The 57,671-nt window shown below is 61.2% G+C and carries 46 protein-coding genes (2 of these 46 cut by a window edge); 21 read left to right on the top strand and 25 right to left on the bottom strand.

Translation table 11 applies throughout. The annotated features are described in order from the left end of the window. From AC26AR_RS07860 to gorA, 3 genes are all read right to left on the bottom strand, one after another. A protein-coding gene (locus AC26AR_RS07860) for a TRAP transporter permease (protein ID WP_488107798.1) crosses the window boundary here: on the bottom strand, positions 1-1,817 show its 5' portion. Its footprint begins 766 nt before the window's first position; the window shows 1,817 of its 2,583 coding nt (coding positions 1-1,817); the start codon lies at positions 1,815-1,817; its stop codon lies off the left edge, out of view. Positions 1,818-2,279: 462 nt separating this feature from the next. Then, positions 2,280-3,263: a TAXI family TRAP transporter solute-binding subunit gene (locus AC26AR_RS07855; protein WP_217622094.1), complete on the bottom strand. Its 984-nt coding sequence runs from the start codon at positions 3,261-3,263 to the stop codon at positions 2,280-2,282. Between the two features lie 406 nt (positions 3,264-3,669). Next, positions 3,670-5,058: a glutathione-disulfide reductase gene (gene gorA, locus AC26AR_RS07850; protein ID WP_254696484.1), complete on the bottom strand. Its 1,389-nt coding sequence runs from the start codon at positions 5,056-5,058 to the stop codon at positions 3,670-3,672. Positions 5,059-5,336: 278 nt separating this feature from the next. Between gorA and can the strand changes: the two genes are divergently transcribed. The 11 genes from can to AC26AR_RS07795 all read left to right on the top strand — a co-directional run bounded on the left by can (position 5,337) and on the right by AC26AR_RS07795 (position 19,614). After that, on the top strand, positions 5,337-5,993 hold the full coding sequence (can, locus tag AC26AR_RS07845) for a carbonate dehydratase (RefSeq protein WP_077376424.1): 657 nt from the start codon (positions 5,337-5,339) through the stop codon (positions 5,991-5,993). A gap of 734 nt (positions 5,994-6,727) precedes the next feature. After that, on the top strand, positions 6,728-8,323 hold the full coding sequence (locus AC26AR_RS07840) for an ABC transporter substrate-binding protein (protein WP_136937815.1): 1,596 nt from the start codon (positions 6,728-6,730) through the stop codon (positions 8,321-8,323). A gap of 324 nt (positions 8,324-8,647) precedes the next feature. Next, positions 8,648-9,694: an ABC transporter permease gene (locus tag AC26AR_RS07835; RefSeq protein WP_488107797.1), complete on the top strand. Its 1,047-nt coding sequence runs from the start codon at positions 8,648-8,650 to the stop codon at positions 9,692-9,694. Further along, entirely contained in the window at positions 9,691-10,671 is a 981-nt protein-coding gene (locus AC26AR_RS07830) for an ABC transporter permease (protein WP_404625542.1), read from the top strand. Before AC26AR_RS07835 ends, AC26AR_RS07830 begins: the two co-directional genes overlap by 4 nt. 20 nt (positions 10,672-10,691) lie before the next feature. Continuing rightward, positions 10,692-11,723 carry an ABC transporter ATP-binding protein gene (locus AC26AR_RS07825; RefSeq protein WP_136937816.1) on the top strand — a complete coding sequence of 344 codons (1,032 nt, stop codon included), beginning with the start codon at positions 10,692-10,694 and terminating at the stop codon, positions 11,721-11,723. Beyond that, positions 11,720-12,787 (top strand): ABC transporter ATP-binding protein, encoded by a 1,068-nt coding sequence (locus AC26AR_RS07820; protein WP_488107796.1) that lies wholly within the window; start codon positions 11,720-11,722, stop codon positions 12,785-12,787. The genes AC26AR_RS07825 and AC26AR_RS07820 overlap by 4 nt, the downstream gene beginning before the upstream one ends. 378 nt (positions 12,788-13,165) lie before the next feature. Further along, a complete protein-coding gene (locus AC26AR_RS07815) occupies positions 13,166-14,092 on the top strand; it encodes a LysR family transcriptional regulator (protein ID WP_077376443.1) in 927 nt (308 codons plus the stop codon). Between the two features lie 53 nt (positions 14,093-14,145). After that, positions 14,146-15,510 carry a Xaa-Pro dipeptidase gene (pepQ, locus tag AC26AR_RS07810; protein WP_404625540.1) on the top strand — a complete coding sequence of 455 codons (1,365 nt, stop codon included), beginning with the start codon at positions 14,146-14,148 and terminating at the stop codon, positions 15,508-15,510. A gap of 188 nt (positions 15,511-15,698) precedes the next feature. Continuing rightward, positions 15,699-16,757 carry a hydrolase gene (locus AC26AR_RS07805; protein WP_077376448.1) on the top strand — a complete coding sequence of 353 codons (1,059 nt, stop codon included), beginning with the start codon at positions 15,699-15,701 and terminating at the stop codon, positions 16,755-16,757. 243 nt (positions 16,758-17,000) lie between these two features. Continuing rightward, positions 17,001-18,167, top strand: a complete 1,167-nt coding sequence (locus AC26AR_RS07800; protein WP_084208688.1) for a dicarboxylate/amino acid:cation symporter — start codon at positions 17,001-17,003, stop codon at positions 18,165-18,167. Positions 18,168-18,393: 226 nt separating this feature from the next. Beyond that, complete coding sequence (locus AC26AR_RS07795) at positions 18,394-19,614, top strand: MFS transporter (protein WP_488107795.1); 1,221 nt, start codon at positions 18,394-18,396, stop codon at positions 19,612-19,614. Positions 19,615-19,762: 148 nt separating this feature from the next. On the opposite strand, the gene msrA is transcribed toward AC26AR_RS07795, so the two are convergent. Further along, positions 19,763-20,401, bottom strand: coding sequence for a peptide-methionine (S)-S-oxide reductase MsrA (msrA, locus tag AC26AR_RS07790; RefSeq protein WP_084208689.1), 639 nt, complete (start codon positions 20,399-20,401; stop codon positions 19,763-19,765). Positions 20,402-20,450: 49 nt separating this feature from the next. Between msrA and AC26AR_RS07785 the strand changes: the two genes are divergently transcribed. Continuing rightward, a complete protein-coding gene (locus AC26AR_RS07785) occupies positions 20,451-20,927 on the top strand; it encodes a YchJ family protein (RefSeq protein WP_404625535.1) in 477 nt (158 codons plus the stop codon). A gap of 178 nt (positions 20,928-21,105) precedes the next feature. Here AC26AR_RS07785 and tamB read toward each other — a convergent pair whose 3' ends face one another. The 3 genes from tamB to AC26AR_RS07770 all read right to left on the bottom strand — a co-directional run bounded on the left by tamB (position 21,106) and on the right by AC26AR_RS07770 (position 28,724). Beyond that, entirely contained in the window at positions 21,106-25,284 is a 4,179-nt protein-coding gene (tamB, locus tag AC26AR_RS07780; RefSeq protein ID WP_488107794.1) for an autotransporter assembly complex protein TamB, read from the bottom strand. A gap of 91 nt (positions 25,285-25,375) precedes the next feature. Further along, positions 25,376-27,397 carry an autotransporter assembly complex protein TamA gene (gene tamA, locus AC26AR_RS07775; protein ID WP_404625532.1) on the bottom strand — a complete coding sequence of 674 codons (2,022 nt, stop codon included), beginning with the start codon at positions 27,395-27,397 and terminating at the stop codon, positions 25,376-25,378. Between the two features lie 187 nt (positions 27,398-27,584). Then, positions 27,585-28,724 carry a coiled-coil domain-containing protein gene (locus AC26AR_RS07770; protein ID WP_404625530.1) on the bottom strand — a complete coding sequence of 380 codons (1,140 nt, stop codon included), beginning with the start codon at positions 28,722-28,724 and terminating at the stop codon, positions 27,585-27,587. A 606-nt stretch (positions 28,725-29,330) separates the two neighbouring features. Between AC26AR_RS07770 and AC26AR_RS07765 the strand changes: the two genes are divergently transcribed. Then, positions 29,331-29,915 (top strand): superoxide dismutase, encoded by a 585-nt coding sequence (locus AC26AR_RS07765; RefSeq protein WP_136937823.1) that lies wholly within the window; start codon positions 29,331-29,333, stop codon positions 29,913-29,915. A gap of 261 nt (positions 29,916-30,176) precedes the next feature. Beyond that, entirely contained in the window at positions 30,177-31,301 is a 1,125-nt protein-coding gene (locus AC26AR_RS07760; RefSeq protein WP_303565010.1) for an alcohol dehydrogenase family protein, read from the top strand. Positions 31,302-31,404: 103 nt separating this feature from the next. Here AC26AR_RS07760 and AC26AR_RS07755 read toward each other — a convergent pair whose 3' ends face one another. The 3 genes from AC26AR_RS07755 to mtnA form a co-directional block, all read right to left on the bottom strand. After that, entirely contained in the window at positions 31,405-32,691 is a 1,287-nt protein-coding gene (locus AC26AR_RS07755) for a nucleotide sugar dehydrogenase (protein WP_404625527.1), read from the bottom strand. Positions 32,692-32,694: 3 nt separating this feature from the next. Beyond that, entirely contained in the window at positions 32,695-33,579 is an 885-nt protein-coding gene (gene galU / locus AC26AR_RS07750) for a UTP--glucose-1-phosphate uridylyltransferase GalU (protein ID WP_077376470.1), read from the bottom strand. Positions 33,580-33,810: 231 nt separating this feature from the next. After that, positions 33,811-34,929: an S-methyl-5-thioribose-1-phosphate isomerase gene (gene mtnA, locus AC26AR_RS07745; RefSeq protein WP_084208693.1), complete on the bottom strand. Its 1,119-nt coding sequence runs from the start codon at positions 34,927-34,929 to the stop codon at positions 33,811-33,813. A 226-nt stretch (positions 34,930-35,155) separates the two neighbouring features. Here mtnA and ubiG point away from each other — a divergent pair, with 226 nt between their 5' ends. Both ubiG and AC26AR_RS07735 read left to right on the top strand, forming a co-directional pair. Next, positions 35,156-35,917: a bifunctional 2-polyprenyl-6-hydroxyphenol methylase/3-demethylubiquinol 3-O-methyltransferase UbiG gene (gene ubiG / locus AC26AR_RS07740; protein ID WP_077376476.1), complete on the top strand. Its 762-nt coding sequence runs from the start codon at positions 35,156-35,158 to the stop codon at positions 35,915-35,917. Next, positions 35,914-36,600, top strand: coding sequence for an HAD-IA family hydrolase (locus AC26AR_RS07735; RefSeq protein WP_404625524.1), 687 nt, complete (start codon positions 35,914-35,916; stop codon positions 36,598-36,600). Before ubiG ends, AC26AR_RS07735 begins: the two co-directional genes overlap by 4 nt. A gap of 136 nt (positions 36,601-36,736) precedes the next feature. Here AC26AR_RS07735 and AC26AR_RS07730 read toward each other — a convergent pair whose 3' ends face one another. The 13 genes from AC26AR_RS07730 to AC26AR_RS07670 form a co-directional block, all read right to left on the bottom strand. Further along, on the bottom strand, positions 36,737-37,501 hold the full coding sequence (locus AC26AR_RS07730; RefSeq protein ID WP_077376482.1) for a YciK family oxidoreductase: 765 nt from the start codon (positions 37,499-37,501) through the stop codon (positions 36,737-36,739). A gap of 151 nt (positions 37,502-37,652) precedes the next feature. After that, positions 37,653-38,423 (bottom strand): tol-pal system protein YbgF, encoded by a 771-nt coding sequence (gene ybgF / locus AC26AR_RS07725; RefSeq protein ID WP_077376485.1) that lies wholly within the window; start codon positions 38,421-38,423, stop codon positions 37,653-37,655. A 138-nt stretch (positions 38,424-38,561) separates the two neighbouring features. Then, a complete protein-coding gene (gene pal / locus AC26AR_RS07720) occupies positions 38,562-39,071 on the bottom strand; it encodes a peptidoglycan-associated lipoprotein Pal (RefSeq protein ID WP_065392600.1) in 510 nt (169 codons plus the stop codon). A gap of 70 nt (positions 39,072-39,141) precedes the next feature. Further along, the gene (gene tolB, locus AC26AR_RS07715) at positions 39,142-40,434 is read right to left on the bottom strand and encodes a Tol-Pal system beta propeller repeat protein TolB (RefSeq protein ID WP_077376488.1); all 1,293 of its coding nucleotides are present in this window, start codon (positions 40,432-40,434) and stop codon (positions 39,142-39,144) included. Next, complete coding sequence (tolA, locus tag AC26AR_RS07710; RefSeq protein WP_404625522.1) at positions 40,431-41,657, bottom strand: cell envelope integrity protein TolA; 1,227 nt, start codon at positions 41,655-41,657, stop codon at positions 40,431-40,433. Before tolA ends, tolB begins: the two co-directional genes overlap by 4 nt. Before the next feature lie 3 nt (positions 41,658-41,660). Further along, positions 41,661-42,107: a protein TolR gene (tolR, locus tag AC26AR_RS07705; RefSeq protein ID WP_077376494.1), complete on the bottom strand. Its 447-nt coding sequence runs from the start codon at positions 42,105-42,107 to the stop codon at positions 41,661-41,663. Between the two features lie 14 nt (positions 42,108-42,121). After that, positions 42,122-42,799 carry a protein TolQ gene (gene tolQ / locus AC26AR_RS07700; protein ID WP_077377369.1) on the bottom strand — a complete coding sequence of 226 codons (678 nt, stop codon included), beginning with the start codon at positions 42,797-42,799 and terminating at the stop codon, positions 42,122-42,124. Positions 42,800-42,977: 178 nt separating this feature from the next. Continuing rightward, a complete protein-coding gene (gene ybgC / locus AC26AR_RS07695; RefSeq protein WP_404625519.1) occupies positions 42,978-43,427 on the bottom strand; it encodes a tol-pal system-associated acyl-CoA thioesterase in 450 nt (149 codons plus the stop codon). Continuing rightward, a complete protein-coding gene (ruvB, locus tag AC26AR_RS07690) occupies positions 43,424-44,467 on the bottom strand; it encodes a Holliday junction branch migration DNA helicase RuvB (RefSeq protein WP_404625517.1) in 1,044 nt (347 codons plus the stop codon). Before ruvB ends, ybgC begins: the two co-directional genes overlap by 4 nt. Positions 44,468-44,671: 204 nt before the next feature. Further along, entirely contained in the window at positions 44,672-45,286 is a 615-nt protein-coding gene (gene ruvA / locus AC26AR_RS07685; RefSeq protein WP_404625515.1) for a Holliday junction branch migration protein RuvA, read from the bottom strand. Between the two features lie 408 nt (positions 45,287-45,694). Continuing rightward, the gene (gene ruvC, locus AC26AR_RS07680; protein ID WP_077376507.1) at positions 45,695-46,273 is read right to left on the bottom strand and encodes a crossover junction endodeoxyribonuclease RuvC; all 579 of its coding nucleotides are present in this window, start codon (positions 46,271-46,273) and stop codon (positions 45,695-45,697) included. Between the two features lie 249 nt (positions 46,274-46,522). Then, positions 46,523-48,310: an aspartate--tRNA ligase gene (aspS, locus tag AC26AR_RS07675; RefSeq protein WP_479398700.1), complete on the bottom strand. Its 1,788-nt coding sequence runs from the start codon at positions 48,308-48,310 to the stop codon at positions 46,523-46,525. Positions 48,311-48,453: 143 nt separating this feature from the next. Beyond that, entirely contained in the window at positions 48,454-48,678 is a 225-nt protein-coding gene (locus tag AC26AR_RS07670) for an FmdB family zinc ribbon protein (protein ID WP_136937831.1), read from the bottom strand. A gap of 314 nt (positions 48,679-48,992) precedes the next feature. Here AC26AR_RS07670 and AC26AR_RS07665 point away from each other — a divergent pair, with 314 nt between their 5' ends. Then, positions 48,993-50,012, top strand: a complete 1,020-nt coding sequence (locus AC26AR_RS07665) for a D-2-hydroxyacid dehydrogenase (protein WP_404625512.1) — start codon at positions 48,993-48,995, stop codon at positions 50,010-50,012. A gap of 177 nt (positions 50,013-50,189) precedes the next feature. Here the strand turns inward: AC26AR_RS07665 and AC26AR_RS07660 are convergent, their stop codons facing one another. Further along, a complete protein-coding gene (locus AC26AR_RS07660) occupies positions 50,190-52,121 on the bottom strand; it encodes a PDC sensor domain-containing protein (RefSeq protein ID WP_479398699.1) in 1,932 nt (643 codons plus the stop codon). Between the two features lie 170 nt (positions 52,122-52,291). Between AC26AR_RS07660 and AC26AR_RS07655 the strand changes: the two genes are divergently transcribed. From AC26AR_RS07655 to AC26AR_RS07645, 3 genes are all read left to right on the top strand, one after another. Continuing rightward, positions 52,292-53,212 carry a ribokinase gene (locus AC26AR_RS07655; protein ID WP_404625508.1) on the top strand — a complete coding sequence of 307 codons (921 nt, stop codon included), beginning with the start codon at positions 52,292-52,294 and terminating at the stop codon, positions 53,210-53,212. A 119-nt stretch (positions 53,213-53,331) separates the two neighbouring features. Then, positions 53,332-54,285: a nucleoside hydrolase gene (locus tag AC26AR_RS07650; RefSeq protein WP_077376524.1), complete on the top strand. Its 954-nt coding sequence runs from the start codon at positions 53,332-53,334 to the stop codon at positions 54,283-54,285. Positions 54,286-54,672: 387 nt separating this feature from the next. Next, positions 54,673-55,800, top strand: coding sequence for a bifunctional nicotinamide-nucleotide adenylyltransferase/Nudix hydroxylase (locus AC26AR_RS07645; protein WP_404625681.1), 1,128 nt, complete (start codon positions 54,673-54,675; stop codon positions 55,798-55,800). Positions 55,801-55,879: 79 nt separating this feature from the next. Here the strand turns inward: AC26AR_RS07645 and AC26AR_RS07640 are convergent, their stop codons facing one another. After that, entirely contained in the window at positions 55,880-56,812 is a 933-nt protein-coding gene (locus AC26AR_RS07640) for a LysR substrate-binding domain-containing protein (RefSeq protein ID WP_077377372.1), read from the bottom strand. Positions 56,813-57,077: 265 nt separating this feature from the next. Here AC26AR_RS07640 and AC26AR_RS07635 point away from each other — a divergent pair, with 265 nt between their 5' ends. Continuing rightward, positions 57,078-57,671: the 5' portion of an aspartate ammonia-lyase gene (locus AC26AR_RS07635; RefSeq protein ID WP_417286258.1), read on the top strand. It continues 861 nt past the right edge of the window; the window shows 594 of its 1,455 coding nt (coding positions 1-594); its start codon is at positions 57,078-57,080; its stop codon lies beyond the right edge, outside the window.

Here is a 57,671-nt window from a genome sequence, read left to right as displayed (position 1 = left end):
TGCACGGCGATCAGCGGCACGATCAGGCCATTCTCGGCGCCCAGATTGACGATGACCGGCGCCATCAGCGTGGAGACCACGATGTAGTTGGCCGTGGTGGGAAGCCCCATGCCCAGAATCAGACTGATCACGGCAGTGAAGATCAGGATCAGCATCAGGTTGCCTGCCGAGATGAACTCGACGAATGCCGTCATCTTGAGCCCGAGCCCGGTCAGGGTCACGGTACCGACCACGATACCGGCCGCCGCCGTGGCGACACCGATCCCGATCATGTTCTTGGCACCGATGACCAGACCATGGAACAGGTCCTCACCGCCACGCTGGGTTGCCCCCCCCAGATTGCCTTCCTTGCGGAAGATCGCGACCAATGGGCGCTGGGTCACGGTGATGAAAATCATGAACAGCACCGCCCAGAAGGCGGAAAGCCCCGGCGACATGCGCTCGACGGTCAGACACCACACCAGCACCACGACCGGCAGCAGGAAATAGAGACCGACCTTGACCGTCGGACCCACCGGCGGCAATTCATCGATGTCCCCTTCCTCCAGCGGAGGGAAGCAGGCGGAATAGGCGATCAGGCCGACATAGGACGCCAGCAGCAGCGGCAGCACGATATAGACCGCACCATCACCCGCCAGACCCTTGATCCAGCCGATACCGTAATAGACCACCAGCGTGAGCACGCCCATGCCGATGAAGACGGTCAGGAAGGTCAGCATCGAAGCCATCAGGCTGGTCTTGTGCGTCCGCTTGAGGCCTTCCATGCCGGCCTTGCACGCTTCCAGGTGCACGATGTAGATCAGCGCGATATAGGAGATCAGTGCAGGCAACAAGGCATGCTTGATGACATCCAGATAGGGAATGCCGACATATTCCACCATCAGGAAGGCGGCAGCACCCATGATCGGAGGTGTCAGCTGGCCGTTGGTGGAGGCTGCCACCTCGACGGCGCCTGCCTTGGTGCCAGGGAAGCCGACCTTCTTCATCAACGGGATGGTGAAGGTCCCGGTGGTCACGACGTTGGCGATGGAAGAGCCGGAAATGATCCCCGACAAGCCAGACGCCACCACGGCAGCCTTGGCCGGTCCGCCGCGCATGTGACCGAGCATCGAGAAGGCCATGCGGATGAAGTAGTTGCCGGCACCGGCGCGTTCAAGCAAGGCACCGAACAGCACGAACAGGAAGACGAAGTCGGTGGAGACACCCAGCGCCACACCGAAGACCCCTTCCGTGGTCAGCCACTGATGCCCCAGAAGCTTGTTGAGACTGGCCCCGGCATGCGCGATGACATCGGGCATGTAGGCGCCAAACAGACTGTAGAGCAGGAAGACGGTGGCGACGACCGCAAGCGGCGGCCCGAGCGCGCGACGGGTCGCTTCCAGCAGCAACAGGAGGCCGATGCCCGAGAACACGAGGTCCGTCGTGGTATAGGCACCCGCTCGTCGCGCCAGTTCGTCACTGAAGATGAGCACGTAGGCCACGCCCGCCACGGCGAATATCGCCAACGCCCAGTCATACAGAGGAATACGATTGGCGGGCGCGCCCTTGTAAGCGGGATAGGCCACGAACGCCAGCGAGATGGCGAAGCAGAGATGGACGGCTCGCGCGGTGTCGGAGTTCAGCAGCGACAAGGGCGAGGCGTGATAGAGCTGGAAAAGAGACCAGGCAAGCGGGATCAGCCACATGAAATGGCGCCCCACGAAGCCTTCCGGATGACGCCCGCCGACCTCCGATTCGAGCATCTTCTGCACTTCTGCATCATGATCCGTCTCGGCGCCAGGCGCAGAGGACGGCGGTGAAGATTTAGTTTTGGTCATTTTTTATGATCCGATCAACGCGAGTCAGGCGATGGCTGGCAGGCATCATCAGGAAACGGCATCTACGTCTACCCGCCATGTTCCCGACCCAGGATGACGCTGCACAGCCACATGCTTATCAAGCAGGTTACATCTTCAGTATGTCCGGCCTGACGGATGTTTCCATTAATTGGCTGAATCAGGACGATATTTCCTGACTCAGCGCCGAGCGACGCTCGGGGTACCACCTTTCCCACCTGCTCACCGCTCAGACCGACAGGGATGGATCATGCGCCTTGCTGCATCACCAGACCCGCCGGCGGCAGCCATCCATTGGCCATGCAGGAGCTGCGACTCATGAGGACGACGAGTCACGAAGGTGAGGTCTCTACAACGGTTCCTGCACAAGCACGGAGACCGCAACATGTGCGGTCTCCGTGGTGAAGCCTGGTCAGCCTGCGACAGGCAAGCGAGTCAACCGCATCACTCGCTCAGCAGGCCCGCTTCCTTGTAGTACTGCTTGGCGCCATCGTGCAGCGGAGCTGTCAGCGATGCACTGACCATCTCTTCCTTGTTCAGCACCTGGAAGGCCGGGTGCAGACGCTGGAACTGATCGAAGTTGTCGAACACGGCCTTGACCACCTCATAGGCGACACGATCTTCCACTTCGGTGCTGGACACGATGGTGGCGCGCACCCCGAAGGTGGTGACGTCGTCATCGTTGCCGCGATACATGCCGCCCGGGATGGTGGCGACCGAGAAGTACGGCTTCTCGTCGACCAGCTTGGTGACCGCGTCGCCGGTGACGTTGACCAGAGTCGCGTCACAGGTGGTAGTAGCTTCCTTGATGGAACCGGACGGGTGACCCACGACATAGACGTAGCCGTCGATCTTGTTGTCGCACAGCGCGGAGGACATCTCAGAAGCCTTGAGCTCGGATGCCACCGAGTAGACGCTGGTGTCCTTGTCCTGGGAAGACAGCAGGGTGTCGATGGTGGAGCGCTGACCGGAACCCGGGTTGCCGATGTTCATGCGCTTGCCTTCCAGCTGATCGAACTCGGTCACGCCACTGTCCTTGCGGGCAACGACGGTGAACGGTTCCGGGTGCAGGGAGAACAGGGAGCGCAGTTCCTTGTTGGGGCCGAAGTCCGCGAAGTCACCCTCGCCTTCATAGGCGTTGTAGTGGGCATCTGACTGAGCGACGCCCATGTCCAGCTCACCGGTACGAATGCTGTTCAGGTTGTAGCCTGAACCACCCGTGGACTCGACGCTGCAACGAATGCCGTGTTCCGCCTTGCCACGATTCACGAGGCGGCAGATGGCACCACCGGCCGGATAGTAGACGCCGGTGACACCGCCGGTGCCGATGGTCACGAAGGTCTGCTCCGCGGCGCTGGCGCCACCGGAGATCCCCATCAGGCCAAGACCTGCGGTCGCGACCGCCGCTGTCAACGACTTCTTGATCATGGTCATCTTGAAACTCCCTTTGCTGGCTTGTTATTGGTGTTGCCGTCTTGCATCCCGGCTGAACACTGCGAAGGAGACAACCTGATCACCGCATTGCATGACAAGGTTGATATTTCAGCAACTTGTGGATGCTCGACGCTGAGATGAGATTAGCATAGCTGATGTCTCTGGTACGTAACGGAAAAGCTTTATGCTACGAAAGGTGTATGCGCTGGCAAGATCATGTGGTGACCTGAACTGGCAGACAAGAAATTCACTGGTCAAGCGCCCTTCGCGCATAAAAAAACGCCCCGCGGTGATGCCGCGAGGCGTTTTTTCAAGCTGGCGATCGCTGACGAGTGTCAACGAATGGTAACGCTGCCCATGGAATAGCCCAGAGCTTCCTCACCGTCGCCTGCATGGGGCGTCAAGTGCGGGTCACGCTGCGCATGGTCACGAATTCTTCGGCAGCGGTCGGGTGGATACCGACCGTCAGGTCGAAGTCGGTCTTGGTCAAGCCAGCACGTACGGCAATGCCGATGCCCTGCATGATCTCCCCTGCCTCATCCCCCACCATGTGGACGCCGACGACCTTGTCGGTTGCATCATCGACGATCAGCTTCATCAGACTGCGCTCGTCACTGCCGGACAGCGTGTGCTTCATCGGGCGGAAATCGGCGGTGTAGACACGGATGCTGTCGAACTTCTCGCGCGCCGCTTCCTCGCTGAGGCCGACGGTGCCGATGTTGGGGTGACAGAACACGGCCGTCGCGATGGTGTCGTAATCCAGGCCACCGACCACGCCATCACCGAAGTGTGCGCGAACCAGATGCATGGCCTCTTCCAGCGCGACCGGCGTGAGTTCCGGCCCGCCGGTGATGTCACCGAGTGCCAGGATGGAAGGCGTGGTGGTCTCGAAGCGCTCATTGACGCGCACGGTACCGTCGGCATTCAGCTCGACATCGACATTCTCGAGACCGAGACCATCGATGTTCGGCTTGCGACCGGTCGCGGCGAGAATGCAGTCGACTTCCAGCACCTGGCCATCGCTGAGGCTGACCTGATAGACATCGCCCTGCTTGTCGATGGACTGCACGGTGGTGTTGAAGTGCAGGTTGACGCCCTTCTTGGCCATCTCGTCACGCGTGAAGGCACGCACTTCATCGTCAAAGCCCCGCAGGAACAGCTCGCCGCGATAGCTCAGATGCGCCTCGGCTCCCAGGCCATTGAAGATGCTGGCGAACTCGACGGCGATGTAGCCGCCGCCAATGACGAAGAAGCGCTTGGGGAACTGCTCGAGATCGAAGATGCGGTTGGAGTCCAGCGCATGCTCACGGCCCGGGAAGTCCGGCAGGAAAGGCCAGCCACCGGTGGCCACCAGAATCTTCGCGGCGGTATAGCGCTTGCCGTTGACTTCGACGGTGTTGGCATCGGCGATCGTGGCACGGCCGTCGATCAGCGTGGTGCCGGAGTTGTTGAGCATGTTGCGGTAGATGCCGTTCAGGCGCGTGATCTCGGCGGTCTTGCGATCTCGCAGAGTGGCCCAGTCAAACCGGGGAGCCTCGCCGATGTTCCAACCGAAACCTGCGCTGTCCTTGAAGGAATCATGGTAGTGAGCCGCATAGGAGTAGAGCTTCTTCGGCACGCAACCCACGTTGACGCAGGTGCCGCCGAGATAGCGATCTTCCGCGACGGCAACGCGTGCACCGGTGGCTGCGGCAGTACGCGCTGCACGCACACCGCCGGAACCGGCGCCAATGACGAACAGGTCGAAGTCAAACTGGCCTGTCACAGGCTGTTGGGTCTGATCGGACACGGGAATCTCCTTGATGAATTGGCCACATGGTATCAGGAGTCATGCCCCTCGGCAGCCCCATGACGTGGGCCGCGGTCATCCGCCATCGTGACTGCTGGTTGACCCTGCAGGTCATCGCGCGGTAAAAATACCAATGATGTTAGACAAAAGTTACAACATGCGCCGCTCACGATGGCCTGCGATGTTGACGTATTGCATTGCAGAGGGCCTGGCGGCGGCAAGCATGTCTGTACAACATCTTCCCCTGCCCCGTCATCCTGATAAGTGGTCCCCTCGCCATGAGCAATATTGAAAAGCTGTTGGAGCAGAACAAGGTCTGGGCCAAGTCCATGACCGAGCGCGATCCTGACTTCTTCAAGCGACTCTCCGACCAGCAGAATCCGGACTATCTGTGGATCGGCTGTTCCGACTCACGCGTCCCCGCCAACCAGATCATCGACCTCCCGCCGGGTGAAGTCTTCGTTCACCGCAACGTCGCCAACCTGATTCACTACAACGATATGAATGCGTTGTCAGTGATCCAGTACGCCGTGGATGTCCTCAAGGTCGAGCACATCATGATCGTCGGCCATTACGGTTGTGGTGGTGTACGCGCTGCCATCACCGGCGGGGACAACGGCATGGTGGACTATTGGCTGCACAGTCTGCGCGAGCTCTACAACCTGCATCACGCCGAGCTCAAGGACTTGCCGTTGGACGAACAGGTCGACCGCATGTGTGAGCTGAATGCGCGTTCTCAGGTACAGAACCTGGCGCGTACCAAGATCCTCCAGCGTGCCTGGGAGCGCGGTCAGAATCTGCAGATCCACGGTTGGGTCTATGGCCTCTCGGATGGTCGCGTCAACAACCTGGAGTGCACCATCAGCGGTCTCTCCCAGGTGCCGAACCTCTATCGGGTTGACCGCCTGACGCCTGTCGCCGGCAGCAATGAGTAAGTGAAATGAGTAAGTGAGCAGGCGCACCCTGCTCTGCCTCCACGCCTGAGGCTTCTCGGCTCGCCAGCGGTGCGCCACCACACGCCTTCCTTTCGGGAGGCGTGTCACGTTGCAGCGTTGATTTCGGGTGTATGACGCCCGCGAGACTGCGCACAACGACTAGACCTTAGTCGCGAATCAAGCCTCGCACCAGAACGGTGCACCTCATCGTTTCCTTCCAGGCAATCTCGGATTCCTCGTCCGGGAACACCGCCTCGTCAAGAATTTCCCCGCCGTCATCTCCGCAAGACAGGCTCCGTCGTCTGCCCGACTCGCGAGAGGACACGATGGCGTGGCTCTCTTGCCACCTTTCGATGAGCAAGGATGCATATCGCCATCAAGCCATTGAATTGAATAAGAATATCCCTTCAACCGCCTTTGTCGGAATGCTATCACCAGTCACGCTTTCCCCACGTGACACAGGCAAGAGACTTAACCAACCGTCCTGAACGACACTTGCCATCGTCCAACGAACGCCATGCAAGACGCCCTTGCCTCGTGATGCACCAGCAACGTGTGTGTTGCGCTTTTGTCGACACCGCTATTCACGGCCTGAATCTGGCTAGTCAACATTTCGATTGTCTCTGTGCGGCGTGTCTCACTACTGTGAAAGCGCATCCTTGCGTGTCGCCCTGAGGGAGACAATGCGAAGAGAGCCACAAGAACAACCAAACATCACAAGCAAAGGGAAGCTCATGACCCGTCAGAATGCCTTCCAGTCCCTCTTCCAAAAGAAGACCCTGTGCGCGCTGATCGGCAGCGCGACATTGGCCATGGCGACACCAGCCCTGGCCGAAGATGTCACCTTGCGCATGGCCTACGACGCAGACCCGGTCACGCTCGATATCCACGAGCAACTCTCCGGCGGCACTCTGCAGCTGTCGCACATGGTCTATGACCCGCTGATTCGCTGGAACAAGGATCTGGGCTTCGATGGCCGTCTGGCCAAGAGCTGGGAGCGTGTCGATGACAACACCATGCGTTTCCATCTGCGCGAAGGCGTCAAGTTCCATTCCGGCAATGACTTCTCCGCCAAGGATGTGGTCTGGACCATCGAGCGCCTCAAGAAGAGTGCTGACTTCAAGGCCATCTTCGCACCGTTCACTGACGTCAAGGCAGTGGATGACTACACCGTGGATCTGGTGACCGACAAGCCCTTCCCGCTGGTGCTGAATGCCGCCACCTACATCTTCCCGATGGACAGCAAGTTCTATTCCGGCGAGACCGAAGACGGCAAGGCCAAGGATGAGATCGCCAAGGCCGCCAACACCTTCGCCTCACGCAACGAGTCCGGTACCGGCCCCTACAAGGTCACTGACCGTCAGCAGGGCGTGAAGATCAGCTTCGAGCGCTTCGAGGATTACTGGGATACCGAATCCCCGGGCAATGTCGACGACATCGTGCTGACGCCGATCAAGGAAAACGCCACCCGTGTCGCGGCGCTGCTCTCCGGCGACATGGACTTCATCGCGCCGGTACCGCCGACCGACCTGGAGCGCATCCGCAAGCAGGATGGCGTGCACCTGGTCGAGATGGGCGGCACCCGCATCATCACCTTCCAGATGAACCAGGAACGTGTCGAAGCCTTCAAGGACAAGCGTGTCCGCCAGGCGGTCAACTACGCCATCAATCAGGAAGGTATCGCCCAGAAGCTGATGAAGGGCTTCGCGACCCCCGCTGCCCAGATGTCGCCGGATGGTTATCAGGGCCACAATCCTGAGCTGACACCGCGCTATGACGTGGCCAAGGCCAAGGAGCTGATGAAGGAAGCCGGTTACGAGGATGGCTTCAAGATCAGCATGATGGCGCCCAACAACCGCTATGTGAACGACGCCAAGATCGCTCAGGCCGTCGCCTCGATGCTGGCCAAGATCAACATCACGGTAGACCTCAAGACCCTGCCCAAGGCCCAGTACTGGCCGGAATATGATGCACGTGCGGCCGACATGATGATGATCGGCTGGCACTCGGATACCGAAGACAGCGCCAACTTCTTCGAATTCCTGACCTTCTGCCCGGATGCCGACAGCGGTGTCGGTCAGTACAATTCCGGCAACTACTGCAACCCGGACGTCGACAAGATGGTCACCGAGGCCAACCTGGAGACCGACACCGAGAAGCGCGCCAAGATGTTGCAGGCTGCCGAGAAAGCCGTCTACGACGATGCCGGCTTCGTGCCGCTGCACTGGCAGAACCTTGCCTGGGGCGCGCGTGATGGCGTCAACATCGAGCCGGTCCTCAACGTGATGAACTTCCCGTACCTGGGTGATCTGGTCATCGACCAGGACTGATCCCACGCCGTGAGTGAGCGACAGGCACTGGACCGTCTTGCATCGTCCAGTGCCATGTTCCTGGCCACGCACCCCTCGCGACAGGCAAGTCAGGCAACCGGAGATAGGCAACGTGAGCTCTCTGGTTGCCCTGCTTGGCTGAAGGCGACGACTTACCCCCGCCTGTTCCTTCCCCTAGGTCATCGCCTCTCGGTGATGGGTTGGGGAGCCTGTGCCCGATGACAGGCCAGCGACAGGCGGGACTCCTGACACCCAGCGCGATTGGCCAGCCAGACCAGGCCGCCGCGCGCGATACCGTGATGTTCACGAGGAAGGTGGCGATCCATGATTGCCTTTCTGATCAAACGCCTGATGCACGCCGTACTGGTCATGTTCGTGATCAGCATCATCAGCTTCGCCATTCAGGACAACCTGGGCGACCCGCTGCGCGAGATGACCGGCCAGGCCGTGTCAGAAGCCCAGCGTGAAGTCATGCGCGATGAAATGGGGCTCAACGACCCCTTCATCACCCAATATCTGCGTTTTGCCGGCAATGCCCTGCAAGGGGATCTCGGCACCTCGTATTTCTACAAGCAGCCAGCGACCGAGGTGATACTCAAGCACCTGCCCGCCACGCTGGAACTGGTGATGGCCTCGAGCCTGATCATCATCCTGCTCTCTGCCCCCATCGGCGTGTTCGCGGCGATCCGCCCACGCAACTGGCTGTCACGCCTGTTCATGGGCACCTCGATCATCGGAATCTCGGTGCCGGTGTTCCTGACGGCCATCGTGTTGATCCAGCTGTTCGCGATCGGCGTCACGGTGGACTGGTTCCCCGATGATACCACCTGGGGCAGTGTGCTGAACGGCATGCTCTCCACCGATGGCGGCATGCCCTCCTACGGGCGGGGTGAGCTGGTCCATGTGGCAGGCCCCTGGTCCAGCGGCTTCTTCACCGCCGATGGCCTCTGGCATCTGGTACTGCCGGCCATCTCGCTGGCCTCGATCATGCTGCCGCTGTTCATCCGCCTGATTCGCGCCGAGATGATGGAGGTCCTGCAGTCGGACTACATCAAGTTCGCGCGTGCCAAGGGGATCGGCCTCAAGCGCATCTACTTCCTGCATGCGCTGAAGAACACCATGCTGCCGGTGATCACCGTCGGCGGCGTGCAGATCGGCACCATGGTGGCCTACACCATCCTGACCGAGACCGTCTTCCAGTGGCCGGGCATGGGCCTGATGTTCCTCGAGGCCATCACCCGCTCCGACATTCCGCTGATCGTGGCCTACCTGATGATGGTCGGCGTGATCTTCGTGATCACCAATACGCTCGTCGACCTGATCTACGGTCTGGTCAACCCCACCGTCAAGCTTGCGGGGAAATCGGCATGAGCCATTCCACTTCCGAGACCCATACGCCCGTCACTCCTAAGACCAGCTCCATCGCGGTGCCCGGACGCTGGCAGCGCTTCCGTGAGTCCTATCTGGTCTACAGCTTCAAGCGTGACTGGATGGCCCAGGCCTGCCTGCTGGTCTTCATCGCCATGGTGCTCGGGGCCTTTCTCGCCCCGTGGATCGCCCCGGCGGACCCCTATGACCTGGCCACCATCGACATCATGAACTCGGAGCTTCCGCCGGCGTGGATGGCGGGTGGTGATCCGGCCTTCCTGCTGGGCACCGATGCCCAGGGGCGAGATCTGCTCTCCACCATTCTGTACGGCACGCGCGTGTCGCTGCTGATCGGCTTCGGTGCCGTGATTCTGCAGGCGTTGCTCGGCGTGACCTTCGGGCTGCTGGCGGGCTATCTGGGGGGACGTGTCGATGCCTTCCTGATGCGCATGGCCGATATCCAGCTGTCGTTCTCGACCCTGATGGTGGCCATCGTGGTGGGTGCCATCATCAAGGCGACCTTTGGTGGCGCCGCCTTCTCGGACTATGCGCTGATCCTGCTGATCCTGATCATCGGGCTGGCGGAATGGCCCCAGTATGCGCGTACCGTCAGGGCGTCCGTGCTGGCGGAGAAGAGCAAGGAATATGTCGATGCCGCACGGGTGATGGGCTTACGTTCCCGCCGCATCATGTTCCGCCACATTCTTCCCAATACCCTGTCGCCGATCTTCGTCATCTCCACCGTGCAGATCGCCAACGCGATCATCTCGGAGGCGGCGCTGTCCTTCCTCGGCCTCGGCATGCCGGAAACCCAGCCGTCACTGGGCTCACTGATCAAATCCGGCTTCGACTATCTGCAGTCAGGCAGCTGGTGGATCACGCTGATTCCCGGTGGCGTGCTGATTCTGCTGGTACTGGTGATCAATCTGCTGGGCGACTGGCTGCGTGACGTGATGAACCCCCGCCTCTACAAGGGCTGAAGCCGCGAGGAATCAAGACAATGGCATTACTTGAAGTCAACCACCTCGATGTCCGCTTCGCCATGCGAGGCGGCGAGGTCCGCGCCCTGCGCGACGTCAGTTTCACGCTGGAACGTGGCGAACGCCTGGGCATCGTGGGCGAGTCGGGGGCCGGCAAGTCGGTCGCCGCCTTCACCATCCTGAATCTGATCGCCAAGCCCGGCTACATCGCCGGCGGCGAGATCAAATTCGATGGCGAAGTGCTCAACACCATGAAGCCCAAGGCGATGCAATCGATTCGCGGCAATCGCATCTCGATGATCTTCCAGGACCCGATGATGACGCTGAATCCGGTGCTGACCATCGGCGAACAGATGATCGAGTGCTTGAAGGCGCACCGCCGCATCTCCAGCAAGGATGCGCGCGCCATCGCCCTGCACAAGCTCAATCAGGTCTTCATTCCCTCACCGGAAAAGCGTCTTGATCAGTACCCGCACGAGCTGTCCGGTGGCATGCGTCAGCGCATCATCATCGCCATCGCGTTGCTGCTGGACCCGGACATCATCGTCGCCGATGAGCCGACCACCGCACTGGATGTGACCATCCAGGCCGAGATCATGGAGCTGCTGTTGCTGCTGTGCGAGAAGCACAATGTCGGGCTGATCCTGATCACCCACGACCTGGGTGTCGTCAGCCAGGTGACCCAGCGCACCCTGGTGATGTATGCCGGCCGCGTGATCGAGCAGGGCCCGACCCGCGAGATCATCAATGATGCTCAGCACCCCTATACCCAGGGGCTGATCAACGCCCTGCCCCAGATGGCCACGCCCGGTAGTCGCCTGAATCAGATTCGCGGCTCGATGCCCACGCTGACCAAGATTCCGGCTGGCTGCGCCTTCAATCCGCGCTGTGATTTCGCGGCGGATGTCTGTCATGAGCAGGTGCCCGCCTTCGTGGCTTCCGGCAATTGCAAGGTGGCCTGTCACATGGTGCAGGCGATGGTGAAAGGAGAGTCGTGGACCCCGATCGTCACCGATGCCTCCCAGGCTCCCCGAACGGAGGTGAACGCATGAGTCAGGCCATTCTCACACCAGAGGAGCGTCTCGCCAGCGGGACAAGTGCCGCGCTCGGCGACACCCTGGTCGAGATCCGCGATCTCGAGAAACGTTTCTCGCTGTCCGGTGACTTCCTCGAACAGCTGACCTTCGAGAAGGGACGCCTGCGGCGCAAGCAGGAGTACGTGCATGCCATCAATGGCGTCACTCTCGACGTCAAGCGGGGCGAGGCTTTGTGTGTCGTCGGCGAGTCCGGCTGTGGCAAGTCGACGGTCGCACGTACCGTGATGGGGCTGCTCAAGCCCAGTAGCGGGGAGATACGGTTCGACGGGACACGTATCGATGACATGGCGCCCAGGGACCTGCTGCCCTATCGCCGTCGCATGCAGATGATCTTCCAGAACCCCTATGCGTCGCTCAATCCCCGCATGACCATCCAGCAGACGCTGGAGGAGCCGCTGCGCTTCCACCAGCCGACACTGAAGGATGGTGAGATCCGCGACAAGATCGAGGAAGTGATGCGCTCGGTGGGGATCGACCCGGATTGGGGCAAGCGCTATGCCCACGAGTTTTCCGGTGGCCAGCGCCAGCGCATCTCGATTGCCCGCGCACTGGCGGTGGATCCCGAGTTCATCGTCGCCGATGAGCCGATCTCGGCACTGGATGTCTCGATTCAGGCTCAGGTGCTCAATCTGATGATGGATGCGCAGGAACAGCGGGATCTGACCTACCTGTTCATCACCCATGATCTTGCCGTGGTAGAGCACTTCGGGACACGTGTCGCCGTGATGTACCTGGGGACCCTGTGTGAGCTGGCGGACACTCGCTCGCTGTTCGCTCGTCCCAGACACCCCTACACCCAGGCACTGATGTCGGCGATACCGCGCCTGCATGATGACAAGCCCAATCACATCCGCCTGGAGGGTGAGGTGCCGACCCCGGTGAATCTGCCATCGGGCTGTGTCTTCCATGGCCGCTGCCCGCATGCCAATGAACGCTGCCGTCGGGAGATCCCGCGCTTGATCGCCATCGAGGGTGGTCAGGTGGCCTGCCATGCCGTCGAGGAAGGCAGAATCGACTGAGCAGGACACCTGCCCAGATGCCACTCCGTGGTGAGTCGCCCCGTGCCTCAGGGCCCGGCCCTCGGGGCACGGATGGCGATTCCAAGGCAGCCGGCGCAAGCCGACTGCCTTGCCGTCTGATGACATGCCTGGCGTGGACTTTCGGGTAGACATCGACGGATCGACGATTGCATCCCACTCTCGGTCTAGGGCAACATCTCGCAGATCCGATATTGACCAAGGGGTCAATCCGCCCGGTAGCGAATCGTCACGATGAACGCTGCCGGGCATGGCGCCATTGACCTCCCCGCAAGATACCCTGGTGTGACACGTCCGCAGAGATGTGCGCCCGACCTCCTGACATGGCCTGTCGACAGGCTGACGAGGCACACCGAATCCATGGAAATACGCTGGCTCGAAGACTTCATCGTTCTGGCTCAGACCCGTCACTTTTCACGGGCAGCCGATGCACAGAATGTCTCTCAGCCCACCTTTTCTCGCCGTATCAAACTGCTGGAAGAGGAGATGGGCACCACATTGATCAATCGTCAGACCTTGCCACTGTCACTCACCCCTGCCGGGGATGAGTTTCTCCAGCTGTGCGAGCAGATTACCGAGCGGGTACGCATCACGCGTGAACGTCTGCAGGACATGGCCCAGCAGCAGGCCAGCAAGATCTCGCTCGGTGCGCCGCAATCGCTGGTATCACATTTCCTGCCCGAATGGCTGGATCAGCACCAGCTGCGGGAGCAGGTGTTTCCCTATCTGCGTGCGACGGGCTGGCTGGCGGCGGATTACTTTCATGGTCTGGATCGCGGCGAGTGTGATCTGGCCATGTGTTACTGGCCTCAGGCACGTGTGGATCTCGGCTTTGAACTGGACAGCTACCAATACCTGGTGGTCGGTGAGGAGTGCTTCATCCCGCTATGTGCGCCCCAGGCGGATGGCAGCCCGCTTCACCCCCTGCCGGGCACGCGTCGCAATCCCTTGCCGTTCATCAGTCCTCACCCCCGCGCCGTCATCGCGACCTCGTTGACGGCTCACCTGGCTCAGGTGCCCGTCCAGGCACACCTGGTGACCATGAACGAGAACATCCAGGCAGCCAACATCAAGGCACTGGTGCTGCAGGGCTACGGCATCGGCTGGTTGCCACAGCGTCTGGCGGCCGCGGAGATGGCCAGCGGGCAGCTGGTGCGCGCCGGAGATGAACGCTGGGATCTGCCACTGCATATTCGACTCTATCGCCCGCGAGAGCCACGTCACGCCAGCGTCAGTGAGCTATGGTCGCGGCTTGGCAAGCCACCGGAGTCCGGCGGACTGACCTGAAGGACTCGCCGGCGACAGCGCAGCTCTGAACCACATTGACATAAGGAAGACAGATGTTCGAACCTCGCCTGAATGACCCCGCACTGACCCATGCCGAGGCACATCGCGCGCATCTGGCGGCGCTGCAGGCGCGCTATGAGCTTGCCATGCAACAGCATGATCTGGACGCCATCGTGCTGCATAGCGGCAAGCCGAAACGGCATTTCGCCGATGACCAGGATGCCAGCTTCAAGTCCCATGCTCACTTCCTTCACTGGGTGCCGATGGCAGGCCTGAGCGATAGCTGGCTGCTGGTTCGACCGGGTGAGCGTCCGACGCTCTATCTGTATGCCCCCGATGATTTCTGGCACCTGTCGCCCACGTTGCCGACGCCTGACATCGCCCCCTGGGCTGCGTGCTTCGAGATCGTGCATCTACGCAAGCCGACACTGCCGAAGCGTCCCGAGGGCCGCGTGGCGCTGGTGGGTGAGATCGCCGAGCTTAAGCCGGAGGTGGTCAGCGAGCTTGGGGCGCTGCCCAATCCGCTCGGGCTTGTCCGTCAGCTGGACGAGGGGCGCGTCTGCAAGAGCGAATTCGAGATCGCCTGTCTGAGAGAGGCCAGCCTGCGCGCTGCCCGTGGCCACCTGGCTGCCCGGCGGACCTTCATGGAAGGCGGTGCGGAACTCGATATCCAGCTGGCATATCTCGGCGCGTCCCGCCAACGCGAATCCGATGTGCCCTACGGCAATATCGTCGGCCTCAACGAACATGCCGCGGTACTGCATTACCAGCACTATGGCCTGCAGACGCCTGATTCCCGCCGCAGCCTGCTGGTGGATGCCGGTGCCAGCGTGCACGGCTATGCCTCCGATATCACCCGCAGCTGGGCGGGTGATGACGCGCTGCCCCTTTACCGCTCACTGATAGTGGGCGTGGAAGCGCTCCAGAAGCGCCTGATCGCCAGACTGGCGCCCGGGGTCGATTACGTCGAGCTTCACCTGGAAATGCATCGTGAGCTGGGGGAGCTGCTGCGTGAACTGGGCGTGGTTTCCCTGCCTGCCGAGGAGCAGGTCGCACAAGGCATCACCGCCGCCTTCTGTCCGCATGGTCTCGGGCACCTGCTGGGACTTCAGGTGCATGATGTCGCGGGTCGAATTCCGGATCACACCAGCGGTGAGGTGCGTCACCCTCCGGAAGGTCACCCGATGCTGCGCCTGACCCGCGTACTCGAGACCGGCATGGCCATCACCATCGAGCCGGGGTGCTACATCATTCCCATGCTTCTCGAGCCACTGCGCAGCGATGCACGGGGCAAGGCGATCAACTGGTCACTGGTAGACGCCCTGGCGCCCCATGGCGGTGTCAGAATCGAGGACAATCTGGTCATCACCGCCGATGGCGCCGAGAACCTGACGCGCAGCCCCGACACCGGATTGTGAGCAGCGCAGTGACCTGACCGACGACGGCGCATCATGCTGCAGTGCAACTAGCAGTGACCGATGGATAATGAAATGATGCAGCCAGTCCTGGTATCAGACGTAAAGAATCACTGAATGGAAGTCAGGAAATCCTGGCATGTGGCGCGCGATGCCCCTGCTCGGGATTTCCTGTCTCTGGAGTCAGCGTCATGCCTCATTCGATCTTCACCTCCGAGTTCCGGCCCGCTCTGGGGTTGCGAAATCGCCATGTCCAGACCTTGCTGCCCCGCCTGCTGCCTCGCGCCCCGCTGTCTCGCCGCACCGAGATACTCAACCTGCCGGACGGTGATTTCGTCGAACTCTCCTGGGTGACCAGTGATGGCAACAGCCGTCGCGAACGGGAAGTTGAACTGTCCGATGACGCCCCGCTGTTCGTGCTGTTCCATGGCCTGGAAGGCAATCTGGAGTCGCCCTACGCTCGGGATCTGCTCAATGCGGCAGCGCGTCTGGGGTGGCGGCCCGTGCTGATGCATTTCCGGGGGTGCGGGCAATCGCCCAACCGACTGCCGCGGGCCTACCACAGTGGTGACACGGCGGATGCCTACTGGGTTCTGGGGGAGATGGGCAGGCGTTACCCTCATGCCCTCAAGGTGGCCTGTGGCGTATCTCTCGGAGCCAACATGCTGCTCAAGCTGGTGGCGGAACAAGGCGGAGATGGGCTGGACCTCGCCGGGGCGATCGCGATCAGCGCACCACTGGATCTCGCGGCAAGCTCCGACGTGCTGAATCAGGGCAGCTCGCGACTCTATCAGCGACATCTGCTCAAGAGCATGAAAGCCAAGGTGGCCGCCAAGCTGGCCAACGGGCCGCTGCCCATTTCCATCGGTGCACACCAGCTGACGCAGTTGAACAGCTTCTGGGCCTATGACAACGAAGTCACGGCACCCTTGCATGGGTTTTCCTCGGCCAGTGACTACTACTCCCGTGCCTCGGCCGGCCGGCTGTTGCGAGACATCGAGCTACCGACCCTGATATTGCAGTCGCTGGACGATCCCTTTATGCCTCGCGATCTGTTCTCGCGGTTTCCGCAGCCCTCTGAAGCGGTGCGGATCGAGTTGAGCGAACGCGGCGGGCATGTGGGCTTCATTGAGTGGCGGCGCGGTCGCCTGTCGTCCTGGCTGGCACGCAGAATCACGCGCCAGCTCACGGATTGGTCAGCATTGTCACACTCCCGTCAGCGTCACAGTGTTCAGCAGGAAACGCTGTAACTGACGTTGCCTGCCGCCTCGTTCGAGCACCTGCCGCGTGACTGCTGCCCTGTATCGTGGGGCGAGCACGCGGAGACCTTCGCAGGTCAGATTCACAGACGTCTTCCGGCCCGAAGACGCCGTCATTTCTGTAAAAGGAAACACAGACAAGATAACGGTATATGGAGAGAAGAAGGATTGCACTGTCGCGATGCCATGAGGATGGTAGACTGCGCGCCTGATACCTAGGCTATTGGTCTGATAATGAACCTCATTTTTCGTCTGGTACTCGGCATCGTCGCCGGTGTACTGCTGGGTCAATGGGCCCCGGACATCCTCGTGCGCAGCCTGCTCACCTTCAAGGTGCTGTTCGGCGAGCTGCTGGAGTATGCCATCCCGTTGATCATCCTGTTCTTCATCATGAGCGGCATCGCACGTCTCGAGCGCTCCTCCGGACGGCTGCTGGCACTGACCATGGTGCTGGCATATGCCTCTACCACGCTGGCCGGATTGATGTCGGCGGTGGTGGGTCTCGAACTGGTGCCACATATCGTGAGCCACACCCAGATGCCCGCCAGTCACCCGATGGTGCTCCAACCTTATTTCGCGCTGGACATCCCCCCCTTGACCGATATCAGCACCGCACTGGTCACGGCTTTCCTGTTCGGGATCGGTATCTCCGCCACCGGCCATGATGGCCTGCGCAATCTTGCCGACGGGGGTCGTGACATCGTCGAGCGCTTCATCGCCAAGGCACTGATACCGGCACTGCCCTTCTATATCGCCGGCCTGTTCTGCGAGATGACCATCGCCGGCACGGTGGCCAACACGCTGAAAAGCTTCGGCATGATCCTGATTCTCGCGCTGACCCTGCACTGGCTGTGGCTGAGTCTTCTCTACCTTGCCAGTGGCATGAGTACCGGCCGTGCACCGCTGGTGGCGCTACGCAACATGTTGCCGGCCTACTTCACTGCCGCCGGCACCATGTCATCCGCCGCGACGATCCCCGTGACCGTGCGCCAGACGCGCCTGAATCATATCTCGCCCTCGGTCTCGAGCTTTGCCATTCCGCTGCTTGCCACGATCCACATGTGTGGCAGCGCCATCACGCTGACCATCTGCGCCATCGGTGTCATCCTGGTGACGCCGGCATTGCCGCAGCCCGACCTGATGTCGTTGTTGCCGTTCATTGCCGCACTCGGGGTTACCATCATCGCCGCGCCGGGCTCGCCTGGCGGCGCCGCGATGACATCGGTCGGTGTGCTCCAGAGTCTGCTGGGGTTCGATGCTGCCGCCGTCGGCCTGATGATGGCGCTCTATCTGGCGCAGGACAGCTTTGGCACGGCCTGCAATGTGGCAGGTGACGGTGCGCTGGTACAGTGGATCGACCGCTTCGCCGAAGCCGAACAGGATCGCCAGCGGTATCGCTGAAGCCGAGACGACAGGCGGCATCGCCTCAAGCAGAAGGTCAGGCAGCCTGCTCGGTGACATCGGTGCTGGCTGACGCCATGACCGACTGGAATCCAGAGTTGCGCCATCCAGCCCTTATGGTCGCGTCCCCTTGACCGCATGTCAGAGCTGTTCTTTGACGCGGCCATGGGGATTCACCTTCCCCGTGACGATGATGGATTTCATTCATGACACGGGGCAATCACGCATGACTCCCTCCGACACCTCCTCCTCGACCCCCAGCGACGGCATCAGCAGCGCCCTGGTGATGCTGTTTGCCCTCTGCTGCGGCGCGATCGTCGCCAATGTCTATTACTCGCAGCCGATCATCAACATGATCGCGGGCGACATCGGACTGTCAGAAAGCAGCGCCAGTCTCATCGTGGCGCTGACCCAGGGAGGATATGCGCTTGGCCTGCTGTTTCTGGTACCGCTGGGCGATCTGCTGGAAAACCGCCGGCTGTTGATCACCACGATCCTGATCTCGGCGGCGAGTCTGGTAGTGGCGGGGCTGGCGGATGCTCCCTCCTCGTTTCTGCTCTGGTCATTGCTGATCGGTGTCAGCTCGGTCTCGGTGCAGATCCTGATCCCGCTGGCGGCTCACCTGTCTGCCGAACACAGCCGTGGCCGCGTGGTCGGCAACATCATGAGCGGATTGCTGCTGGGCATCCTGCTGGCACGGCCCGCCTCCAGCCTGCTGGCGGATCACTTCGGCTGGCGCTGCATCTTCTTCGTCGGTGCCGCCTTGATGCTGCTGGTCGGGGGCGTGGTATGGCGGGTGGTCCCCAGCCGCCAGCCACGCCATACCTCAAGCTATCCCGCGCTGCTCAAGACCCTCGGCAAGTTGCTGCGTGATGAACCGGTACTGCGTCGTCGCTCCCTCTACCAGGGGCTGATGTTCGCGGCATTCAGTCTCTACTGGAGTGCCGTACCGCTCGAGCTGGTCAACGAACACGGCTTTTCGCAGACGCAGGTCGCGCTGTTCGCCCTGGTGGGGGTGTTGGGAGCTGTCGCCGCCCCGATCAGCGGACGCCTGGCAGATGCAGGCCACACCTCGATTGCCACCGTAGGCGCCCTGGTACTCGCCAGTGCCAGCTTCGCGACGGGGCTGATGCCGATGACTCTACAGGTCGTTGCACTGGCCGTGACGGGATTGCTGCTCGATTTCGCGGTACAGACCAACATGGTCCTCGGCCAGCGCGCCATCTATTCCCTCGACCCCGAGAGCCGTGGCCGCCTGAATGCCATCTACATGACCAGCATCTTCGTCGGCGGTGCGATCGGCTCGGCGCTGACCAGTCTGATCTACGCCCATCTCGGCTGGAATGGCATCATGGCGATCGGTGGCGCCTTGCCGCTCGTGGCACTGGTATGGCTGCTGGTGAGTCGCTCACGCAGCCAGGATGAGGCCTCCCCCACGACGGACTGAGACGCGCAATCGGCCATCAACCAGCAGGCGGACCCAGCAACCAGAAAGCCTCATGGCTGGCGTCGTGCTGACGGTCACCATGAGGCTTTCGCGTTTCTTCAGGGCAGCGCAATCAGGGCAGACCGTTCATGCGCTCGCAGCCCGCCAGCTAGCCGATCGGGCAGCTGATCCCCGTGCCCTTCAGGCCACAATAGCCGCCCGGATTCTTGGCAAGATACTGCTGATGGAAATCTTCCGCGTAATAGAATGTCTCGAGCGGAGCGATCTCGGTGGTAATCCGTCCCAGACCGGACTGATTGAGCGCCTGTTGATAATCCGCCAGGCTCTTCTCGACGATCTCACGCTGCGCGTCATCGACGTAGTAGATCGCACTGCGATACTGGCTGCCGATGTCATTGCCCTGACGCATGCCTTGCGTCGGATCGTGCGCTTCGAAGCTGGCACGCAGGATCTCCGGCAGACCGATGACCGTCGGATCGAACACCACACGTACCACTTCGGTGTGTCCGGTCTTGCCGGTACAGGTCTCCTCGTAGGTCGGGTTCGGCGTATGGCCGCCAGCATACCCGACGGCCGTCACCACGACGCCCGGCAGCTGCCAGAACAGACGCTCCGCGCCCCAGAAACATCCCAGTCCCAGCACGATCTCCTCACATCCCTGGGGATAGGGAGGTACAATCGAGCGCCCATTGACGTGATGGGTACCCATTATCTGCAGCGGCTGTTCGCGCCCCGGCAAGGCATCTTCTGCCGAGGGAATGGCCTGCTTGTCTTGCGTCTTCCACATGGCGGACTCTCTCCTGTGTCGCGTCGTGCAATCGTGTATAGGTTCAATGATGTCATCTCTGCCCCCCAAGATCTGCCCCTGCCAGCCCAACACCGCTGAGGCACGACGCTACGTCGATTGCTGTCAGCCGATTCATGCGGACATCACCCGCGCCGAACGCCCTGAGCAATTGATGCGCGCCCGCTACAGTGCCTTCTGCCTCTCGCTGAGCGACTTCCTCATCGACAGCTGGGACGCGGCACATTGCCCAGCACGCGCCGACCTGGAAGGTGCTGGCCCGCAATGGCTGGCGTTGGAGATTCTGGACAGCGGACAAGATGCCGATACCGGCATGGTACGCTTTCACGCCACCTTCTTCGAGCAGGGAAAGTTCCAACGATTGCAGGAACTTAGCCGATTTCATCATGATGGCCATCACTGGCGTTATGTCGACGGTGATGCCGAGTGGCAGACATTGACGCCAGGGCGCAACAGCCTGTGTCCCTGTGGCAGCGGCAAGAAGATCAAGCGTTGCTGCACGGCATGACGCTGACCATCAGCGCCTGGTGCTGACGCGCACGATCACGATCTCGGGCATAAGCCATGCAAGCCCTGCAAGACGCGCCCTGTGAAACTCGCCCTGCGAAACGCCCTGCAAAACGAAACAGCCCCCACCGACGCTATCGATGGGGGCTGAATCTGTGGCAATCAATTGGCCTGGCGTATCATCTGTCCTTGCCGACTCTGGGCGCCAGCTCACTGCGACCCAATGAGAAGCTGTAGAGCAGATCCACGGCCTGCGCCGTACCGGACACCGCTTCGGCATACAGATTGCGGAACAGCTTGTAGCGCAGCGTCAGCTCCGCGATCGGCGAGAACAGCCCGACGCCGTAACTGAGCTTCAGATCCGGGGCGATATAGCCGCTGACCACCACCTGGCTGTCATCCCCGCTACCGGAACTGTCCAGACTCAGATCCCTCACGCCAAAGGTTTCGCCGATCTGTCCGACCACCTGGCCACTTTGCGCCAGCGACATGCCGATCAAGGCGGACGTGACCGCACTGTCACTGCTGGTATCACTGTCCAGGCCTTCGCCGCGCAGCAGATAGCTCAGTGCCGACGACTCATCCATCGAGGGGTCCGAGAAGATCTCGATGCTGGGTGAGGAGGCAAGCCCCGTCACACGCACCCCTGCGGTCACGTCGTCCTCGGTGTTGTCAGGATCACGGATCGCCTCGATATTCAGACGCGGACTCGAGGGCGGACCGGCCAGCAATACCTGCCCCTTGCTGATCTGCAGGTCCTGCCCGAAGCTCTTGTAGGTCCCGTCGACGAGATTGACCTCACCGAAGACCTGCACACCGCCCTTGGACTGGCGCACATCGAGATCGCCTCTGAGCCTGGTCTTGAGCCCCATCGCCTCCAGGCGAGCATCTGGCCCGATATGGATGCCGATCCTCACATCCAGCGCCATGCCGGCCTCATTGAGCGCCTTGGCGGTATCGCTGCCATCCGCCAGCTCAGCCGGGTTGGAAGTGTCCTCATCACTGGGACGCTCGATGATGATGGTGTCACTGGAGGGTGACACGGCAGACGGCGGCACCTGGTCCACTTCGATGCGTGTCCACGGTACATTGACGTCACCTCGCAGTTTGAGCAGCGTAGGGCTGGCATCGATCTGCAGATCCGGTGCGACGCGCATGCGCCCGATCCCGGCGATATTAAGCTCGAGCGGATTCTTCGCACCGTCGAGATTCAATGCCGCCGTCCAGTCATCCAGGGTCGGCCAGGCCGCCTCGCCATCGATACCCCAGCGCGCATCATTGCCCACCAGATACCCATCGATATCGGCACTGTTGCCATCGAAGTCGACAGTGAACTGGGCATCCGAAAGCGACACCGGCAGCCCCTCACCCTGTACCTTGACGCCGGTCAGCGCGATCGGGCCGGTCAACGACGGCAGGCTCAGATTGCCGCCGACCTTAACGTCACCCGCCAGCTTGCCCTCCAGCTGAGTCATGCCCGCCACCAGCGGACGATACGGTGAGAGATCGATGTCGCGGATGGCCAGCGAGCCATCCAGCTGACCTGTACCCGCCGGGTCGAGGACCGACACGGTAAGCCCGATGCCGCCTGCACTGTCGAGGCGAATCTGGGTATCGAGATCAGTCTTCTCGGGCGTGGCCTCCAACGCCAGTTGCAAGGTGGTTTCCGGCAGCGACCAGGCATTGCCATCAGCGTCTTCCCCGGCCAGTGTCAACTTGCCTGCCAGCTCCGCGTCCGCATTCCAGCGTTGGCCACCCTGCTTCCAGCTTGCCGTGATCTTGCCACCCGTGGCACCGCCGATGGTCCAGCTCTCCGGCATGGCGCTCTGGGCCATGTCCAGAGGAATCCCCTCGAGCGTCACCACGGCCTGGCCGTCATTGCCCGCACTCAAGGGCTCGGCGACACAGATCTGCCCCCCCTGTTCCCGACTCAGACAGAATGGCTGCACCAGCACGCTGTCCTTGGCGAGATTGGCATCGAAGCGTGCCGGCGTGTCGAAGTTGAAGTCACCGAAGTCGGTATTCGCCGTCAGCGGAGACAGCGCCCCACGATAATGCTCACGCGCCTTGTCGAGCCCGCCCTTGAGGGTCAGTCCCAGACGTGACAATGGCATCTCGCCGGCCATCTCGGTATCGAACTGCAAGGTGTGATCGCTCAGGAAGCCCCCCAGCGTCAGCGCGACCGTCGCGATCTGCTGTCCGCCAGCCCGAACACCGTCGGCGTTGAGGGCGATATCCAGTGCCGGGTCATCCACACCACGCTTGCGGGCATCGACCCCGGCAGACAGCGCCATGTCAGAGATACGATTCTCCCCGATCTGCAGGCGTCGTCCCGTGAAGTTGCTCGCCAGTCGCGGCTTGTCGAGGGTGCCCGTGGCATCGATCTTGCCCTTGAGCTCACCCGCGACATCCGGCATCAGGGTCGAGAGCGCCGGGAAATCGATATTGGCGGCAAGCGTGATGGTCTTGGCAATCTTGCCGTTGGCGCTCAGGCGGTTCTGCCCCTGGCGCAGCTCCAGCGCGTCCACGTTCCACTGCATGTCGGCATTGCCTGAAAGCTTGCCGGTCAGCGTGAGCGGCCGCTCGAGCAAGGTGCCACGGATATCCAGCTTGCTGACATCGACGGCCCACGGGCCTTGCAGCGGCTGATGGAAGCTGGCCGCGAGATTGCCGCTCAGCTCACCGCGCACGGCTTTCTGCCCTCCACCGGTTGGGGCCGGCATCAGATCCTCGGGATGCAGCTTGTCGAGCGCCAGCTGGGCCACGACCCGGAGTCCTTCCTTCCACTGGATCTCACCGCGGGTCGTCGCGGAGCCACGCTTGAGCGCGATCTTGAGCGGCTGCCAACGGTAATGCTCGAGATCGCCGTCGCCTGCCAATGACACGGTGGCACGCGGAATGTCACGGCCCTCGATGATGGCATCCAGCGTGGTCGTATAGCCTGACAGTGAGCCCTTGGCGACCAGTGCCAGATTCTCGACGATATAGTCAGGCGTGAAGGAGGCAGACTGGCTCTTGGCGATGTGCTTGGCTGCGTTGTCCTGATCCGCAGTCTGGGCCTCTTTCTGAGGCGCAAGAGCAGCATCACCCGCTGCGTCACTGGCGGCGGCAAGGGGCCAGGTGATCCGCTCGGCGCTCAGGCGTGCCTCGAAGGGCAGATCACTGTCCAGCACATCCGCGCTAGCCACAAGCTCGGCGGCCAGTGGTCCGTCGGCCTTGAGAGAGGCCTCAAGATCCGCCAGCGAGCCCTCAAGCGACAGGCGCAGCCTTTCATGGCGCACGGGGTCGATCAGGGTCTCGGCATTGAGCGTGGCGCTCAGGGGATACTCGTCCTTGAGCGTGACCTGCGCCACGAGATCGGCATTCACGTCACGCGAGTCGACCTCGAGACGCGAGAGCGTGATGTCATGCCCTTCCGCCTTGAGCGCCAGCGACAGACGGCTGACCTCATACGGGCTCGGCCCTTTGAGCGCAAAGTCTTCAATGGCCAGATCAGGGACCTCGATGGTCAGCGGAATATAGACCTCCGGCAAGGCGATGCGCCCGGCCTGCGCTGTCTCATCTGAGGTCTTGTCTGCAGTCTTGCCAGCCGGCTCTGCGGCATCATCCGTGATGGCCTTGTTCGAGATGGCCCTGGCGGCGGTCTCGGCTTGAGGCGCCACCCTCTGAGCGTTGACCACTGCGCTCGCCGCTTGCTGCGCCTCAGGCGTGAGGCTCACCCCCTCGAGACTCACAGTGTCAGACGTCGCTGACGTCGCTTGAGCCGCGACGGCATCAGCCGGAATGAAACGACTGGTGATCAGGCGTGTCTCGCCCAGCGTCAGCGTACTCACCGACAGCGCGGCTGAGGTATGAAAGTGATCGAAGGTGACGCGACTGCCATCTGCCAGCGACAGGGCGAAGTCATCAATGGCGACCTTGCGCACCTCGATGGGAATCGGCACCACGATGGGCACGTTGAGACTCTCACCGCTCTCTGGCTCAGGCTCCTCGCTGGCACCGCTATCACTCAGGGTGATGGCGAGCCCGCTGGACTCAAGCGACTCGAGACACAGCTTGCCCTGGAGCAGACAGTCCTCGCCCCAGGCCAGCGAAAGGGAGTCGGCGTTGACGGCCAGTCCCGGCAGGTCCAGCGAGACGTCCTTGAGCGACAGCGCTTCCAAGGGTGAGCCTGAGGCCTGCGAATAATCGATGAAGCCACGTGAGCGTGCCTGATCGAGCACGAGCCCTGTGCCCCACGGGGACAACACGCCCCCGACCAGCAGCATCGTCAGCCCGATCAGGAACACGAGCAGCCATATCAGCAACCGGATGACCAGGCCGCCCCGACGTACATAGGGATTAGACAATTCCAACATCTCCATAGCTTTTTTATCAGCTCATCCGCTCAGCTGATGGTCCTTTGCTGGCGCTTGATCCGCACGACACTCGTTTTAGAGACACAGCTGATCAGAATTCCGGCCCGATCGAGAAGTGAATACGGTAATCGTTGTCTTCGTCATCGAAGGGATGGGCGATATCGAGACGAATCGGCCCCACCGGCGAGATCCAGCGAATCCCCATGCCGGCAGCCGTCTTGAGCTCGAGTGCGTCCCAGCCATTGAAGGCGTTGCCGGCGTCGTAGAAGGTCGCGCCCCACCAGTCGCCGGTCAGACGGTAATCGTATTCCAGGCTGCTGGTGAGCAATGAGCTACCACCTTCCAAATCGCCGTCGTCATCTTCCGGGGCGAGTGTCTCGTAGGAATAGCCACGCACACTGTTGTCGCCCCCGGTGAAGAAACGCATTGAGGGTGGCATGTCATCAAAGTTGTCGGTATCGACGTGGCCGACGCCCATGCGCGCCACGAAACGATGGTTGTCGCCGATGGAGCGTATCCAGTTGGTGTTGAACTGGGAGCGCAGGAAGGTCACGTCCGAGCCCCACATTTGATCGCCATATTCGAAGGTCAGCTGTTGGCGGTCGCCCCACATCGGGAAGGTCTTAGGGCGTGTTCGTGTGCGGTTCCAGCTCACACCGGGATACAGCAGCAGCACGGCTCCGGATTCATCCGCCTGGGTGTAGTCCTCATAGGTGGAACCGAAGAACACACGCTGAGTCCAGCCATTGTCGAACTTCCACTCGCGAGTGAAGCGCACGGTGGTCTCGAGACTCTCGGTATCTTCATCGTCGGTGTTCGACATCCCGTACTCGAGGACATAGCTATCCTTGAGCGGGTCTTCGAGCGGCATGCGGTATTCGCCCTCGAAGGTCTGTTCCGGCGAGGACAGGAACAGGCTGTTGGTCAGGCTATGGCCATAGCGATTGACCCACGGCATCTCCCAACTGAACTGCAGGCGTGGTCCGACATCCGTCGCGTAGCCGATACCGGTCTCGAACTTGTGACGGTCGGCGGGGATCAGGCTGATCTCGACGGGAATGATGGGACCGTTGACCGTCTTAACCGCAGCCTCCAGCGCATCGCCAGTCAGTACCGGCGTATCGCTACCGGCGTCCAGAGACGTTTGATCTTCTGTAGCCGCCCCCGCAGCCTGCGCGGCAGGCACCGTCGAGTCCGAGCGGTGACTCTCATCCCTCGTCTGCTCTACCTCAGCCCTCTCGACATCGGCAAGCCATGACCCCTCATACCCCTGTGCCTCGGCATAGGGTGTCTTGACGTTGCGCGTCTTGATCTTGCTGTCAGGGCTGGTGGTCTTGAGTTCGGCACCCGGATTGAGCTGTGGCTTGATGGCGGCCGAGCGAAACCAGCCTGCCTCACTCAGCCGCTGGTTGAACTGGGTCAACTTGCCGGCTTCGTAATAATCACCCGTCTGGAACGGCTGCATGGCCTTGACGCGATCCAGTTCTATCTGACTGTTGAGGTAGGTGATATCGCCGAAGCGGTAGCGCTGACCGCTCTGCATGACCAGATAGATGCGTGCCGAGTGCAGCCAGGGGCGTACCTCGATGCGTTGCTGGGAGAAGGAGGTGTCGAAATAGCCGCGCTCGAGACTGAGTGACGTCAGGGTCGACTTGAGGCTGTCATAGCGAGAGTGACGCAGCACATCCCCTTCCTCGAGGTCGGCGTCGGCCAGCACCTTCTTCATGACCTTGTCGCGTGCGGCGTCGCCCTCGAGTCGCAGCTCCAGCGTCTCGATGGTGACCGGCTCACCGGCATCCACCGTCACGACCACATCATCGCCGCCCAGCAACCCCTTCTCGGGATAGCGGAGCGTGATCTGAGCATCGTAGTAACCGAAGGCCTGCAGCGCTTCCTGGATGCGCCGGATGATCTCGTCCTCGTAGCGCTCGGCTGGGACATCCTCCTCCAACGTAAGCCCCGCCAGATAATTGACCACGTTGGTGGCAGCGGCACCTTTCAGCCCTTTCACCGCGGCATCCAGCGCCAATGCCTGTGGTGCCAGCAGCAGGCCGGTGCACAGGACCAGCGGCTTGCTCCAGCGCAGATAGCGGCGTGCAGCGTCGTTGCTCAACACCTTGCCTCGAGGCTCGAGCGAACCCGCTCTCCCATTCTTGTCGCCACTCATTGCACGTCCCTTGTTAGGTACTCATGCGAGTACTGTCCATCACTGTTACTGACCATATGTCATCTGCCGCAGGCCGGTTCGGGGAGGTTCGTATCCTTCACGGGTACGTGACCCTCCAGGATTCCATCACTGCTCAGCGCTCCAGGCGCGCGACTCGCTGCTCCAACCGGGACAGCTGACTCAACATGGACGCCACGCGGCCACTCAACTGCCGACGGCTGGCATCCAGGGAGCGCAGCTGCTCGTCCTGCGTGGACGCCTCACCCAGGGCTTCCAGCCCGGCGCTGAGCGCCGTCTGCTGGCGTCGCAGCTCCCCCAGCTGGGAAGACAGCGACGTCTGGGTCTTGCTCAACGGCGCGAGCCGGGCGTCCACCAGCCCCGTCAGGGACGCCTGCTGCTGCTCGAGCCTGCGACGCAACGCGTCCAACGCCTCCTGCTGGGACTGCTTGAAGGCCGTCAGCGCCTGCGAGCTTGTCTGGCGATCCTCTGACGTCGCCTCATCCTGCGCTTGCCTGAGGGCGTCCCGCTGCGAGGCGAGACGCTCAAGCTGCACGGCCTGCTGATCCAGGCGGCTGGACTGATCGCTCAGGCGTTGCTCGAGTCGGGGCAGCGACTGCTGCTGCGCTTGCTCGACTGCCTTAAACTCGGTCTCGAGATGGGCCAGGGTGTCAGCCTGTGCATCTAGGCGTGCCTTGAGCGTCGCACGCCCATCCCGGCTCAAGGACTCAAGGGCACTGACGGAGCCCTGCAAGGCACTCAGCAAGGTGGTGCGGTTGTCACCCGCCTGGCGTAGTCCCTCGAGCTGGGCCTCGGTGGACTCGGCAAGCGCTGCGAGACGACTCGCCTGCGCGTCCTGCGATGCCGTCAGCGTGTCCGAGAGCGCGGCAAGACGCTCCTGCCAGGCGGCCTGCTGTTCAGCGAGGCTGTCGGCAAGGGATTCATCGGTCTGCGTGAGGCCGTCGATGCGCGCACTCAGCGACTCGTCCACCCGCGTGGTGAGCTGGGCAAGACGCTCATCCACATCCCCCAGCAGCCGGGCGTCGTTCTCGACATCGCCCTTGAGTCCCGAGACCTGACGACTCAGCTGATCACTCTGCTGGCCTCGCATGTCCTGAAGCTGCTGCAATTGCCATTGCTGCCAGGCGACCACCCCTCCCAGTGCCAGCACGCACACCCACAGCGGCCAACGACGCGGGGGCGGGGCTGCATCAGGATGACGGGCCAGCGCTTCATCACGCCGTGCTATCAGTGATTCATCCCGGGAATTGTCCATCGAAGGTTCCGTAGTGTCCTGCCGCATACTGGCTCCATGACTGGCACATCGACTCAAGGTTCCAGCGACAGGCGTCGGCATCATCCGCGGCAAGGCCCGAGCCTCATGCGACACCTGGAGGGAAAACGCCCGTATCCCGCTGATTGACTGGCCGGTTTTCGGTTGCCGGCTCTGCCGAGTCTAACAGCAGACCCCGGCCATCTCATCAGGTTCCCCAGCAGCACGGCCCGCGGTCCCTCTCATGTAACCGCACTGTACCTTCCCGCCAGACGGCGACGTCGCCCGCGATACCTGACATCGCTCACCGACACCCTTCGGTGCTTTCCCGCCAGCAGGTCCCGGCGGCGTTGGCCTGCAGGAACACGAGTGCTATAGTGCAAAGCACTGCGACTCTCGCAGCCTCTGGCTTCGTAGCTATCTGGATTCACAAGGTTTTTCACGCTAATTGCACATTTTCCATCATGTGCTGGCTGAATGGATCCTTGGCGATTGTCTCCTCGTCGCCTGACGTCGAAGAGAACACTGAAGGAGGCTTGAAAGCCTTCATGCCTGCCCCAACGAAATCAGAGCAAGATTCTATTGGTGAGGAAAAGGAGCTTATCCCCCATGGCATTTGAACTCCCGGCACTGCCGTACGAAAAGAACGCACTCGAGCCGACCATCTCCGCCGAGACCCTTGAGTACCATTACGGCAAGCATCACCAGGCCTACGTCACCAAGCTCAACAGCATGGTCGAAGGCACTGCGGACGCAGAGAAGTCTCTGGAAGACATCATCCAGAGCGCTCAGGGCGGCCTGTTCAACCAGGCAGCTCAGGTGTGGAACCACACCTTCTACTGGCACTGCCTGTCTCCGAACGGTGGTGGCGAGCCGACAGGCCCGCTGGCAGATGCCATCGCGGCCAAGTGGGGCTCCGTCGCTGACTTCAAGGAAGCCTTCAACACTTCCGCTGCCGGCAACTTCGGTTCCGGTTGGACCTGGCTGGTCAAGAACGCTCAGGGCGAGCTGGAAATCGTCAACACTGACGACGCAGACACCCCGATCGCCAAGGCAGGCCAGACCCCGCTGCTGACCGTCGACGTCTGGGAACACGCCTACTACGTCGACTACCGCAACGCGCGTCCGAAGTATCTGGAAAGCATCTGGAACATCATCAACTGGGACTTCGCTGCACAGAACTTCGCAGCCTGAGACACCCGGCATGAGTGATGGCACCTTCACTTCACTCTCACATCAGACGTCATGGATGATATGACCTGACAGTGACGTTCGAGTGAGAGGATGGTGCAAGGAAAGACCCCGCCAATCGGCGGGGTCTTTTGGTTTCTGGCTCCCCTATCGCCTGATGATCCTTTACGAAGCGCGCTTGCAGATGACATGCCGCCTCGCCATTTGCTAGCCTGCAAGGTAGAACATTCACTCTACTCTTTCTTCATCCCCAGAGGGAACGTCATGCCATCCGATATCACCTCCTCGTTACCCGACACCATGCTCGCCATCGTGACCACCGGCCACGGCGGCTATGAACGCCTCGAGGCGCAAGAGCGGCCTGTCCCTGTGCCAGACAAGGGGGAAGTGCTGATCAAGGTACTGGCGGCTGGCATGAACAATACCGAGATCAATACGCGCCTTGGCTGGTATTCCTCCAGCATCACCACGGCCACGAACCAGGCCAGCAGCCAGCACGACACCTCGCCTGGCGAGACGACAATCGACAAGCCGGTCCCGCCTGAAGGTGGCTGGAAAGGCGAGACGCCCTTCCCCCTGATCCAGGGAACCGACTGCTGTGGTGAAGTGGTCGCGCTCGGCGAAGGTGCCGACACAGCGCTGCTCGGCAAGCGCGTACTGGTGCGGGCCTGCATGCGCAGTGCAGGCTGGGAGTCATTGGAAAACGAATGGATGGGCTCTGACTTCGATGGCGCCTTCGCGCAATTCGTCAGTATCCGGGCCAGTGACGTCTTCCCGGTCGAATGTGACTGGAGCGACGTGGAACTGGGCTCACTGCCCTGCGCCTATGGCACAGCGGAGAACATGCTGGAACAGGCCGAGCTCACGTCCGGCGAACGCGTACTGGTCACCGGCGCGTCGGGCGGCGTCGGCTCCGCCACCCTGCAACTGGCCAAGCGACGTGGCGCCATCGTCTATGCTGTGGCAGGCGCTTCCAAGCATGAGGCCCTGCGCACGCTGGGGGTCGACAGACTGTTTGATCGCCATGCGGACCTGGTCGCCGAACTCGGGCAGGAATCCGTCGATCTGGTGGTCGACAATGTCGCCGGCGATGCCTTCCCGGTGATGCTCAAGCTGTTGTCACGTGGTGGGCGGCTGGTGACCACCGGCGCCATCGCCGGGCCCATGGTCACCCTGGACCTGCGTGATCTGTACCTCAAGAATCTCCGACTGCTGGGCACCACCGCCTGGTGCAAGGCAACCTTCCCCAATCTTGTGCGCTACGTGGAGCGCGGGGAGATTCGCCCCTTGATCGCGGCGAGCTTCCCGCTGAAGGATATCGCCAAGGCCCAGAAGGCCTTCCTCGAGAAGACCCATGTCGGCAAGTTCGTGCTTGAGCCCTGGGCCTGATGAGCCACAGGAGTGACCAAGGAAAAGGCCCCATCCGTTGCCGGATGGGGCCTTGTTCATGCCAGGCGAATGTCATGCACATTCGTCAGGTGCCGAGACGGTGTCACGGCGTCGCGCGACGCCCGATGCCTCGGTAGGTCAGCCCCTGGCTGGCCACGTAGCTGGGGTCATAGATATTGCGACCGTCCAGCACCAGCTTCGCGCCCAGCTCACGCTTGAGACGTTGCCAGTCCGGATTCCAGTAACACTTCCATTCGGTGACCAGCATCAGGGCGTCCGCCCCTTCGAGGGCGTCGTACATGTTGCCATCGACCAGCTCCAGCAAGGGATGTGCGCCACAGGCCTCGCCCAACGCGGACAGCGCCGCCGGATCATGCACACGAACGCGCACTCCCTGAGCCCACAACGCCTCGAGCAGCGTCAACACCGGCGCATGGTCGATACGCGCCGTGCCCGGTTTGAACGCCGCCCCCCAGATGGCGATGGTGCGACCGCGCAGCTCGCCATCGAAGTGCTGCCACAGCTTGCGGAACAGCGTCTCCTTCTTGGCCTCGTTGATGTCGAGAACATGCTCGAGCAGCAGCGATTCACGTCCGGTCTCATGCTGGACATCGGCCAGACGCATCAGGTCGCGCGAGAAGTTGGGACCACCGAAGCCACAGCCCGGATACAGATAGCCGAAGCCGATGCGCGGGTCGGCGCCCATGCCCTGACGCACGTACTCGACGTCTACCTCGAGGGAATCCGCAAGCCCGGCGACTTCGTTCATGTAACTGATCCGGGTCGCCAACATGCCATTGATGGCCAGCTTGGTCAGCTCGGCGGCGCGGCGCGGCATGATCTGGAAGACATCTTCCCGACGATTGAAGGCGCGCAGAAGCTCCTGGACGCGACGTGTCGCTACCTCGGACTCGCTGCCCAGCAACCAGCGCGCGGGGCGCTCGAAGGTCGCCAGCGAGCGCCCCTCTTCCAGCATGTCCGGCAAGGCCACCGCATATTGATCATCCCGCGACAGCAGCGCCTCGAAACGCTCGGTGGTCCCGACAGGGAAGGTCGAATTGTTGACCAGCACCGTCGGCTCCGCGAGTGTCGCGACGACCTGCTCGATACGCGTCAGAGCACCCTCACGTTGATCCGGCGAGACGGCCACCCAGTGCACATCGATGCGACGCAGTGAACCAAGTCCCTTCACCAGCGTCAGATCGCCACGTTCGACGTGGCGATCCAGCCGCTCTCGCAGGCCCGGCTCACTGTTCAGCCAGTCGACCCGGTCCAGTGACTCCCAGTCCATGTCTTCATGCGGCCACCACCAGACATTGTGGCCGACACTCGCCAAGGCGGCACTGGCCGTGGCAGCCGCCAGTTCGCTTCCGTGCACCAGCACCTGCATGGCTCATTTCTCCTGATAGCGGGTCATCAGCTCGCGGAAGCCTTCCCCGAATTTCGGGTGACGCTTGGCGAAGGAAATGGTGGCTTCCAGATAGCCCAGCTGATGGCCGCAGTCATAGGTATCACCGGCCATGCGATAGGCGGCGACCGCCTTGTCATCGCGCAGGGTATCGATGGCATCGGTCAGCTGGATCTCGCCACCGGCACCCGGCGGGGTATTCTCGAGCAACTCGAAGATGCGACCCGGCAGCAGGTAACGACCGATCACCGCCAGAGTGGAGGGTTCGGTGCCCGGTGCCGGCTTCTCGACCATCCCGCTGATCATCGCGGACTTGCCCGCTTCCGGCGTCTCGCCATCGATGGCGACGATACCGTACTTGTAGGCCATCTCCTGAGGCACGTTCTCGACCATGATCTGGGCGGCATTGGTGGCTTCATAGGCCTCCATCATCCGCGCCAGGTCATTCTTCTCGAGACCTTCGCCGTCGACCAGCACGTCCGGCAACATCACCAGGAAAGGCTCGTCTCCGACGATTGGCTTGGCACACAGCACCGCATGGCCCAGACCCAGCGGTTCCGGCTGACGCACGCTGATGATCTTGACATCATCCGGAATGATGTGACGAAGTTCCTCGAGCAGCTCGAACTTGCCCTTGGCTTCCAGAGTCGTCTCGAGCTCGAAGTGCTTGTCGAAGTGGTTCTCGATGGCATTCTTGCTGGAATGGGTGACCAGGACGATTTCCTTGATACCCGCCGCAACCGCTTCTTCCACCACATACTGGATCACCGGCTTGTCGACGATGGTGATCATTTCCTTGGGGATGGCCTTGGAGGCCGGCAGGCAACGAGTTCCGAGACCTGCAACAGGCAATACAGCCTTGCGTATCATGAAGCGTCTTCCTTGTGTCTATGTCGTGGCAGATCGTGACGACTCTACCGAGTTACTGCCGCCCGGACGAGATGGCGACCGTCCTGAAATCTAGGCAGGGATTATGCCAGTTTGGCAAAAAAGTGCGAATTGACCGCAGATTTTCCACACTGGCCCATCAGATCGTCTGTCTGAGACGTCCATGACGGGCCAGTCCACGCGAAGCCTTCGCTCCGCGGACAGGGTGCCTTCTCAGCGACGCTGGGCACGCCCCAGCAGGGCACCCACACTGTCGCTATCGGGCGACTCTACCACACCATGCTCGGTGACGATGGCATCAATATACTCATGCGGTGTGACATCGAAGACCGGATTGAAGACCTCGATCTCATCGGGAGCGATCCTGCGATTTCCTGCCTGACGCAGTTCATCGGCATCGCGAGTCTCGATGGGGATGGCGGCCCCACTGTCCAGACTGGCATCGAAGGTGGCAAGGGGCGCCACCACCATCACCTTGACGCCATGGGCACGCGCCTGGACCGCCAGGGAGAAGGTGCCGATCTTGTTGGCCGTGTCGCCGTTGGCCGCGATGCGGTCCGCACCGACGATCAACCAGCGCACATCGCCATCGCCGTCCCTGGATTGCATGATCAGCGAGGCGGCACCCTCCACGGCCAGTCGGGCGGGAATCTTTTCCTGCACCAGTTCCCAGGCGGTCAGTCGAGCCCCCTGCCACCAGGGGCGTGTCTCGTTGACATGGACGCGGCTGATCAGCCCCTGAGCATACGCCGTGCGAATCACGCCCAGGGCGGTACCGTGCCCCCCAGTCGCCAGCGCACCGGTATTGCAGTGGGTCATCACCTCACAGTGGGGGGTGTCGGCCGTCAGGGACGCGGCAATCACCTGCGCACCGAATTCCGCCATGCGCAGATTGTCCTCGAGATCCTGCTCATGAATGCGCACGGCTTCCCGCAACAGTGCCTCGTGGGGGGCAAGCTCACGCATGGCGTGCGCAGCGATCACCGTACGCATGCGATCCAGCGCCCAGAACAGATTGACCGCCGTCGGCCGAGAAGCCGCCAGAACCTCGCAGGCCGCTTCCAGACGCGCCCCCCATGCCCCGCCCTCATGTGCGGCGCGAACCGCCTCCAGTGCCACACCATAGGCGGCCGCGATGCCGATGGCCGGTGCACCACGCACTACCATGTCGGCAATGGCGCGAGCCACGCCGTCTGCATCCCGCAGTTCGATCTCTCGGGTCTCGCCCGGCAGCAGACGTTGATCCAGCAGTGCCAGTCGCGGCAAGGCATCTTCGTCGCTACCGGTGGCATTGTCTGACTGGGTCAGCCAGCGAATTGGAATCAGGCTCATGACACTTCCCTGTAGGCTCACGGACAAAGGGGTTCGCACTGGAGAACACCGCGGCGCGATAATGGCTGAGGCCATCTGCAAGTTCCCGTCATGACGAGTTTTTTGCAGTTACCGCTGACCCGCGACGACAGGCGGATTAGAATGGAGGAATCGTGCCCGAGGGTGACGCGTCTGTACAGGGGCGTGCATGCTTGCGATGCACTTCCGTAACGGTAAGGATCCGATCATGAGCCATAGCGACGCCAAGCAAGATTCCACTGCCCCGGATCATCTGGGCAACGTCGATGCCAGCGAAATCGCCAAATTCTCCGCGCTCGCCAGCCGCTGGTGGGACCGCGACAGCGAGTTCAAGCCACTCCACGACATCAACCCGCTGCGCGTCGATTACATCGACACCCATGCCGGACTGGCGGGCAAGCGAGTCATCGATGTCGGTTGTGGCGGCGGCATCCTGTCCGAGGCCATGGCTCACCGTGGCGCCACCGTGACCGGGATCGACATGGGTGAAGCCCCGCTGTCAGTGGCACGCCTGCATCAGCTGGAATCCGGTGTGGAAGTCGATTATCGCCAGACCACCGCGGAAGCTGCCGCCGAGGAAATGGCGGGACAATTCGATGTCGTGACCTGTCTCGAGATGCTCGAGCATGTTCCTGACCCTTCCTCGGTGATCAACGCCTGCGCGCGACTGGTCAAGCCGGGAGGCAAGGTGTTCTTCTCGACCATCAATCGCAATCCCAAGGCGTACGCCTTCGCGATCATCGGTGCTGAATACCTGCTGCAGATGCTGCCACGCGGCACGCATGAGTACCGCAAGTTCATCCGCCCGGCTGAGCTTGGCCGCTGGACGCGTGAGGCGGGCCTCAAGATGGAGGGTTCCACCGGCATGACCTACAACCCGCTGACCCGTAAATATCGCCTCAACACCGCCGACCTCAGCGTCAACTATCTGATGCATACGCGCCGCCCGACGGAAGACGAACTCGCATGAGTCTGCCGGCCGCACTGCCCCGTCCCGCTGCGCTGATCTTCGATCTCGATGGCACCCTGGTGGACACTGCGCCGGACCTGGCGCGTGCGACCAACGAGCTGCGTAGCCATCATGCCTTGCCGGAACTGAGCTATGAGGTGATTCGCGCCGAGGTCTCGCATGGCGGAAGCGCCCTGGTGAGACTGGCGCTGGGTCACGACATCGATCATCCCTCGCATGCCGAGGAGCGTACACGCCTGCTGGACTTCTATGCCCGTGATGTCGCGGCCCACAGCGAGCTGTTCCCGGGCTATGACGCCCTGATCGAGATCTGTCAGCGCAACGGCCTGCCCTGGGGGATCGTGACCAACAAGCCGCGTCAGTTCGCCGAGCCGCTGATCGAGTCCATGGCGCTCACTCCGGGCTGTCTGCTGTGCGCCGATGACCTGCCCGTCAAGAAGCCCCATCCTGAGCCATTGTGGGAGGCGGCCCGCCTCCTCGGCGTCGAACCGTCACGATGCTGGTATCTCGGGGATCATGATCGCGACATGCAGGCGGCGCGCGCGGCGGGCATGCTGGCGGTCGCCGTGCGCTATGGCTACGTCCGCGACGGGGATGATGTGGACGCCTGGCCTGCCGATGTGTGGTTCGACACCTCGGAAGAAGTCATCAATGCCGCTCTGCGCGCAGCGGAACTGCGCTGACGCGGCGCGCGATACCCTGACGCCCTGCCAATGAAAACGCCGACGGCCATGGCCGTCGGCGTTTTCATTGCAGGCAATCCTGTCAGTGACAACTTCTCACCATCAAGTGCTCGTCACTGTCACCCGCTCGGACATCTCACGTCCTGGGCGGCTGGGCATCGAACATCTCGCCGGTGCGGCCACGACTCTCCGGACCGATCAGCCACAGGTAGCTTGGCATGATGTCGGCTGGCGTACGCAGGGTATCCGGGTCTTCCGCCGGGAAGGCCGACTTGCGCATCGACGTTCGAGTCCCACCGGGATTGAGGGTATTCACGCGGACCTGACTGGTATTCTCGAGCTCCTGTGCCAGCAGCTGTGAAAAGCCTTCGGTGGCGAACTTCGAGACACTGTAGGCCCCCCAGAAAGCACGCCCCTTGCGGCCGACGCTGGAACTCGTCAGCACCACGGACGCATCCCGAGACGCTTTCAGCAGTGGCAGCAGCGCCTGCAACATCCAGATAGGCCCATTGATGTTGACCTGCATGACCTGCTCCCACAACGCCGGATCATACTGCTCGAACGGGGTGATCTTGCCCAGCAGACTGGCATTGTGCAGCACCCCATCGAGTCGCCCGAATTCCTTGTCGAGCGTTTCCGCCATCTGCTGGTAATCCTTGAGCGTGGCCCCTTCGAAGTTCAGCGGGTAGATCGCTGGCTGAGGAGCCCCCAATGCTTCGATCTCGTCATAGACTTCCTCGAGCTTGGCAATGGTGCGCCCCAGCAAGATGACGGTCGCGCCATGCCTGGCATAGTCAATGGCTGCTTCACGACCGATGCCCGAGCCTGCACCAGTCACGAGAATGATTCGCCCTTTCAGCAGATCCGCTGGTGCCTGATAATCGATCTTGCATTCCGCCATGAGGATATCCCGTCCTGAACGCTGGCCTTGCCGAGAGGCTGACCCGAAGGGCAAGGCCTGAGGTGTATCGATGACATGCGGGCGCATGTCAGAACGCACAAAGCCCGCCTTGTCAGTCAACAAGTGCGGGCTTTGTCATTATCATCTGGCGTCATGCGCCAGAGGCGAGGAAATCCTTGGCCATTCCGCCGGCCTTGCTGTCGGGGTACTGGCGAACCAGTTCCTCGAGCAACTTGCGACTTTCCTGCGCCTTGCCCTGCCGCGCCTTGACCAGTCCCAGCTTGTACATCGCATCCGGCACCTTGCTGGATTGCGAGAACTCACTGATGACAGTATCAAAGGCCTGGGCAGAAGCATCCAGTTGATTCTTCGCGGAATACAATTCCCCCAACCAATAATGGGCATTAGCCGCGAGATTGGAATCCCCGTGATCCACCACAAAGGATTCAAAGGCATCGATCGCTCCGTCGAAATCACGCGACTGCACCTTGGCAAAGGCGTTCTCGTAATCCTTCTGGGCATCCCCTCCACTGGAGGCATTGGCGCTGCTGGCATTGCTGCCCGCACCACCACTGACCGCGGCTGCGGTCTGCGCATCGACCTCCTGACCGTTCTCACCGGCTGGACTTGTTCCCGAAACACGTTGTTCCAGGTCCAGGTACCGTTGCTGCGACATCTCGGTGAGTCGCTTGAACTGATATTCCAGTTCATCGACACGCCCGCGCAGCCGCGCAATTTCCTGGGCCTGCTCATCAAGCTGGTTGAGAAGGGTCAGGGTGCCGCCACCACTCAAGCGAGTGTTGGCCTGCTGATAAAGCGAGTTGGACTGTACGGTAAGGTCTTCCACTGCGGGTGCGGCTGCAACTGACAACGGAAGCGCCAGGGCTCCCACACCGCACAACCATTTCAGGCTGTCTTTCATGCTGTCGGCTCCGCCGAATCATCATGTTGCCGTGCGAGAAGGCCCGAGCCTCAAGGTTGCCCTTGCGACTCAGGCCTGCTCAACACAAGTTTCAAGCGTCTCTGTTATCCCGCAGGGACCTCAGAGGGATTGCCGAACTCAGTAGTCGAAGACCACACGACGGTTCTTGGCATAGGAAGATTCGCCGTGACCTTGAACGGCCGGACGCTCTTCACCGTAGGAGACGATCTCGATCTGGGACGGAGACACACCCTGAACGGTCAGAAAGCGTGCGACAGACTTGGCACGACGCTCGCCCAGACCCAGGTTGTATTCACGAGTACCGCGCTCATCAGCGTGGCCTTCCAGAACGACGTTGGCGCTGGTGTTGGCTTTCAGGTACTGGGCGTGGCCCATCAGGACGCTTTCGAATTCAGGACGGATGGTGTCCTTGTCGAATGCGAAGTAGATGGTACGCACGTCAGGCATGGAAGCGTTGCTCATCTGGTTGCCGTTGGTGTTGGCACCAGAGTTCATGCCGGCAGTGTTGGCACCGCTGTTGGCTGAATCCATGTCGCCGTCCTGGGCGCCACCGCTGCTGGAACAACCGGCCATGACGCTCAGGGACAGGGCAACCAACAGACCTTTTGCATACGGGGTGAACTGCATTGTAAAACTCCTTGCTCTAATGAAAACGAATGCCAAGCCTTTCTTTGTGACTCGGATGCATTCTAGTGGTTTAGTTCAGGAACGGCGACCACGCAGGTTCACGCACTTCGCCTTGTGGTGACGGCAGGGAAAATTGTGCTCTTCCGTCTGCCGAGACCTCGCCCAGGACCCCACGGGTTCCTTGCTGAGTGGCATATATCACCATAGTGCCATTCGGTGCAACACTTGGAGATTCATCCCACTGAGTATCCGTGAGGGATGTCACTCGACCACTCTTCAGATCCTGCTTGGCAACCTGATAACCGTTGCCGGAGCGATTGATCATGAACAGGGTTTCCCCATCGGGCGACACACGCCCACGGGAATTGTAGTTTCCGGTAAACGTCACGCGTTCAGTACCACCGGAAAGATCAAGACGATAGATCTGTGGCGAGCCGGCACGATCAGACGTGAAGACCATGCCACTGCCATCCGGCAGCCAGTCCGGCTCGGTATCGATCGCAGGATTGTTGGTCAGACGTTGGAATTTGCGTGACGCGATATCCATCACATAAATCTCGGGCTGACCATCCTTTGACAATGCCATCGCCAACTTGCGGCCATCCGGAGACCAGGCCGGAGCACCATTGATGCCACGGAAACCGGTCAGTTTGGCACGACGACCACTTCCCAGCTCCTGAACATAAATCGCAGGCCGTTCTGATTCGAAACTCACGTACGCCAGTTTCTTTCCATCCGGCGACCATGCAGGAGACATGATCGGTTCATCGGATGCAAGAATCTCCTGACTACCATGGCCATCCGAGTCGGCAACATACAGTGCGAAACGAATGTTGTCACCCACGCCATTGGCGGTAATGTAGGCGATTTTTGTCGAGAAAGCACCGCGAATTCCAGTGATTTCCTCAAATATTTCATCACTCATGTAATGGGCGCGCGAACGCAACTGGCCATCACTGCCCGTGATGACTTCTCCCAGCATGCGCTTGTTCCCGAGCACATCCATCAGCTCGTATTGAATGCTGTAGCCACCGCTGCTCGCATTCTTGACCTGCCCGACCACCAGATAGCTGGCGCCGAGGCGCTTCCAGTCATTGACGAAGACATCCTGGGTAGTCCCCGGCAGCGCGATCAGGTTGTCACGCTTGATCGGCTCGAATTGGCCGCTGCGCGCCAGATCATCCGAGATGATACGGGCCAGATCCTGAGGGAGACTTCCCCCCGTCAGGTTCTCGAACGGCACCACGGCGATCGGCGTCGCGCTGTCATTGCCCTTGGTGATCTCGATGGTCAGGTCCGCTCGCGCCATGCTGGTCACGACCAGCATGGCGGCTGCCATCATCCATGTAGTCACTCGTCTCATCGGCCCAGGTCCTCTGGATTGAAGTACAGATTGAAGTTGCGGAACTGGCTCTTGGCTGAAGCCGGCAGGTCCTGCATCTCGGTAAACGGTGCTGCTTTCTGTATCGCCTGTATCGCGGAACGATCAAAGGCGGCATTGCCACTGCTCTTGCTGACCGCAGCCGAAACAAGTTCCCCTGTCGGCAGCAATGAGACGCGCAGCGTCACCGTCATGCCGGGTACGGTACCTGAAGGCCGATTCCAGTTCTGCCCGACATACTTCTTGAGCAGACTCTCAAAGCCATTGGCCGCCTGTGCGGCCTGCTTGGCGCCACTGATGGCGTCACTTTCGCTGTCGATCAGACTATCCAGTGACCCAGCAGATGCCTGTGCTGCCTTCTCGGCAAGCGCTTTCTGGCGCGCGGCCTCCGCGGCTGCCTTCTTGCGAGCCTCTTCCGCTGCCTTTTCCTTGGCCGCCTTTTCCTTCGCTGCTTTCTCGGCGGCTGCCTTGGCTGCCTTTTCCTTTTCAGCCTGCGCCTTGGCCTTGGCCGCCTTTTCAGCCTCTGCCTTGGCCTTCGCGGCTTTTTCCGCCTCGGCTTTCTTGCGCGCTTCCTCGGCTGCCTTTTCCTTGGCGGCCTTCTCCGCTTCCGCCTTTTCCTTGGCGGCCTTCTCCGCTTCCGCCTTGGCCTTGGCCGCCTTTTCGGCTTCCGCCTTCTTCAAGGCGTCTGCCTTGGCCTGTTTTTCAGCTTCAGCCTTCTTGCGCTCAAGCGCAATCGCCTTGGCTTCTTCCGCCCGACGCGCTGCATCTGCCTTGGCCTTGTCTGCCGCCTCGGCAGCCGCTTTCTGCTCCGCCTTCAACTGCTCAGCCGCCTTGGCCTGTGCCGCCTTCTCCTGTTCGGCAGCCTTGGCCTGCTCTGCCTTGAGCTGCGCGGCTTTCTCGCGCGCAGCACTCTTCTGCTGTTCTGCAGCGCGCTCCGCTTCCCGGGAGGCCTCCTCCTTGGCGCTCTGACGCTCATCGGCCTCTTCGGCGGCATCCCGCGCCTTGCTGGCCTTGGCCTGCTGGGGCTGATTGGTCGTCGTTTCGGTGCTGACCAGCGTCGCGTTGACGATGGTCGTGCTGCTCTGATCCGGCTCGGACTCAGGCCAGCTCACCAGGGTCAGTACCAGGATGACCACATGCAGACCCACGGCCAGCACGACGGGTAATCCATAGCCTGCCCGCTTTTCGATTTCCGGCTGACTCATCCATCAGCCCTCATTCGGCGGTTCTGAAATCAGCCCGACATTGGGAACGCCCGCCCCCTGCAGAGTGCTCATCAGCCCCATCACATCACCATATGGCGCTGTCTTGGCGCCTTTGACCAGCACGGGTGTCTTGGGCTTTTCCGACACGATGGCGGCCACCTTGCTGCCCAGGTCATCCAGGGCGACGGGAGTCCGCTTGTCCTGATCAGAGCCCAGATCGATGTAGTAGTTGCCGCTGTCATCCAGCGAGACGATCAGCGGTGTCACGTCATCAGGATTGTCGATGGGCTTGGAGGTGACCTTGGGCAGTTCGACCTGTACCCCCTGGGTCATCATCGGCGCGGTGATCATGAAGATGACCAGCAGCACCAGCATGACATCGATGAAGGGCACCACATTGATTTCAGAGGACAGCTTGCGCTTGTGCCCCCGGCTGTAAGGTCCTTTCATGCTCGACTCTCCTTTCAGGCGTCGTTGCTGCCACGGCCGTGCAGATTGCGATGCAGAATGGAGTGAAGCTCTTCGGCGAAGTCTTCATAACGGCCCAGCAGCTGATCGGCACGGCTGGCCAGACGGTTATAGAAGATGACTGCCGGAATCGCGGCAAAAAGCCCCATGGCGGTGGCGACCAGCGCTTCTGCAATCCAGGGAGCGACAGTGGTCAGAGTGGCCTGCTGTGCAGTCCCCAGTGCCTGGAAAGAGCCCATGATGCCCCACACCGTCCCGAACAGACCCACATAGGGGCTTACGGAGCTGACGGTGGCCAGGAACGGAAGATGGATATTGAGACGTTCTTCCTCGCGTGACAGCGTGACACGCATGCTGCGCTGAACGCCGTCCATCACTGCATCGGCATTGCTGGACTTGGGCTTGAGACGGCTGTACTCACGAAAGCCTGCACGGAAGACGCCTGCAGCACCCGGCGTCGCCTCTTCTTCACTGGGCAATTCACGGTAGAGGTGATTGAGATCCACTCCGGACCAGAAACGCTTTTCAAAGGCGGTATACGCCTGTTTCGCTCGTGACAATGCCATCCCCCGCTGGAAGATCACTACCCAGGAGGCGATGGAAGCCGCCAACAGCAGCAACATGACGGATTGCACCACCAGGCTGGCATTCGCGAACAGCGAAATGATCGACATCGAATCTTCCACGGAAATCCCTCTTTTACTTGGTTCAGTCAGTGCCGCCGGTGAGGCGACACCCTTAACATTCGTCCGACTCCGTCGCCTGACATCCGACCAGAAGGATGGCTGCAACGGCGTCTCACTCGTTCACGCCTTGACCACGGCGACTCTCGGTCAATCTGGTATCGGTGACTCAGACCTCAAGAGCGTTCAGCAATTCCACTGGCCATCGACGCGGACGCAATGTGCTGGCATCGACACAGGCAATCACCACCTCGGCATCACTCAACATCACCCCGTCCTTCATCACCTGTTGATGAAAGACAAGGCGCGCGCCACGCAATTCACCTGCCGTTGCCGTGACCTGAAGCAGATCATCCAGTCTCGCAGGACGATGATAGCGACTGGCCACACTGTGCACGACAAGCTGGATACCGCGCTCCAGAAGTGTCTGCTGGGAATAGCCACGTGCGCGCAGCCATTCACTGCGTGCGCGCTCCATGAAGCGCAGGTAATTGACGTAATAGACGATGCCACCCGCATCGGTATCCTCGATATAGACCCGCACCGCATGATGAAATTCGCCCGTCTGCTCAGTCAACGTTTCCTCGCCGGGTCTGGATGTCTGAAGAGACGACATCATGCGTCCTCCTGCCCACCCGGCGTCAGACGCGCCTGGGTCTCACGCGGCGTGATGCCGAAATGCTGATAGGCGGAACTGGTCACCACGCGCCCACGCGCCGTTCGCATCATGAAGCCCTGCTGAATCAGATAGGGCTCCAGCACATCTTCGATGGTATCGCGCTCCTCGCCGATGGCGGCCGCCAGCGAATCCACACCGACGGGCCCGCCATCGAACTTCTCGATCATCGACAGCAGCAACCGGCGATCCATATGATCCAGCCCGTGGCTATCCACATTGAGCATGTTGAGCGCCTTGTCCGCGACATCCAGCGTCAGACGGCCATCGCCGCGCACCTCGGTAAAGTCACGCACCCGCCGCAGCAGCCGATTGGCGATACGCGGCGTCCCTCGCGAGCGTCGTGCGACCTCGCGCGCGCCATCCATCTCCACTTCCATGCCTGACAGCTTCGCACTGCGCGAGACGATACCGGTCAGCGACTCGATATCGTAGAACTCGAGGCGCTGAACGATTCCGAAGCGATCTCGCAGGGGCGCGGTCAACAGACCAGCCCGGGTCGTCGCCCCCACCAGAGTGAATCGTGGCAGTTCCAGCTTGATCGAGCGGGCAGCCGGGCCCTCACCGATCATGATATCCAGCTGATAGTCCTCCATCGCGGGATACAGCACTTCCTCGACCGCCGGTGACAGGCGATGGATCTCGTCGATGAACAGTACATCGCCTTCCTGAAGATTCGTCAGCATGGCGGCCAGGTCACCTGCCCGCTCCAGAACCGGTCCGGACGTCGACTTGATGTCCACGCTCATCTCACTGGCAATGATGTGTGCCAGAGTGGTCTTGCCAAGTCCCGGGGGCCCGAATACCAGGGTGTGATCCAGGCTATCGCCACGACCGCGAGCGGCACTGATGAAGATTTCCATCTGCTCGCGCACGATCGGCTGACCGATATACTCATTCAGCGTTCGCGGCCGATTGGCGCGATCGATCCGTTCTTCCGGATCATGCGTGGCCGCGGAGATCAGTCGATCCGACTCCATCATGATGCTTGCTCAACTCCTGATGACTCATGCTGCAGACATGAATCATGTGGCGAGAGGTGGTCTGACCGAGGCAGTGAAATGATCTTGCGCCAATGCAATCAAGCGCGCACTTTCTACCCCAGTCGCCGGCCTTTCCCTAGTCAATAAATCCAATCAGATCGTGCCTATTCTGTCATTCACGCTATCAGGCACGAGACTCGTGCGCTAGCTGGCCATCTTGCGGGACAACGCCGCCTTGATGAGGGCTTCCGTGGAGGCACCTGTCTCGAGTCCCGAGAGCATCTTGGCCGCCTCGACCGGCTTGTAGCCCAGCGCGACCAGAGCGGCTTCGGCGTCGGCCAGGGGATGGGTAACCGGCGGCTGTGGCTGCGAAGCGCGCGCCATTTCCGACAGACCATCGTCCTGCGGAATCGTCCAATGCTTGAGCCGGTCGCGCATCTCGATGATCAGGCGGTCCGCCGTCTTCTTGCCGACGCCGGGCAAGCGAGTCAGTGCCCGACTGTCTTCGTCGTGCACGCAGCGAATGAAATCGGCCTGCTCCATTCCCGAGAGAATCGCCAGCGCCAGGCGCGGCCCGACCCCGGAAATCTTGATCAATTCCCGGAACAGACGACGCTCCGGCTCCTTGCCGAAGCCATAGAGCAACTGGGCGTCTTCACGCACGACCAGATGGGTGAACAGCTGACAGTCCTCCCCGACAGCCGGCAGACCCAGCAAGGTATTCATGGAGGCTTCGAGTTCATAGCCCACACCCTGTACATCGAGTACCAGATGAGGCGGCTGCTTTTCGAGCAAACGCCCGGTCAGACGTCCAATCATGTTTCGGGCTGTCCTTGAGTCTTCAGTGCCGCCTGCTCATCACATCAGGTGTCAGGCGGCACGGGTTGTTGCGATGCGGGCAAGCCTACCAAAGATAACGTGCAGGCGGCATGTCCGAGTGTCACGACGATTTTGTCGCATGAATCTGACAGTCACTTGTTGCCATGAGGCCAGATGCAGGCAGCATGCGGATGCCAGCAGAACGCAAGATGCTGCCTGACATCGTGAAAACAAGCCTACAAGTGACTGAAAAATTGGAATTTATTGATAACGATAGCGTATCTGGCGCAAGCGGGCTTGTCACTTCTCGCCTGTAGAGGCCGTCTTCGGCACACGCCGGAGTCTGCTCCCCACTCTCTTCAGCCCCTGACCAGACACTCTTCAGACCCTACGTGACCGGCAGACACCTCATTTGCCCGGCTCAAAGTCACGCCAGCTACTGCTGCGTCGTGCGCGGGTACTCTTGCGCCCTGCACCCGCCCCCAGGCCCAACGCCTCCAGCTGCGCGCTGCTCGGGGTCAGTCGCATGCGTGCAAAGCAATGTGTCAGCGCGATGGCCAGAGCATCCGCGGCATCCGCCTGAGGCGTTGCAGAGAGCTTGAGCGTATGGGTCACCATATGCTGGACCTGCGCCTTGTCTGCTGCACCGGACCCCGTGACAGCCTGCTTGATCTGTCGCGGCCCATACTCTGATACCGGCAGGCCGTGGTTCGCCGCACACACGATGGCTGCCCCACGTGCCTGACCGAGCTTGAGCGCGGAGTCGGCATTCTTGGACATGAAGACCTGCTCGATGGCGAACTCCGCCGGGCGATGCATGGCAATCACTTCACTGATACCGGCGTAGATCTGCGCCAACCGCTGGTCGAGGCTGACCTGGGACATGCGGATGCAGCCACTGTCCACATAGCGGGGCTGAGCCGCCGAGACGTCCAGTACGCCGTAACCGGTCAGGCGTGATCCCGGATCAATGCCAAGAATGATCATGCCACCGCCTCACGTCTCACACTCATTGCCGCTCCACCCCTGTCGTCTTTCCAGCTTACTGTGTATATAACCAGCCACAATGCCACAAAAAAGGCGGTGCGACACTGTCATTGCCTGCATCATCTGCAGGTAACAGTCTCACACCGCCTTGCCGGGGGTCACTTGCCCGCTTGCGCGGGACTGCCCCTCTCCCGGGCGCTGATGGCGCCTGTCAGGAGAGGTTGATCACCCCGGGGTCATTCGCCTGGATCAGGCCTGACCGCCTTCTTCTTCGACCTTGACCTTCTGACGCAGACGGATGTTCAGCTCCTTGAGCTGCTCACCGCTGACTTCCCCCGGGGCGTCGGTCATCATGCAGCCAGCGCTCTGGGTCTTCGGGAAGGCAATGACTTCACGAATGGTCTTGGCGCCGGTCATCAGCATGACCAGACGGTCGAGACCGAAGGCCAGACCACCATGGGGCGGCGCGCCGAACTTGAGCGCGTCGAGCAGGAAGCCGAACTTCTCTTCCGCTTCCTCTTCGCCGATGCCCAGCACTTCGAACACGGTACGCTGCATGCCCTGGTCGTGGATACGGATGGAACCGCCACCCAGCTCAGTGCCGTTGATGACCATGTCATAGGCGCGAGACAGTGCCGCTTCCGGATCGGCCTTGAGTTCTTCCGGGGTGCAGGACGGCGCGGTGAACGGGTGGTGCAGCGCGCTCAGGCGGCCATTGGCATCGGCTTCGAACATCGGGAAGTCGACGACCCACAGCGGTGCCCATTCGCGGGTGTAGAGGTTGAGGTCTTCGCCCAGCTTGACGCGCAGCGCACCGATGGCCTCGGCCACGATGTTGGCCTTGTCGGCACCGAAGAACACGATGTCGCCATCGACGGCGCCACAGCGGTCCAGCACGTCATCCACGACGTCTTCCATGAACTTGACGATCGGCGACTGCAGACCCTCGATGCCCTTGGCACGCTCGTTGACCTTGATCCACGCCAGGCCCTTGGCACCGTAGATGCCGACGAACTTGGTGTAGGCGTCGATTTCCTTGCGTGACAGGCTGGCACCGCCCGGCACACGCAGCGCGGCGACACGGCCCTTGTCATCCTTGGCCGGGCCGGAGAAGACCTTGAAGTCCACACCGCTCATCAGATCATCGACATCGACCAGCTCCAGCGGGATACGCAGGTCCGGCTTGTCGGAACCGAAGCGCTGCATGGCTTCGGAATACGGCATGGTCGGGAAGTCGCCCAGCTCGACATCCAGCACTTCCTTGTAGAGGCCACTGATCATGGTCTCGGTCATGCCCATGATGTCCTTCTCGTCGACGAAGCTGGCCTCGAGGTCGATCTGGGTGAATTCCGGCTGACGATCGGCGCGCAGATCCTCGTCACGGAAGCACTTGGCGATCTGGTAGTAACGATCGACACCGGCGACCATCAACAGCTGCTTGAACAGCTGCGGAGACTGCGGCAGCGCGAAGAAGCTGCCGGCATAGGTGCGGCTCGGCACCAGATAGTCACGTGCCCCTTCCGGCGTGGCACGCGTGAGAATCGGGGTTTCGATGTCGAGGAAGCCCAGGGCTTCCAGCTGGGCACGCACGCTGTGGGTGATGCGTGAACGCAGGCGCAGCTTGTCGATCATGTCCGGACGACGCAGGTCGACATAACGATACTTGAGGCGAACTTCCTCACCGACCTTGTTGTGGTCGTCCAGCTGGAACGGCGGCGTCTGTGCGGTGTTGAGCACTTCGACATCCTTGGCCAGCACTTCGATCATGCCTGTCGGCATGTTCGGGTTCTGGGTGCCTTCCGGGCGCATGCGAATACGGCCCTTGATGCGCAGGACGTACTCGCTGCGCGCCTTGTCGGCAGTGGCGAAGGCATCGACGGTGTCCGGATCGACGACGATCTGGGCGATACCGTCACGGTCGCGCATGTCGAGGAAGATGACGCCACCGTGGTCGCGACGGCGGTGCACCCACCCGCACAGAGTGACATCCTGATCGATCAGGGTCTCGTTCAGTTTGCCGCAATAGTGGCTGCGCATGTTGATTCCTTGTTGCTCAAATTCGTGATCGACGCACTGGTGCGCGTCTGTCTCAGAGGGCCTGACGCTGGAGATGCCTGCCACTCATGCATGACCTTGCACATGGATGGCAGGCATGACAGCTGGCCTGATGACGGGAGACATCAGGACGAGCTATCGCCACCTCCGGCCAGATTCTTCTTGCTGCCGGACTTGAAATCCGTTTCGTACCAGCCACTGCCCGCCAGACGGAAACCGGCGGCGGATACCAGCTTTTCCAGCTGGTCCGTCTTGCATTCCGGACATTCCGTCAGCGGCGCGGCGCTGATCTTCTGCAACTTGTCCATCCGATGGCCACAGGCCTTGCAGTGGTATTCATAGATCGGCATGGTTTTTTCCTGACGATACTGGTCCCGAGCGCATGAATGCGAATCCCGGACCATGACAATGTTATGCCTTGCGGCGCCCTTGCATCAGACGTGCCGGAGACATCAATATGAGTGACATCTCAAGCACAGCTTCGGAACGCGTACAATAAGGCCAGTTGAACGTCTTTCAAGTCAAAGCGAAAGGGCCACATTATAGCGTGCTCGGCCCCTTGCGGGGCAACACCTCGATAGATTCCCGGCAATGCGCCGTCATGCCCGGCCAGGGTCAGGCCTCATTCACTGCCGCCCGGCCGTCTCACGTCATGAGGACACCGATGTCTGATCCCCAACTCGCATCTGCAACTCCCCCTACTGCTGCCGCTGGTTCTGGCCCGCAGGCCGTGATGCTCGACATGGCATCACTTGGCGACGGCCTTGACTTCAGCCGCCTGAAGGACCGGGTCAATGGGCTTGTCTGCCATGATGCCACGTTGCCCGAGCAGGTCGTGGAGCGTCTGGAGGGTGCCGAAATCGTGCTGGTCAACAAGGTACGCCTGGAGGCGCAGCATCTGGAGGCCCTGCCGACATTGAAGCTGATCGCCGTCATGGCCACCGGCACCAACAACATCGACATGGAAGCGGCAAGGGCGCAAGGCATACGCGTCATGAACGTCGCGGCCTATGGCACCGCCTCTGTCGCACAGCACACCTGGATGTTGATGCTGGCACTGGCCGGACAACTGCCTGGCTACCAGGGAGATGTCGCGAGCGGTGAATGGCAGCGCAGCAATACCTTCTGCCTGATGGGCCGCCCCACCCTGCAACTGGCCGGCAAGCATCTGGTGATCGTCGGCAAGGGAGAGCTGGGGACTGCCGTGGGCAGGTTGGCAGAGGCGTTCGACATGCGCGTCACCTTCGCCGCGCGCCCGGGCAGTGAGTCGACGTCTCAACGACCGAGCCTGAAACACCTCCTGCCTGAAGCGGACGTCATCAGCCTGCACTGCCCACTGACGCCTGAGACACACCATCTGATCGACGAGCAGGCCCTGGCGTTGCTGAAGCCCGGTGCCCTGCTCATCAACTGTGCACGCGGTGGCATCATCGATGAAGAGGCTGCACTTGCCGCCTTGAAGCTTGGGCACCTCGGTGGACTGGCCGTCGACAGCCTGCCGGAGGAACCGCCCCGGGAAGGCCATGCCCTGCTGACAGCGCTGGCTGACGGCCGCACGGCGTCTGAGGCCGGATGGAACCTCATCGTCACGCCCCACAATGCCTGGATCAGTCGTGAAGCGCGTCAGAACATACTGGATCTGAGTCTTGCCAATATCGAGGCCTATCTCGGCGAAAACGTCTGAGACATGGACGAGGGGGCTGCACTCCGATGCCCGCCCGCTGGCAGAGGCATGGATAGACACCAGAAGGGGCCAGATGCGCAAGGCATCTGGCCCCTTCTGGTGCCGGGATTGCCGCGTCATTCAAGAGGAGTGACGCGACATCGATGGCAGCTAGCCTGAGATCACTCTTGAGCTCGCTCAGCGCAGGTGGCTGGCGAATGAGGATCTGTCGATACGGATATGCATGCCAGCGGCCTTGACGGGGTGGCCTTCGGCATCCCACGTCACTACCCGCCCGCGCGAGATGAGCAATACCCAATCAATGGCATCCGCCGCCTGATCCTCGTCATGCCGACTCGCCGACGATGCCGCATGGCCCTCGCCGCCTTGCGGCTCGATGCCCGGTTCAACCGTTAGATCAGAATGCGCATTGCAGCCCATGCTTTCGATGTGCCGCAGATCCTCCTCTCCCGGGGCGCGCATGCGGTACTGACATTCGAAGGTATCGCCGAAGGTGGTGAACACGCGGTGACGCAGGACATGCACGGCTTCCAGGTCATCAGGATGGATCAGCCGATCAAAGTCCAGCTCGCGCATCACCAGCGGCTCACGCCCTGTCGCTCCCAGCATCCGCCACAGATTGGGGTGAATGTGGATGATGCACCCGGGAATATCCATCTCCCACAGACTGTCGCCACTGGCTTCCAGGGAGTCGAGCAAGCGCCGCTCACTGGCCTGGAGTTCCTGCTGGGTCTGGCGCAGACGTCGGTACATCTCTTCCGCCGTATGATGGGCATCATCCAGCTCGACGATACCGCATTGCCCGGGAGACTCGATCTCCGCCCCCATGCCGATACGATGCAGGCGATCCCTGAGCTCTGCCAGCGGCACGGACAGATGGCGACTGATGTGGTGGGTGCGCCAGCTCATCAGCAGGAAGAAGCTCAGATAGAAGAGAATCAGGCCGCCCACCAGCGCCATGCCGACCAGTTGAAAATTGCGCCCGATCTCGGCGGTACGCGAGAAGACGGCCGACTCCTCCACCATGCTCAACATGATCCAGTCATTGCTGCTCAGACGCTCCCAGGCCACCTTGAAGGGCTCACCATTCACCAAGACGCTTGCAGAGCCACGACGCTGCCCGAGGATCTGCTCGGACAGGGTGGCGAAGACGGGATGCCTGGACAGCTCCATCTGCGCCGGCCGCAGCACGTCCTCCTCCTGGAGAATGCTGACGTCCGGCTGCTCGACCGGTGCCAGAGAGAGCAAAGATTCGCCTCTCGACGGCACCGCCAGTGAGCGCCCCTTGGCATCGTAGAGCATCGCGAAGCCGCTCCAGGGCAGTTCCATGGCCAGAATCTGGTTGACGATGACATCCAGGGTCATGTCGATGCCTACCACACCGAGAAATTCGTCACCGTCGTAAAAAGGCGTGACGGCAGACGTCATCCAGCCATTGGCGGCGGGGTCCTGATAGAGATCCGTCCAGACGGTGTGGCGCTCGGGATTCATGGCCGGTGCGGCCAGGTAGAAGAAGGAGAAGTCTCGGCAATCGTGATCGGGGGGCAACAACTCGACGAGATCCACATAGGGATAGATTCGCACAGAGCAGTTCGCCAGCGTCACGAAGGTCTGGATGACCGCGGGATGGGTCGAGACGATATTGCGCATCAGGGGGTCCACGGCCGTCATTCGCAATGCCAGTGGCACATCGATCTCGATATCAGGCAGCACGGCATGGAAGCCACTGGCCTGATCCCCTTCATCCCTCTGGCTGGCCCAGGCGCCACTGCGCTCGAATCCATGCCGAGCCGCTTGCTTCGCACTGACGGGAGAAGCACTGTCGAGTCGAATCATGCGGGCCTGTGCCGCCATGCCGGTGGAGAGATCCTGTATATGTTCCAGCTGACGATTGAGGCTCTTGGCCTCGCGCAGCATGGCCAGATTCAACTCACTGCTCGACTGCGCCTGAAGGTAATTCAGGTTGGCATCACGTATCTCGTCGTTGGACAGGAAGTACACCGCTACCAGCGCCGTCTCTACCAGCAGCAACGGGATCATGGTACTGGTAAACAGCGCGCGCCAGACCCATTTCTTGATGGTGATGGGGGTACGTTGAATTCCCGGCATTGGCGGATTTCCTGATTCCTCCATAAGTGAATCGAGTATGCGCCTTCTCTTGCCTATAGGTGGACTTCGCGCTTCAACGCTCAAACATGTCCAAAAGGTCAGACCTTGGTGTCAGGACTGCGGACAGGCGGCCAAGGCTTTGCTAGGATGCTCGCCCCCAAGGAGGCTGCATGCTTTACAACTACGGTTCCATCAATATCGATCACGTCTACCGGGTCCCTCATCTGGTTCGCCCCGGTGAAACTCTGGCGAGTCACTCCTTCCGTCAGGTATTGGGCGGCAAGGGGGCCAACCAGTCCCTCGCTCTGGCACGCGCAGGCGGAGATGTCACCCACTGGGGACGTCTCGGCAATGCCGACCGCTGGGCACTTGAGCCATTGGAGAGCGCCGGTGTCATCACGTCTCAGGTCGAACTGAGCGCCAGCGCCAGCGGTCACGCCATCATTCAGGTGGATGATCACGCCGAGAACAGCATCATCCTTTACCCTGGTGCCAATCATGGCTTCACCGACGAACACCTCTCCGAGCTGTTCTCCGGAGTCACCCAGGGCGATTGGCTGCTGCTTCAGAACGAGTGCAATGCGCTTGGCAAGGTCATCGAGATGGCGCATGCCAAGGGCATGAAGATCGCCTTCAACCCGGCGCCGATGAGTGCTGAAGTGCTGGATCTCCCGCTGGAGCATTGCCAGGTGCTGTTCTTGAACCGTGGCGAAGCGGCGCAACTGGTCGAGCTGGAAGAAAGCGCACCGGTCGACACGCTGCTCAATGCCCTGCATGAGCGCCTGCCCGCCACCGAGGTCGTGCTGACTCTGGGCAGCGAGGGCGTCTGCTATCAGCTGGGCGAGCAGCGCATCCAGCTGCCTGCCCATCGCGTGAAGGCGGTGGATACCACCGCTGCCGGCGATACCTTCATCGGCTATTACCTGGCCAGCCAGATCGATGGCATGAACATCGAAGACAGTCTGCGTCGCGCCAGCACGGCCTCCGCACTCTGTGTCAGTCGTGAAGGCGCCGCTCCCAGCATTCCGGGCAGCAGCGATGTCGCTGACGCCCTGGCTAAGTGGCCCCCCCTGGACGCATTGAGCAACTGAACGATCACCCCCTTGAACCGGACAGGTCTGAGCCTTTCCTGAGGGTGAGGCTCAGCCCACGGCACGCTGATTGAGGTGCCGATGGCACCGGTTCATGGCTTTATCGGCAAGAGGACATCATGAAGACTCCCATCATCTTTGATACCGACCCGGGCGTTGATGACGCCCAGGCCATCGCCATCTGCCTGGCACATCCGGACATCGAATTCCTCGGCATGACGACCACCTTCGGCAACGTCACCATCGAGACCGCCACGTCCAATGCGTTGTTGCTGGGGGAGCTGGCGGGCCAGAATATCCCGGTCGCACAGGGTGCTGCCCAACCGCTGGTCAAGGACAAGTTCCCCGCACCGGCGCACATCCACGGCGCCAACGGCCTTGGCAACATGGATATCCCGGAGCCCAAGGGCAAGGCGTTGCCCATCAGTGCACCGCAGTTCATCGTCGAGCAGGTCAATGCGCGTCCGGGCGAGATCACCCTCGTCGCGGTAGGCCCGCTGGGCAACCTGGCAACCGCCCTGCAACTGGACCCGAGCATCATCACCAAGGTCAAGCAGGTGGTCGTGATGGGTGGCTCCATCCGTGAAGGCGGCAACGTCTCTCCGGTCGCGGAAGCCAATATCTTCAACGACCCGCATGCCGCCTCCAAGGTGCTCACGGCAGGCTGGCCGCTGACCATGGTCGGCCTGGATGCCACTCACCGCTGCGTGCTGTCCCCGGCACATGTCGAGCGCATCCGTGTCGCGCAAGGTGCCCTGGGCGAGGTGCTGTCCGGCAGCTATCAGTTCTACAAGGCCTTCTACCAGGAAGCTCGTGGCATCGATGGCTGCTGTCCGCACGACAGCTGTGCCCTGGCCTGGCTGATGAAGCCGGAGATGTTCACCGTCGAGCGTGGCCACCTGAGCGTCGAAGTCGAAGGGCTGGCGGAAGGCCAGACCCTGTTCGCGCCGCAAGGACGCGAGTTCCTCGGCAATCAATGGTCCCAGACGCCGTTGGTCGACGTCTGCGTCAATGCCAACGGTGAGCAGGTCGTCGAGTGGATCACCGACGTGCTGACCGCCAAGGCTTCCTGAGCCTGTACTCCCGATATCACGTGACGCACCGCGGGTCATGACGATACCGGCTGGCCCCCTGCAAGGCATGCCTTGCGGGGGGTAGCCAGTCTGCGTGATGCCTCGCCTGCTCTCCGCTTTCTATTGCCTCTCTCGTTTCTCTCGTCTTTCGCCTCTCCCACCTCGTCGATGACAGTGTTGTGGGTAGGATCGATATCTGTGTGAAGACAAAAGATAACGGTATAATATGTAGATGCCTGCAGACGCAGACAGATCGCACACTGCCAGGCCATGCTCAGCGTATGCGCGTTATCTGATAGGCTATCGGGGACGCACGACCTGCCATCCAGATGCAGTCTTCAGAATTCCATGGAGCGTTTCATGCCCTCATCGACTCTCATGCCCGCCATGCGTGCACCGTCTCAGCTCTGCTCCGAGGGCTCGGCAGACAACGCCTGTCAGTATGACTGTCTCGTCTTCATCGGCCGCTTCCAACCCGTTCACCATGGTCATGTCGCGATCATGGAGGAGGCCCTGCGTCGTGCACGCCAGGTCATCGTCCTGGTGGGGTCTGCCTGGCAGGCGCGTTCCTTGCGCAACCCTTTCACCTTCGATGAACGCACCAACATGATTCGCAGCTGTTTCGGGGAGGATGCCAATGCCCGACTGGAAATCGTGCCGCTGCTGGATGCTCTCTACAACGACGATGTCTGGGTGCGGGATGTGCAGCGCAAGGTGCGTGACATCGCACGCCCGCAGGCCAATCGCATGCCACGCATCGCCTTGATCGGGGCCACGCATGGCAATGACAATGCACGTTCCAGCTATTATCTGAGTCTGTTCCCGCAGTGGGAATCCGTGGCAGGGCCTTACCACGAGGGCATGGTGGCGAGTCATATCCGCGATGTGATCTTCAGCGAGCGGGCCAGAGTCGAGGACTGGCTGGACAACGAGGGACTGGAGTTGCTGCCCGGCAGCGTCGCAGAACATTTGCGCGGCTTTCTGGAGGAAACGGCATGGCAAGGTCTGGTCGAGGAGCGTCGACTGCTCGAGCAGTATCGCGCGGCATGGAGTGACGCGCCCTATCCTCCCCTGTTCATCACGGTCAATGCGGTCGTCGTGCAATCAGGGCATATCCTGCTGACCACCCGACGCGCGGCGCCTGGCAAGGGGCTTTACGCCTTGCCCGGGGGCTTCGTCCAGTCGCAGGAGCGCCTGCTGGATGCCTGCCTGCGCGAATTGAGAGAACGCGTGCGGCTCAAGGTGCCAGAACCTGTCCTGCGCGGCTCACTGCGTGGGCAGCGTCTGTTCGATGAGCCTCATCGCAGCTGGCGCGGTCGCACGCTGGCAGAGGCCTTCTATTTCGCACTGCGCCCGGAGCAGCAGCTACCGAAACTGCGCAGCAGTGGCAAGGACAGCGAAGAGCAGGCTCGCTGGGTGGCACTGGCAGATCTGGAGCCTGACACCTTGTTCGAAGACCACTTCTTCATCATCCAGAACTTTCTGGGCTTGCATGCGGGGCAAAGCAGTTTCTGACTCGCCGATAGAGACAGCTTTGCCAGACACGACAACGGCAGGCCATTGGCCTGCCGTTGTCGTGTCTGGGTGTGGCCTGTCAGGCCTGAAGGAAATCTCGCGGCAGATTCATCAGCTGCTTCCACAGCTTGTCAATCCCCGGCTTGTGAACCAGTGAGCAACGATAGAGACGAATCTCCAGCGGAATATCCCAGGCGTCATTGCCGGCTCTCACCAGCTTGCCACTTTCCAGCTCATCCCGGATGCAGAAGTCCGGAATCCACGCCATGCCCACTCCCTGCAACGCCATGCCCTTGAGTCCCTCCGCCATCGCCATTTCATAGACGGTGCGCAAGCGAAGCCGCAATGGATCATTCTTGAGCAACATCTTCACGCTGCGCCCCAGGAACGCTCCCTGTGTATAGGAGAGCAAGGGAATCGCGTCCTGACTGGTTTCGCTCTGGCCGGTCAGCGGGAAGCGTGGCTCGCCGTTCTCCAGCGGCACGCAGACCGGCAGCATGTTGACCTTGGCCACCGAGAAGGAGGGGAATGCCTCTGCATCCAGCTGCATGCTGGCGTAAGGGTCGTAATACGCCAGCATCAGATCGCAGTTGCCCTCACGCAGGGCATGGATGGCATCGCCGACATTCATGGCGGAGAGCCGCGTCGGCAACTCCCCCAGCCCTTGCTGAAGGCGCGAGATCCACTTGGGGAAGAACGCCAGCGCCAGCGAGTGTGCCGCCGCGATGTCCAGCGTCTCGTTGGCCATCCCAAGCCCCCGTAGATGGGCCAGACATTCGGACAGCTGCTCGGTCAAATTGCGCGCGGTCACCAAGAACAACTGTCCTTCCGGCGTCAGGCTGACAGGCGTGGTCGAACGATCCACCAGCGTGGTGCCCACGGCCTGCTCCAACGCGCGAATTCGACGGCTGAAGGCTGGTTGGGTCACATGTCTGAGGCGAGCCGAGGTGGAGAAGCTGCGCGTATTGGACAACGCGACGAAATCTTCCAGCCATTTTGTTTCCAGGTTCACCCGAACTCCCATCGATATCGATCATGCCGGCAATATGCGTGAAAACCGGTCATGTAGCGCCTTGTCTCTGGCAGTGAGCTTCACGGGGGAGAATCACTACCTTCGTCGTATGCATTTGACGTATACGGCAGCGGCGATAGGCATTGGTCGTCGGGGCATCCTGCTGGTTACCCTTGTCCACCTCACCGCGCTTCAAGCGCAACAGTGTACTTCAGCCAGGAGTTCCGCCCAAGTGAACAGTGCCTCGGAAACCGCTCAGAACGCCATGCCATCTTCACAGCCCGACCTCAGCCATGCAGAGCAGGAGGCATTGGCAAACGGTTTCCGCCTCGAGAAGGATCTACTGGGACGCGAGCCGGTCCCGACAGAGGCCTATTACGGTGTCCAGACCCAGCGTGCACTCAACAACTTCCATCTGTCCGGCGTGCCGCTGTCCCACTTCCCGCGTCTGGTGGAAGGCCTGGCATTGGTCAAGGCCGCTGCCGCGGAAGCCAATCACGCGCTGGGCTATCTCGAGACACGTGAGCACGATGCCATCCAGCATGCCTGTGCACGCTTGATGAATGGCGATCATCACGATCAGTTCGTGGTCGACATGATCCAGGGGGGGGCCGGCACCTCGACCAACATGAATGCCAACGAGGTGATCGCCAACCTCGGGCTGGAATATCTTGGCTATCCGAAAGGGGATTACCAGCACCTGCACCCCAACAATCACGTCAACATGGCGCAGTCCACGAATGACGCCTATCCGACGGCCATTCGTGTCGGCCTGCTGCGCAGCCACTCGATGCTGGTGGATGCGCTGAGCGAACTGGCCAATGCCTTTGCCAGCAAGGCACTGGAATTCGATGATGTC

The organism is Cobetia sp. PS-4MA (assembly GCF_057670765.1).
This window is presented reverse-complemented; position numbering and strand designations above follow the sequence as displayed.

What these genes read in the sequence shown, in the direction of transcription:
- AC26AR_RS07855 (WP_217622094.1), bottom strand. Translation starts at nt 3,263, where the DNA reads ATGATCAAGAAGTCGTTGACAGCGGCGGTCGCGACCGCAGGTCTTGGC.
- can (WP_077376424.1), top strand. Translation starts at nt 5,337, where the DNA reads ATGAGCAATATTGAAAAGCTGTTGGAGCAGAACAAGGTCTGGGCCAAG.
- AC26AR_RS07840 (WP_136937815.1), top strand. Translation starts at nt 6,728, where the DNA reads ATGACCCGTCAGAATGCCTTCCAGTCCCTCTTCCAAAAGAAGACCCTG.
- AC26AR_RS07835 (WP_488107797.1), top strand. Translation starts at nt 8,648, where the DNA reads ATGATTGCCTTTCTGATCAAACGCCTGATGCACGCCGTACTGGTCATG.
- AC26AR_RS07830 (WP_404625542.1), top strand. Translation starts at nt 9,691, where the DNA reads ATGAGCCATTCCACTTCCGAGACCCATACGCCCGTCACTCCTAAGACC.
- AC26AR_RS07825 (WP_136937816.1), top strand. Translation starts at nt 10,692, where the DNA reads ATGGCATTACTTGAAGTCAACCACCTCGATGTCCGCTTCGCCATGCGA.
- AC26AR_RS07820 (WP_488107796.1), top strand. Translation starts at nt 11,720, where the DNA reads ATGAGTCAGGCCATTCTCACACCAGAGGAGCGTCTCGCCAGCGGGACA.
- AC26AR_RS07815 (WP_077376443.1), top strand. Translation starts at nt 13,166, where the DNA reads ATGGAAATACGCTGGCTCGAAGACTTCATCGTTCTGGCTCAGACCCGT.
- pepQ (WP_404625540.1), top strand. Translation starts at nt 14,146, where the DNA reads ATGTTCGAACCTCGCCTGAATGACCCCGCACTGACCCATGCCGAGGCA.
- AC26AR_RS07805 (WP_077376448.1), top strand. Translation starts at nt 15,699, where the DNA reads ATGCCTCATTCGATCTTCACCTCCGAGTTCCGGCCCGCTCTGGGGTTG.
- AC26AR_RS07800 (WP_084208688.1), top strand. Translation starts at nt 17,001, where the DNA reads ATGAACCTCATTTTTCGTCTGGTACTCGGCATCGTCGCCGGTGTACTG.
- AC26AR_RS07795 (WP_488107795.1), top strand. Translation starts at nt 18,394, where the DNA reads ATGACTCCCTCCGACACCTCCTCCTCGACCCCCAGCGACGGCATCAGC.
- msrA (WP_084208689.1), bottom strand. Translation starts at nt 20,401, where the DNA reads ATGTGGAAGACGCAAGACAAGCAGGCCATTCCCTCGGCAGAAGATGCC.
- AC26AR_RS07785 (WP_404625535.1), top strand. Translation starts at nt 20,451, where the DNA reads ATGTCATCTCTGCCCCCCAAGATCTGCCCCTGCCAGCCCAACACCGCT.
- tamB (WP_488107794.1), bottom strand. Translation starts at nt 25,284, where the DNA reads ATGTTGGAATTGTCTAATCCCTATGTACGTCGGGGCGGCCTGGTCATC.
- AC26AR_RS07770 (WP_404625530.1), bottom strand. Translation starts at nt 28,724, where the DNA reads ATGGACAATTCCCGGGATGAATCACTGATAGCACGGCGTGATGAAGCG.
- AC26AR_RS07765 (WP_136937823.1), top strand. Translation starts at nt 29,331, where the DNA reads ATGGCATTTGAACTCCCGGCACTGCCGTACGAAAAGAACGCACTCGAG.
- AC26AR_RS07760 (WP_303565010.1), top strand. Translation starts at nt 30,177, where the DNA reads ATGCCATCCGATATCACCTCCTCGTTACCCGACACCATGCTCGCCATC.
- AC26AR_RS07755 (WP_404625527.1), bottom strand. Translation starts at nt 32,691, where the DNA reads ATGCAGGTGCTGGTGCACGGAAGCGAACTGGCGGCTGCCACGGCCAGT.
- galU (WP_077376470.1), bottom strand. Translation starts at nt 33,579, where the DNA reads ATGATACGCAAGGCTGTATTGCCTGTTGCAGGTCTCGGAACTCGTTGC.
- mtnA (WP_084208693.1), bottom strand. Translation starts at nt 34,929, where the DNA reads ATGAGCCTGATTCCAATTCGCTGGCTGACCCAGTCAGACAATGCCACC.
- ubiG (WP_077376476.1), top strand. Translation starts at nt 35,156, where the DNA reads ATGAGCCATAGCGACGCCAAGCAAGATTCCACTGCCCCGGATCATCTG.
- AC26AR_RS07735 (WP_404625524.1), top strand. Translation starts at nt 35,914, where the DNA reads ATGAGTCTGCCGGCCGCACTGCCCCGTCCCGCTGCGCTGATCTTCGAT.
- AC26AR_RS07730 (WP_077376482.1), bottom strand. Translation starts at nt 37,501, where the DNA reads ATGGCGGAATGCAAGATCGATTATCAGGCACCAGCGGATCTGCTGAAA.
- ybgF (WP_077376485.1), bottom strand. Translation starts at nt 38,423, where the DNA reads ATGAAAGACAGCCTGAAATGGTTGTGCGGTGTGGGAGCCCTGGCGCTT.
- pal (WP_065392600.1), bottom strand. Translation starts at nt 39,071, where the DNA reads ATGCAGTTCACCCCGTATGCAAAAGGTCTGTTGGTTGCCCTGTCCCTG.
- tolB (WP_077376488.1), bottom strand. Translation starts at nt 40,434, where the DNA reads ATGAGACGAGTGACTACATGGATGATGGCAGCCGCCATGCTGGTCGTG.
- tolA (WP_404625522.1), bottom strand. Translation starts at nt 41,657, where the DNA reads ATGAGTCAGCCGGAAATCGAAAAGCGGGCAGGCTATGGATTACCCGTC.
- tolR (WP_077376494.1), bottom strand. Translation starts at nt 42,107, where the DNA reads ATGAAAGGACCTTACAGCCGGGGGCACAAGCGCAAGCTGTCCTCTGAA.
- tolQ (WP_077377369.1), bottom strand. Translation starts at nt 42,799, where the DNA reads ATGTCGATCATTTCGCTGTTCGCGAATGCCAGCCTGGTGGTGCAATCC.
- ybgC (WP_404625519.1), bottom strand. Translation starts at nt 43,427, where the DNA reads ATGATGTCGTCTCTTCAGACATCCAGACCCGGCGAGGAAACGTTGACT.
- ruvB (WP_404625517.1), bottom strand. Translation starts at nt 44,467, where the DNA reads ATGATGGAGTCGGATCGACTGATCTCCGCGGCCACGCATGATCCGGAA.
- ruvA (WP_404625515.1), bottom strand. Translation starts at nt 45,286, where the DNA reads ATGATTGGACGTCTGACCGGGCGTTTGCTCGAAAAGCAGCCGCCTCAT.
- ruvC (WP_077376507.1), bottom strand. Translation starts at nt 46,273, where the DNA reads ATGATCATTCTTGGCATTGATCCGGGATCACGCCTGACCGGTTACGGC.
- aspS (WP_479398700.1), bottom strand. Translation starts at nt 48,310, where the DNA reads ATGCGCAGCCACTATTGCGGCAAACTGAACGAGACCCTGATCGATCAG.
- AC26AR_RS07670 (WP_136937831.1), bottom strand. Translation starts at nt 48,678, where the DNA reads ATGCCGATCTATGAATACCACTGCAAGGCCTGTGGCCATCGGATGGAC.
- AC26AR_RS07665 (WP_404625512.1), top strand. Translation starts at nt 48,993, where the DNA reads ATGTCTGATCCCCAACTCGCATCTGCAACTCCCCCTACTGCTGCCGCT.
- AC26AR_RS07660 (WP_479398699.1), bottom strand. Translation starts at nt 52,121, where the DNA reads ATGCCGGGAATTCAACGTACCCCCATCACCATCAAGAAATGGGTCTGG.
- AC26AR_RS07655 (WP_404625508.1), top strand. Translation starts at nt 52,292, where the DNA reads ATGCTTTACAACTACGGTTCCATCAATATCGATCACGTCTACCGGGTC.
- AC26AR_RS07650 (WP_077376524.1), top strand. Translation starts at nt 53,332, where the DNA reads ATGAAGACTCCCATCATCTTTGATACCGACCCGGGCGTTGATGACGCC.
- AC26AR_RS07645 (WP_404625681.1), top strand. Translation starts at nt 54,673, where the DNA reads ATGCGTGCACCGTCTCAGCTCTGCTCCGAGGGCTCGGCAGACAACGCC.